Here is a 50,455-nt window from a genome sequence, read left to right as displayed (position 1 = left end):
CCCCACACCCCCTCCCACCGGAAGCTGAGCCGCGATGCCGGAGCGCCCCGACCGCCGCCGCCCCACGCCGCCCCCCTCCCCCCAAGGCCCCGACACCGGGGCCGACCCAGGGCCCGGCCCCGGTCACCGGAGCGTGGTCGACTCGGCCGTCTACCACGGGGGGCGGCGGGTGGCCTCCCCGGCCAGCCTGGCGGAGACCTTCCGGCTCCTGCGCGAGCAGCCCGGCGGCATGGCATGGATCGGCCTGCACCGGCCCACCGAGCCCGAACTCCACTCCCTCGCAGCGGAGTTCAACCTCCACCCGCTCTCCATCGAAGACGCCCTGGAGGCCCACCAGCGGCCCAAGCTGGAGCGCTACGGCGACACGCTGTTCGTCGTCCTGCGCGCGGCCCGCTACGTGGACGCCCTGGAGGAGGTCGACTTCGCCGAACTGCACATCTTCATCGGCCCCGACTTCCTGATCACAGTCCGCCACGGGGCGGCCCCGGACCTCCCTGCGGTCCGCCGCCGCATGGAGAAGACCCCGGAACTCCTGGCCCTGGGACCGGAGGCCGCCCTGTACGCGATCCTCGACGACGTGGTCGACGGCTACGCGCCGGTCGTCGAGGGCGTCCAGAACGACATGGACGAGATCGAGACCGAGGTCTTCCGCGGCGACCCCGAGGTCTCCCGCCGCATCTACGAACTCTCCCGCGAAATGGTCGAGTTCCAACGCGCCACCCGCCCCCTGGTCGCGATGCTCCACAGCCTGATGGCGGGCTTCGCGAAGTACGGCACGGACGAGGAACTCCAGCGCTACCTCCGCGACGTGGCGGACCACGTCACCCACACCAGCGAACGCGTGGACGGCTTCCGCCAGGCCCTCACCGAAATCCTGACGGTCAACGCCACCCTGGTCTCCCAACAACAGAACGCCGAAATGCGAGCCCTGGCAGAGGCGGGCTTCGAACAGAACGAGGAGATCAAGAAGATCTCCTCCTGGGCAGCCATCCTGTTTGCACCCACACTCGTTGGGACGGTCTATGGCATGAACTTCGAAGCCATGCCAGAGCTGCACTGGGTGTTCGGATACCCCTTCGCAGTGGCCCTAATGGCGGCTGTTTGTATGAGTTTGTATCTCATCTTCAAACGTCGGCACTGGCTCTAGATTCAGCAACCAACCACACCGCCCGCCTATTCAATGTGCATCTGCACCGCCAAAAAATCGAGCGCGTGACGTGCCCTGGGGAGCAGTTGGGGAGAATAGATCCCTACGAACTTGTCTGGCTCTTCACAGTTGAGGGTGTAGTTGCGGTCTGAACCCGCCGGCTTCGAGAAGGCTCCTGGCGATGCAGTTGGTGAGGTTGCGGAAACCGAGGGTGGAGCCGCGCAGGTGCTCGAGTCGGCCGTTGATGGCCTCGGTCGGTCCGTTGGACGTGCCGGGCCGGTCGAAGTAGGCCAGTACGTCGGGGGCGCGCTTGGTCAGGGTCCGGCCCAGCGTGATGACCTCGGTCAACGCGGCGGGTACACCGTCGCTGACGGTGTCGATCAGCTTCTGCATCAGCTCGCGGCCGCGGGTTCGGTCGGGTCCGCGGTAGGCGGCGACCATCCGCTGGTAGATGCCCCAGGTCGCCTCGACCTCGACATGGACATCAGTGGCGAACAGCTTCCGCAGCCGGTCGGCCTGCTTGTCGGTGAGTAGGTCCGCACCGGTGTGCAAGGTGCGTCGGGTGGCATGGAGCGGGTCACCCGTGCGGCCACGGTGCCCGTGCGTGGCCTGCTGGACCCGGCGCCGGCACAGATCGAGGGCGTCCCCGGCCAATCGCACGACATGGAAGGGGTCCATGACGGTGACGGCGTCGGGGAGCTCCTCGGCGGTGGCGGTCTTGAAGGCCTGCTTGGAGCGGCCCTCGACCATGTCCGGCAACCTGGCTGGGCCGGTGCCGACGCGCACGAGCGTGAGGTCGATGATCACGGTGACGTACTTGTCGCCCTTACGGGTGTGACGCCAGACACGCTCGTCCACGCCGACCACCTGGACGCCGTCGAACCGGCCCTTCTTGTCGATCAGCACGCGCTTGCCTTCGGCCAGCACCGCGTCGTTCGCGGTGTTCCACGCCACGCCGAGCCCTTCCGCGACCCGGGCCACGGTCAGGTGCTGCACGACGATGCCTTCCAGCGCCCATCGCAGCCCGCGCCGCGAGAGCTTCGCGCGTGGCTCGGCCGCTCGGCTGGTGTCCTGGCGCCACACATGTCCGCAGCCGGTGCATCGGTAACGACGGATCGTGACCACCAAGGTGATGGGTCGCCAGCCGAGCGGCTCGTGCGCCAGCCGCCGGGTCACCGTGTCGCGCGGCGATCCTTCACAGCCGCACCGGCGGCACCACTGGTCCGGCTCAACGACTCGGCACGCCAGCACTGCACGATCCAGGTCGAGCCACTGCCCGGTGACTTCGAGGCCGAGTGTATCGAGCCGGGCGAACGTGGTCAGGTCGGGACGGTCGTAGGGAGCGTCAAGCACGTCGAGGTCTTCCCGATCGTTCGTCCACCCCCTACTCGGCCCCCCGATCTCGGCCATGCGCGCGGAGTAAGTGGGCCCCCGGGGAACGTCGTGGCCCCAGACGACGATGAATGCTTGGGGGCCGGATGAACTGGGCTTGTGTGGCCCTCAATGGCAGGCCTGTCGTCTGTGGGTCGATGCATCCGCGATGCGATCGCCGAGCAGTAGTGCGGCGACCGCCTCCGGGGCCTCGTGCATGGCGTCGTGGCCGGTTGGGAGGTCGTGGACCTGCCACTCGGGATCGGCTTGGAGTCGGGTGCGGAGTTCAGCGAACGGCGTCCGGTCTTCCCATCCCGAGCAGTAGATGAACTCCCGACGGGGGACCTGGGCGAGCGTGCCGGTGAGCCGGATTGTCTGCAGGAACGAGGCGAGGGGATGGGAGCGGCGGCGGGGATCGCCGCCGTCCGGCGGTCGGACGGCGTAGCCGGTGGCAGCAGCGCCGACAGCGACAACTTCCCGGAAGTGCTCGTTCGTTGACGACCACCACGACTCGCCGTCGCGCGGTACGAAGGCGTCGAGATGCACCAGTCGTGAGATCCGGCCGACAGCGCGGTCGGCGGCGGCGGCGATCACCATCCCTGCGTAACTGTGGCCGACCAGCGTCGCGCTGGTGATGTGGTTGCGATCGAGGTGCCGCAGTACGTCGTTGGCGTGTGTGTCGAGATTGGCGGTCGCGACCGTCGCGTTGTCGTCATGTGGCCGCAGACCGGTCAGGGTCAGGGCGTGAACGGTGTGACCGGCACGTTCCAGCAGCGGAACCACCGCCTCAAACGACCAGGAGCCCTTCCACGCGCCGGGCACGAGGACGAACGTCGCCATGCGTCTCTCCTTCTCTCTCAAGCCGCGGCATCGAGACACGCTGCCTCGATGACATGTGGCTCGGTGTGGCTCGGTCGGGCGCTCCGCGCGACCGAGGGCCACTCCGCATGGAGGAAGTGTCACCAGAGCAAGGTGTGGCCTGCTACCGATAGGATGCCAACTGATGCCTGTTCGCCGCCAACCTCGCCTGAACGCCGGTGTGACGTCACATATGTGGCCGTCTGGCGGGCGCCACCTCTGGACATCCGGCGAAACAAGCGCAGCGCAGTCGCACGCACGGGGACACCTGGTATACGCAGCCAGCGGCGTCTTGGCAGTTCACACCGAGCGCGGCACGTCGATCGTTCCCGCCAACCGGGTCGCCTGGACCCCCGCCGAGTTCACGCACTACCACCGCGCCCACGGCGCCACCGATATGCGGATCGTCTTTCTCGCGCCATCCCTCGCCCGGCTCATACCAGACCATCCCGCCGTGTTCCTGACCTCCGACCTCGCCCGCGAGGTCCTGCTCGCCCTGACCGGCCCCCGCAACTACGACGACGCCGCGCCCGGCTACAGCCGCTCCGCGCGCTCTCGCCTCCTTCGAGTCCTCGTCGATGAACTCCGCGAAGCACACGAACAGCCACTGCACCTGCCGGAGCCACAGGACGACCGACTGCAATCCATCGCCCGGATGCTGTACGAGACGCCGGCAGACAACGCCACGCTGGCCGAACTCGGGAAGACGATCGGAGCCAGCACCCGCACCCTCAGCCGACTGTTCCGCAACGAACTCGGTATGACCTTCTACGAGTGGCGCACGCAGCTACGCATCCACCACGCGCTCTTGCTCCTCGCCGACGGCCACGACACCATCCACACCGCCTACGCCTGCGGATGGGCCAACCCCAGCAGCTTCATCGCAGCGTTCACCAACATCATCGGAACGACCCCGGGCCGCTACCGAACCGGTCGCCACACCACCACCCACGCATCTCAACTCCCGGCGGTGGTCGCGTCCTCGGGGTGATTCGTACTCACACCCGGGCCGTTGTGGTCCGCGATCGGACAGGAGATCACCCCCGTGTGCCTCGCGATTCCCGCACAACTACAGCGGCGGCACCAGCCATCGGCTTGACCACGCGACAAGCCAGGACCGCACGATCAGGCTCAAAACGTTGCCCCACGACGACCAAACCGAGACTCGTCGAGCCCGGCGACCAGCCGGCAACGTCTACACCCTCGACTGCGAAAAGCCACTTGTCTACCTAGCCACCGACCAGCGCTGGGCAGCAAACTCGCCACGCCCACGGGCTGATATCCAGGCGCCCGCACGGCGACCTGGTGTCACGCCTCGTGACCAACACCCCGCTCGCCGTGCGGGCACGCTGCCACAGGCTCATGGAGCGGCTAGGCAGTGTCTGACGGCTCTTTGATGAGGTCGCGGAGCCAGATCCTGATGGCTGCGGTGGTCAGGGTGCCGTTGAAGATGTAGTCGCGTTTGTCGTACCGAGTGGCGACGGCCCGGTGCTGTTTCAGTTTGCCGAGGGTGCGTTCGACGGTGTTGCGTCGGCGGTACTGCTCGCGGTCGAAGGCCGGCGGGCGGCCGCCGGCCCGGCCTCGTCGGCGGCGCTTCGCGCGTTGGTGGTCGGGCTGCGAGATGGTTGCTTTGATCCCGTGTTTGCGCAGGTAAGCGCGGCTGGAGTACGCCTTGTCGCCGCGGGCCCGGTCCGGCCGGGTCCGAGGACGCCCGGGCCCGGTGCGGGCCACGTTCAGGGCCTGCATGAGCGGGATGAACATCGGACTGTCCCGCGCCGACCAGGTGAGGTCAGCCAGAGAAGGGGCCGGCAGCGGTCGTCGGTCAGCAGGTGGATCTTCCTGGTCAGTCCGCCCCGGGAGCGTCCCAGGGCCTCGCGGCCATCTACGTCCACGCGCTCGCCACCCCCTTTCTGACCAGGTGCCGTCGGCCGACCAGCGACGGTGGCGTTCGTAGACGGTCTGCCAGGTTCCGTAGCGTTCGGGCAGGTCACGCCAGGGAATCCCGGTCCGTGTCCGGTAGAACACACCGTTGACCACGGTGCGGTGATCGGCCCACCGCCCACCCGGCCCGCCGGTCTCCGGCAGCAGCGGAGCTATCCGTTCCCACTGAGCATTCGTCAGTTCATGCCGGCGCACCATGACGACTTCTTGCCCGGGACAGCGGTAGATCCACCACCCGGGCGAGGGCAACGCCACCACGTACACCTACGGTGCATCGGGCGATCTGATCCATACGGCCAACGCGGACGCAGAGGTTTCCATCGAGCTGGATGCGCTCGGTCATACGCTCACGGAGACCGTCAACGGCCGCACGACCGCCTACGTGTACGACGTGCTCGGCCGTGTAGTCCGGCGAATCACCCCGTCTAAGCTCATCTCGCACTGGTCCTACGACCCGACCGGGCCCCCGCCGGACTCGACACCGAAGCCGGCTCACTGACCTTCGCGTACGACGCCGCCGGCCGCGAGACCGAGCGCCACCTCGGCGGCGGCATCAGCCTCACCCAGAGCTGGGACGCCACCCGTCGCCTCACCGAGCAGACGCTCTCCAGCCGTTCGGGCGAGGCCGGGCGCCTCCTTCAGCACCGCACCTACGCCTACCGCGAGGACGGCTACCTCACCAAGATCCGTGAGTTGACCTCGGGCACCCGCCGGTTCCATCTCGACGGCATCGGCCGCGTCACGGGCGTCCGAGCCCACGGCTGGACCGAGACGTACGCCTACGACGCCGCGGGCAACCTCACACACGCCACCTCCCCCGCCCACGAAACAGCCGACGACCGCGAATTCACCGGCACCCTCATCCGCAGCGCCAGCCGCACAGTGTACGAACACGATGCCCAAGGCCGCCTGATCCGCAAGACCCGCAAGCTCCTCAGCGGTCAGCGGCTGACGTGGACCTACAGCTGGAACGCGGAAGACCGCCTGACCGAGGCAGTGGCACCGGCCGGCGAGCGCTGGCAGTACGTCTACGACCCGCTGGGGCGCCGGATCTCCAAGCACCGCTTGACCGAAGACGGCTCGGCCGCCGACCGCACAGACTTCACCTGGGACGGCCTACGCCTGGCCGAACGGCAGACAGTCGACGGCCAGGTCACTACCTGGGACTACGCCCCCGGCACCCACCACCCCCTCACCCAGACAAACCACAAACCCCTCGTCCGAGAGCCCGGAACGTCGCTGCTGGCCAAACTGGTCCAGGACACCGCGGCCACTGACTACAGCACCCGCTTCCACGCCGTCATCACGGACACTCTCGGCACGCCGACCGAACTGGTCACACCCGACGGAGAACTGCCCTGGCAGCGCCGCACCACCCTCTGGGGCACGAACTTCCCCGCCTCCACGGACACCACATCCGTAGAGTGCCCACTCCGGTTTCCCGGCCAATACGCAGACCCGGAAACGGGCCTGAACTACAACTTCTTCCGTTACTACGATCCAGAAACCGCCAGGTACATTAGCGCCGACCCCATGAGCCTGGAACCGAGCCCCAACCACCACGCTTACGTTGTGAACGCGTTGAGCTGGACCGACCCCCTGGGGCTTGCTGCACGAGGACCGAAGGATCCGCTGGACCTCGGTCAAGGGTATCGAGGACGATTGGATAAATGGCAAGAAGGAACGAAGGGTACAGATTTTGAAATTCACGTCTACGATAAATCAGGCCGAGAGGTGGGTATTTATGGTAGCGATGACTGGTTCAACAAGCACGGCACGACAGCCGCAGATGTCGACGTACCACCCAGCGTAGAGAACGCACTTAAGGGGAGAGCTGTCGACACCCTGCGGCTGACCGGGCGAATCGGCCCGAAGGGGACCGAGGACGTCTCCGGAGATAAACGGCAGCGCCCTCGTCTTGCATCGGAAGGTTGTAAATGAAATTTGTAAAGGCGGACTGGGATTCAGAGATCCACGGATTCAACCTGGACTCGAGTGCCTACCTAGCCGAGCTTCCGCAGCTGCGGGACGCGTTGCCTATGGGCGCCTGGGCCTTTGCCTCCGACGCGGGGCACTACAGCATGCGTAGTAGCCGTTGCGTAAAGGACCTCGAACTAGCGAGCATCTCGGTGCCGACGGACAAGCGCGGAGTTCTGGCTATCGAGTTCGCCCCCAACCAACGGAAGCACGAATCCGGCCTTCGGATTCAGTACTCCGGGGTCTCGCATTTCTCGATCGACTATGACCAATCGATTGACTGGATGCAGGCTGATACAGTGCTGCTCGACGAGATCCTTCCTCGGCAAGAGGGCTGTATCCATGAAATTGCGCTGACAGATGCGTCGATCATCGTTCACTGCCAGGAACTTGAAGCCGTGTGGGGTGTCGTGTAATAAGGAGCGGCGATTTGCATCTATGAGAAATCTCCGATCAAGACGTGACTGGAAACATAGACTCAAGGGAGCGCCGAAACTTGACGCCTGACTCTCGGTAAGCATTTCAACAAAGGGCCTTGACGTACAGGCGACTGAAACGATGATGGCCAGTCGTGAGCTTCACAAGCCTGACCAAGCGGATCTTCCCGGCCGCGCAGACGACGACGTACAGGAACAGCTTGCGCTGCGGCCCGGTCACGCGGGTACTCCCAGTCGGCGGCTGAAGTGGTGGAGCTCTGGCAGCGTACGACGGCGGTCCCGGGCCGCCATGTCGGCGACCAGGTCCCGGACGGCCGGGCGCCGTACGTCCTGGGCCGCGCAGGTCTCCGCGATCCGCAGGGCCCGGCAGCCGTCGGCGAGGCGGCCCTGCTGCGCGTAGGCTCGCGCGGCTTCCACCCACAGGGCGGCCCGGCGCTCGGGGGACCGGGATGTGGCGGCGCATGAGCGGGCGGGCGGCCGGGCGGCGTCGAGGGCGATGCCGGCGCCGCCGAAGGACACGGCGGCGCTGATCTGGTGCAGAGTGACGTTGACCTGGCGGAAGTTGGCCCAGACGGCGGCGTTCCGGCGGCGTCCCGGGGCCGCGGCCGCGCGGTCGGCGAGATTCGATGCGCCCTCACGGAACCGCCGGGGGCCGGGCGCACGTATCTTGCTGCGGGAGCCGATCTCCCGAAGGGGGTCATGCGTCATGGAACTGACCGTGGAGATAGCCGCGATCCGCGGAGGCGGGGGTGACCCGGCGCGCCTGCTGGGCGAATTCCGCCGCGCTGTCCTGTTGGTCCCGCTAGCCGACGGCGCCGCGGGCTCACAGGACACCGACGGATCCCACGGCGGTCTGATGTCGGCCGTCACGGGCGGGGTCCGCTGGCTCTACGCCTTCACGGACGAAGACGCCCTGGCCCGGTTCGCGGTGGCGCGCGCGGACGCCGACCGGGAGTGGGAGTACCTCGCGGTCCTCGGAGCCCGGCTCACCGACGCCGTCGTCCCGATGGTCGGTGGCCCGGCGGGCGTGGTCGTCAACGTGGCCGACGCGGACGGCTCCATGTTCTTCCCACCGGTCTCGGGCATCGTCCCTGACGCGTACGCCGTGGACGCCGCGGGAGCCGCGTACGCCGTGGACGCCGTGGACGCCGACCGAACGGATGCCTCCTGATGGCGGGCGACGGGGACCTCGTAGTCTCCCCCGAGGCGGTCAAGGCGGTCCAGGACGGCCTGCGCACGGCCATCGGGGAGCTGCGTGAATCCAGCGACGCCGCGGGTGCCGCCCAGGGCGCGGGTTTCAGCGACCTGGCCATGACGGGCATGGAAGCGGGCCACATGGGCCTGTCCAAGGACTTCGAGGACTTCTGCGAGAGCTGGGAGTGGGGCGTACGGAGCCTCGTGCAGAACGCCAGTACCCTCGCGCACTCCCTCGGTATCGCCGCCGGCACGATCTGGGAGGAGGACCACTACGTCCAGGGCGCCTTCAAGGTGGTGGCGAACGCCGCGTACGGCAATCCGCACGCCTCTGACGAGGAGGTGGCGAACAAGGACTGGGGCGACATCTTCCGGGCCGACGTCTACAAGCCGGACTACAGCGCCGAGTCGTTCGAGAAGGGCGCCAAGGACATCGGGAAGACCTGGTCCGACACCGGTGACAAGCTGACGTCCACCGGCAAAATCGGCTCGCTGAAGGATCTGCTGGACCAGGTCGAGGGGGGCAAGGGCTGATGGGGCTCGGGGACTTCATTCCCGATCCGGTCGAGGACTGGTTCGAGGACCGGACCGAGGATGTCGGCGACGCGATCGAATGGACCGGCGACAAGGTGGCCGGGCTCGCCGACAAGGTCGGTCTGGACGACGCCGGCGACTGGATCCGCGACAAGAGCCGCTCGGCCGCCAACCAACTGGGCGCCGACGTCTCCGAGATGGAGCTCGGGCAGACGGACGACCCGAGGAAGCTGGTCTACGGCAGCGTCTCCAAGATCCGGGCTCAGATCTCGCACCTGAGCGACTTCGAGCGCTCTTTCACGCTGGTCGGCAACGGCCTCAAGGGCATGACGGACCCCGACGGCCTCAAGGGCAAGACGGCGGACGCCTTCCGCGAGACGGTGGCCAAGGAGCCGCCGCAGTGGTTCAAGGCGGCGGAGTCCTTCGGGAAGGCCGCGGACGCGATGGCGCGGTTCGCGGAGACGGTGGAGTGGGCGCAGGGCCAGGCGAAGGAGGCCCTGGAGGCCTACGACCACGCGAAGAAGGTCTCGACCGACGCCCGCAACGCGCACAACAAGCTGGTCGACACCTACAACGACGCGCTCAAGGCGAAGAAGGACCCGCTGCCGTCGAGGCCTTCGGAGGATTTCACCGATCCGGGCCCGGCCCTGGCGACGGCCGCCCAGGACAAACTCGACGGCGCGCGCAAGCAGCGCAACGAGGTCGCGGAGACGGTCCGTACGGCGGTCCGCGCGGCCCGCGACGCGGCTCCGCCCAAGCCCTCGTACGCCAAGCAGTTCGGCGACGGCATGGACTATCTGGACCTCGCCAAAACGCACTTGTCGGGCGGTGTCATCAAGGGCGCCGCCGACATGGTCGACTTCGCCCGTTCGCTGAACCCGACGGACCCGTACAACCTCACCCACCCGGCCGAGTACGCGACGCAGTTGAACTCGACGGCCGCGGGCCTGGTCACCGCGGTCAACGACCCGTGGGGTGCCGGCAAGCAGATGCTCGACGAGTTCATGAAGGACCCCTCCGAGGGCATCGGCAAGCTGATCCCGCAGCTCCTCGCCGACAAGGGCCTGGGCGAGATCGGCGCGGGCGCGAAGGGCGCCAGGGACCTCGAACACCTCGACGACGGCAAGAAGGGCCCGGGGCGCACGGGCCTGGGCGAGCGCGGCCCGCACCCGGACGAGCGGCCGGACCTGGAGAAGCCCAGCAAGTACACCGACCCGGTCGACCTCGCCACCGGCCGGATGTACCTGCCGCAGACGGACGTGGTCCTGCCCGGCACCCTTCCGCTCGTCTTCACGCGCCGCGCGGAGTCCGGCTACACGGCGGGCCGCTGGTTCGGACCGACCTGGGCGTCCACGATCGACCAGCACCTGGAGATCGATGCCGAGGGCGTCGTCCTGGTGACGCAGGACGGCCTCGTCGTCGGCTACCCGCACCCGGCGCCCGGCCTTGCGGTCCTCCCGGTGTCCGCGTCGGCCCCGCCCCACCCGCTGGAGCGGACCCCGGACGGCGACTGGACGCTGACCGACCCCGCGACGGGCCACGTCCGCCGCTTCGCCCTGATGGCCGACGGTCGGTACGGCGACGCGTACGGGTACGGGCAGGGCCCCGAGCAGGCCCGCGACCGCACGTCCGACCACGCGTCCGACCACGCGTACGGCCTCGCGGCGATCACCCAGCTGGAAGACCGCAACAGCAACCTGATCACCTTCGAGTACGACGCCCACGGCACCCCGCTGGGCATCACCCACTCCGGCGGCCAACACCTGCGCTTCGAGACCGCGGACGGCCGGATCACCGCCCTCCACCTGGCCGGCGGCCCGCGGATCCTCGCGTACGGCTACACCGAAGGGCACCTGACCGAGATCACCAACTCCTCCGGTCTGCCGCTGCGTCTCACCTACGACGACCGGGCCCGCATCACCTCCTGGACCGACACCAACGGCAGCCGCTACGCGTACGCGTACGACGAGCTGGACCGCTGTGTCGCGGAGGCCGGCGAGGCGGGCCACATCGCCCTCACCTTCGGCTACGACGAGGTGGACGCGACGACCGGCCTGCGCATGACGCGCATGACCACCGCTGAGGGCCACACCCGGCGCTACCTGTTCGACGCGCGCTACCGGGTGGTCGCCGAGACCGACCCGCTCGGCGCGGTCACCCGCTACGCGTACGACGGCCGGGGCCGGCCGACGTCGAGCACCGACCCGCTCGGCCGCACCACGCACAGCACGTACGACGACCGGGGCCTGCTCGTCTCGGTGATCCGCCCGGACGGCCGGGAGGCGAGGGCGGAGTACGACGAACTCGGCTGCCCGGTGAAGGTGATCGCCCCGGACGGCAGCGTCGTCCGCCAGACCTACGACGGGCGCGGCAACCGCACCTCGGTCACCCGGGCCGACGGGTCCGTCACCCGCATCGCGTACGACGAGCTCGGCCACATCACCGCGGTCACGGACCCGCTGGGCGCGGTGACCCGGGTCCGCACCGACCGGGCGGGGCTGCCCGTCGCGGTCACCGGCCGGCTCGGCGCCACGACCACGTACGAGCGCGATGCCTTCGGGCGGACGACCGCCGTCCGCGACCCGCTCGGCGCGGTCACGCGCACGCGGTGGTCGGTGGAGGGCAAACCGCTGCACCGCAGCGCCCCGGGCGGTGACGACCGCTCCTGGACCTACGACGGCGAGGGCAACTGCCTGACCCGTGCGGACGGCCCGAGCGGCGGCCCGGTGCGCTTCGAGTACACACACTTCGACGCGGTCTCGGCCCGCACCGACGCCGACGGCTCTCGCCACGAGTACACCTACGACGCAGGGCTGCGACTCACCGGCGTGCGCAACCCCCAGGGCCTGACCTGGGAGTACGTGTACGACGCGGCGGGGCAGCTCGTCGCGGAGACGGACTTCGACGGCCGGACGCTGCGGTATGAGTACGACGCGGCGGGCCAACTCCTGAGTCGCGGCGACGCGCTCGGGCAGGTGGTCACATACGAGCGCGACGCGCTGGGCCGGCCCGTCCGCAAGGACGCCGCGGGCACGGTGACCACGTACGAGTACGACGTCTTCGACCAGCTCGCGGTCGCGGTGCGCGGGGACTGCGTACTGACCCGGCTGCGGGACCGAACGGGCCGGTTGCTGGAGGAAGCGGTCGACGGCCGCAGGCTCGTCCACGCGTACGACGCCGCGGGCCGCCGCGCCGGCCGGACCACGCCGACGGGTGCCACCGCCGCCTGGTCGTTCGACGCCGCGGGCCGCCCCGACGCCCTGACCACGGCGGGGCGCCGGATCGGCTTCGCCCACGACGCGGCGGGCCGGGAGCTCACCCGTACCTACGGCGACGTGGTCACCCTGAGCAGCGGCTGGGACGCGGCGGGCCGACTGACGGGCCAGCTGCTGACCGGCGCCGGCGAGAGCGTCCTCCAGCGCCGCGGGTACACCTACCGGGACGACGGAGTGCTGACCGGGATCGACGACCTGCTGGCCGGCCCGCGCACCTTCGATCTCGACCCGCGCGGCCGGGTGACGGCCGTGCACGCGGAGAACTGGACCGAGCGGTACGCCTACGACGAGGCGGGGAACCAGGCCTCCGCCTCCTGGCCCGGCTCCCACCCCGGCGGGCAGGACGCCACCGGCCCCCGCGCCTACGCGGGCACCCGGCTGCTGACGGCGGGCCGGGTGCGCCACGAGTACGACGCCCTGGGACGGGTCGTGCTGCGGCAGAAGGCCCGGCTCTCGCGCAAGCCCGACACATGGCGCTACGAGTGGGACGCCGACGACCGCATCACGGCCGTGACCACCCCCGACGGCACGCGCTGGCGGTACGCGTACGACGCGCTGGGCCGCCGCACGGCCAAGGAGCGGATGACGGCCGACGGCCTGGAGGTCGCCGAGCGCACGGTCTTCACCTGGGACGGGAACCTGCTGTGCGAGCAGACCACCACCACGGCGGAGGGCGCCAACGGGATCGCCGTGACCTGGGACCACCGGGGTCTGCGGCCGCTGGCGCAGACCGAACGGATCCTGACCGCATCCCAGGAGGTGGTGGACGAGCGGTTCTACGCCATCGTCACCGACCTGGTGGGCGCGCCCACCGAGCTCGTCGACGAGCGGGGAGCGCTGGCCTGGCGCGGCCGGTCGACCCTGTGGGGCTCCACGGCCTGGAGCCGGGACTCCACCGCCTACACCCCGCTGCGTTTCCCCGGCCAGTATTTCGACCCCGAATCGGGTCTGCACTACAACTACTTCCGTTCGTACGACCCCGAGACCGCTCGCTACCTGAGCCCGGACCCGCTGGGCCTCGCCCCGGCGCAGAACCCGTCGGCGTACGTCTCGAACCCGCACCAGTGGTGCGACCCGTTCGGACTGGCTCCGTACTCGGACAGCACCCGGACGGCGCAGGGCGTCGACCACCAGCTCAACGAGGCGGAGAGCGGCAAGGCGAACCACTACCTGTCGGGCATCGGGGCCGACGAAGCGAAGCTGGAGAAGTACCTGAACGGCCAGCTGCGCGCACCGGCCAACTACGTGGACGATGTGTCGGGAGCGCGGATCATCATCGACCGCGGTCTGCGGGACGGCGCCGGCAATCCGGTGGTGATCATCCGCCAGGACCATATGATCCACGCCTACCACATCGAGGAGAAGGACCTCTCGAACTACATCACTCCGCGCGACGGCAAGGACGCGGCGAAGTGGCGAACCCCGAATCCGGATGAGGTCAATGAGTAGCGAGGACCCTGGAGCGCGGCAGTGGCCGGGCTACCGATCGAAGCCGTCCTACGATCCCGGCCGGAGACTGGTCTTCCCCGCCCCGGTGCCCGCGGACCTGCGGGCGCTCGGGCACCGGGTCCGGGCGGCCGACTGGCCGGTGCGGCTGGCCTTCCGCGCCTCGCGGATCGCTCTGCTGGACACCCTGTGCCGCTGGCAGACCCTGCGCGCGCTGGCCTATGTACACCTGTTGGCCGCCCGGCCCGCGCAGGCCACCGGGCTGCTGGACGACCTGCGGGTGGTCCCGGGGCCGGAGACGGCCGCCGATCCGGCGCTGCCCGAACTCCTGGCACGGCTGGAGGAGTACGCCCTGGACCTCCCGGCGGACCTCGTGGACGCGGTCGTCGGCGATGTCGGCGGGCTGCTCGCGGACAACCGCTTCGCCGCGTCCGTCCTGTCCGCCGGGCTCACCGCCGATTCCTGTCCGGCCGACACGGACGAGGCGGTCTCCCGCGCGGTGGTGCTCACCAGCTACTGGTACGAGACCCCGGACCAGCGCGGCGCCCTCGCCCTGGCGTGGAGCGCCGCCCTGTTCGTCCGCTCCTGGCTGTGGTGGTCGGACCGCTTCACGTACGGCGACCCGGCGGGCGGCATCGGCATCACGACGGACCCCCGTCCGGCCCACCCGGCCCCGTCCAGCCTCCCGGCCTGGGCGGCCCCCCTCCTGGACCGCGCGGCCGGATAACCGCCGAGACGGGAACAGCGGAGGATCCCGCCCGGTCCATCGACCGGACGGGATCCTCCATGTCTGTGGGCCGTTCACCCCCGTTCGCCGTGAACAGGCCTGCTCCTTCTCGCCTGCAGGTGGGAGTGGGGGTACACCGACGCCTTCTCGCCAACTTCCTGCGGGACCCGGGGCCGTCTGTACTCCTACGCACCCCGTGGATAGCCTTCCATGCACAGCGCGGTGACGTCATGGCCCGACAAGTCCTCTTTACATGAGGGGAGTTGACGCAAAAGGAGGGGCAGATGAGGTTGCGCACCGGGTCGCCCGGACGCCCTCCCGAAGGTCACGGACGTGTACAGAACGACCAAGGACTTCGCATATGACTCGCGTGACTGACGTGGCCGGCGATGTGCCGCATCCACAGGTGCTGCTGGTGGCGATCGGCTCGCTCATCGGCGTGGTGCTGCTGGGGGTGTCTCTCGTGGTCAGTCTGGGTGGGCTCAACGATCCCGAGCTCCCCACCCTGCCGATCCCCCTTCCGGGCCTGACGCCACATCCGGGGCTCCCGTCCGGCTTCCCGTCCGGCTTCCCGTCCGGCTTCCCCTCCGCACCTTCGTTACCGGGCGGCTTACCGACCCCGCTTCCCTCGGACTTTCCGACAGACCTTCCGACGGACTTTCCCACAAGCCTTCCGACGGGCCTGCTCTCTCAATTTCCCACCGGTCTGCCCGGTGCGCCGGCCGTTCCGGGCGGTGCACCGTGACCGACGGCCTGCCGACACCTACGGCCTCGGCCGCACCCAGGCGCATGCGCGACAACGCACGGGCGAGGGGCCAGGCACTGCTGATCGCCCGGCTGGCGATCGCGCTGTACCTCCTGGAACTACTGCTCAACGTCTTCCGGCCGCATCTGCTGCCGGACGAGCCGACAGTGTCGATCTTCTACAAGCTGCCGAAGTCGATCTCCCAGCAGATGCAGCAAGGGCCACTCGGTTCGTTCGACCGGCTCCTGTCCATGCCCCAGGCCGTCTTCTGGGCCGTGATGGCGGGCATCGCGGTGGGCGCGGCGCTCCAGGTGTTCGCGGCGATCACGCGCCCGCAAGGCCGCCGGGCCGTGGTTCTCACCTGGGCGACCCTGGCGGCCCTCCTGGGTCCGTTCGCGTTGATGGCGCTGGCGATCGTCGCCACGTATCCGCTGACGGCTCTCGCCTGTGTGCCCAGCACGGCGTTCGTCCTGTGGCTGTTGCACCACGGCCAGAGATTCGCCCGGCTGCCGCTGTCGGTACTCCTGACCGCGTTCGGCTGGGGGGCGTTCATCGTGTTCGGGCTGGGCCGGGCCTACACCGGACTCGCGTTTGCGACCCTCTACGGCTACCTGCTCAAGGGCTCGGGATCGTCCCTCGACCCCACCGGACACCTCACGTCCCTCTACCGCGTGATCGATCTACTGATCCTGCATCTGAACGTCGTGAACGCGCTGCTCGTCGCGGCGGGCGTGGTGCTGATCCTGCTCCTGTTCCGGCGCCGGGTCTCCGATGCGATGACCGGTCTCGTGCTGGGGGCCGCTGTCGGGCTCGGGTACACCTTCGTCGAGAGCATCCTGTTCATCCGGCTCTACGGTGCGATGAGCTCGTTCACCGGGGTGACAGGCGGCTTCGAGTACTGGATCCGGCAGTCGATCGGGCTACTCGGCGGTCAGGTGGCGTTCGGTGCGCTGCTCGGGGCCGGGCTCGGCCTCGCAGCCCAGGCACGTCGGCGCAGACAGCGCAGGCTGATCGCCGGGGCAGCCCTCGCGGCCTCGATCGGCGGCGCCGTGGCCACCGAAACCCTGTCGGCGTGGCTCTCACACCTGGCCGGTGACCACATCGTGGTCGGTTCGGCAGTCGACACCCTGGTCGTCTCCCCGCTCCTGTGGCTGCTCCCGCAGGCACCGTTCATCGTGCTGGCCATCCTCCTGCTGGCGAACGGGAGGCGCGTGCGGGCCTCGGCGTCGCGCGTCGCGCTGTCGGCCGAGGCGGGGGCGGGCGCGGCCATCACCCCCGGGGAGGTGCCCTTCCTGAGCGATCCTGCGCTGCGGCTCTGGGCGCTGGCGAGCACCTGGCGTCAATACGGGCGGACAGCGGCGCTGGCGCTGCTCCGCGTGCAGTCCGCTCAGCTGGACTTGGCCGGCTGGCGACTGCGACAGGCGGACCCATCGGACCCCATGGACGACATGGCGAGTCGCGAAAAGGGTGACCAATTGCGTGCGAAGGTGATGCGCTTGAAGACGAACGCCCGCTCGGCGGCGACCTCATGACCGGCCGCGGATTCGCCGTGCTGAGCGTACGCGCAGCCCGTGTCATCGCCGGAGCGGTCCCCATGGCGTTTCTCCTGCTGCTCCTGGTCCCGCAGCCGGCATCGGCCTGCACCGTCAGCTATGGCTACAAGCCACAGATGAACTTCAACGCCAAGGACCTTCGCTTGGGCAGCGGCCGAGTGTGCACCAACGGCACCTCGCTCACCGGCTCCGCGATCGTGGCTCTCCTGGCCGTGGGCGCCCTGGCCGCCGCCGGCACCAGGGCCTTCAAGCGGGGCGCGGCGTCGACGGGATCGTCCTCCCCGGGCCAGGCGCTGACCACCTACCTAGAGGCTGCGGGCACGGTCTCGCCCGCGAGCGAACCCGGTGCCAGCCAGCCAGGAGACGACGGTGCGCATCCTTGAGCAGGGACCGCTGACGGGGCGTTGGACCGGCGCTGGCTCACCTCCAGGCCGGTGGCGACGCCTTGCCGCACTCCTCGGCGCAGCGGTCATCACCCTCACGTCCGGCGCGCCGGGAGCGTTCGCAGAGCCCCCGCCCCCGCCCCCGCCCTTCACGGACTCCAACGGGGTACGCCTCATCGTGCCGCCGGGCACAAGTGTGGACACCGACCAGCAGTTGGAGGCAGCGTCCGGGCAACTGCTCCGGAACCCGCTGGGGCGCAGGCTCGTCGCGGCGCGCACGAGGTTCGGCACCGGTCCTGGGAACGTATCTGTCGAGTGGTTCGACTTCCCCTCGCTGCGGGATGAAACGGATCCCCCCTGGTTTCGTGCGGACAAGTTTCGCGAGGACATGCTGAATGTACTCAATTCAGCTAATTCCAACTTCGACATCAAATACGATTACAGCATTGCCGCGAAGTCTGCCGATTACGCAGGCAACCAGGAACTCTACAAGGAGCTCGGGGTGAAGCAGGCCAGCAGCCTGCTGGAAGTCTCGACGAGCAACGTGTATCAAGATGCCCATTCCGAAGAAATTCCCCTCGCGCGCATCCGCGCCGCCGCGCCGCTGAGTATCAAAGCGATGTCGAAGGGTGTCAGTGACGCCGAAGCCAAGGAGCTGACAGAAAGGATCTTGGCGAGGTCGTCGCTGGGGCTGGCAAGCGAGAACAGTCCCTGCCTCAACAAGTGCGAGAAACAGACTCGGGATTTCCGGTACAAGCTCGCGATCTCCTACTACGGGCGCATGGGAAGCTCCGACTCCAAGGCTTCCGTGGGGATCACGCAGAGTGTCATGGGTAAGGCGACTGCCGAGCTGCGCAGGGAGAAGAGCCGAAAAGCGGAGCAGGAGCGCGAGGCGGCTCTGGGGCTTCAGCCGGAGTGCGGCACCGGGGCAGCGGGTCTGCTCGGGGGTGCACCCCTCAGCGGCGGCCGGGTCGTGGCGATGGCGGCGGCGCTGCCCATGGCTGCCCCCTGCCCCCCGTCGAGCGGAGCCTCGTCGGGCGGCCTCGGCAAGGCGCTCGGGTCGAACGACTATGGGGGCGTGGACTTCTCCACCCTCGAAATGCGGTACCTGTCCGACGACCCCGGTTCCGGAGGCGTGCAGTACTCCTTCTCGGGACGACCGGCCGCGCCCGGGCTCCAGCAGGACATGGACTCAGGCCTCGACGTGCTGGGGAACAGCGTGGCGGACCTGAGGGCCTGGCTAACGCTGGACCCGAGCAAGTTCTGGGTCAATCTCAACCCGACGGAGCCGGACAGGATCGTGGACAGCGATCTCGGCCGGACGAATGCCGGCCGGGCGCTCCTCGAAGCAGACCTTCAGATGAAGCGCACCGAGGGCAAGCTCCTCGATCCCAACACCGACTTCGGCGCGCGTTACTGGAAAGCGCTGAGCGGCCCCTCGGGGAAGTCGTGCTATTCGTCAAGGCTGTGGATCGTGCCCGGCGACGTCCAGGTACGCGAGGACGGCGCATCGCTCTACATACTCAGATCATCTCTCGCCGTGAACGCGAAGGCCCAGCACATCAGTGGATTGCCCCAGTCGTGCGAGGCGGGTCCGGAGAGCGACGCGCGCAACGAGCAGCTGGAACAGACAATGGTGGTGCCCAAAATCGCCGAAGCGGTCAACACCGCGCCGGAGTACGCGCCGCTGCGACGCGCCTTCCTGGCCCGCATCGTGGCTCAGTGGATCCGCAAACGGCACCAGGAAGGCCACAGCACCTCCTTCGACAAACTGATCGACTCAGGAGACCTGGGCCCGGCCAAACTCCAGGGCGATTGGCGGCCTCGGCAGGTGTTCGACAGCTATGTCCACTCCATCGAAAGTGGGGAGTTCACGTACAAGCAGACCACGCAGGAAGGCGACACCACGATCACGTCCACGATGGTGTTCGGCGGGGTCGACTTCAGCAAGCTGAACACCACCCCGATCAGCGCGGCGCAGATGAACAGCATGCATCCGCAACTGCCGCAGACGGTGAAGGCATCGAAGGACCACCCCGCCTCCGACCCGAACGGGTCCATCTGGCTGGGCGAGACGGCCACATCACCGCCCAGCAGCCTGTGGTCCAGGACCTCGGACGCGATCCGTGAGTTCGCGACCGGCCGCACCGGCATCCTGATCCTGCTCCTTGGCGCGCTGGCGGTGGTCACCTTCGGCATCCGCAGCGGCTCCGGCCGCGGACAACAGACCTCATGAGCCGCGGGCCCGCACCCATCCCGGTGCGGGCAGAGCCACGAGGCCGTTGAGGCAGCGTCATCACGGACACTCTCGGAACGCCGACCGAACTGGTCACACCCGACACAACGACGGTCCCGGGCGCCCATGCCAACGACCAGCGCGCGGACGGCGGGCCCATCCGCTTGCATGTCGCAGCGAACCTGTCAGCCAAGTACAAGATCCAGCTGCCGCCGCACCCGCCGAGGAGGCCGTGCGGGACGCACTCTCTGGAGTCTGGGAGTGCGTGACCCAAGAGCCGCCTGGCGGCATAACAGCCCTCCCCTTGCTCCTCCTCCACGGCCCGGTTCTCGTATAGCTGACGCTGCCCGACAGGTAGCAGAACGTAACCGTCTGGCCACGGTTCCGCGCAATCCCCCCGATGTCTGACCTGTACTCGCCATGATGTGGCGATCATCGGCTTGGGCAAGGGAGTGCGCGTGCGGCAGGACTGGGAGCCGGAGGACCTGATCGAGGTCTGGACGTTGCTCGAAGACGATACGAAGAAGCTGCGGAACAAGTCCGGTGCGAACCGGTTGGGCTTCGCGATGCTGCTGAAGTTCTTCGAGGTCGAGGCCCGGTTCCCGGAGTCCGACAAGGAGGTTCCGGCCGCCGCGGTGGCGTATGTGGCCCAGCAGGTGAAGGTGCCGGCGCAGGAGTGGGCGTCGTACGACTGGCAGGGCCGGGCGGCTACCCGTCACCGGGCGGAGATCCGTGAGGCGTTCGGCTTCCGGGAGTCCACCGAGCAAGACCAGGAGAACCTGGCCGAGTGGCTGAGCGCGGAGCTGTGCGGGGTGGAGATGTCCCGGGACCGGCTGGCGGAGGCGGTGGTGGCGCGGTGCCGCAACGACCGCATCGAGCCGCCCGCGCCTGCCAGGGTGCGGCGGCTGGTGGCGAAGGCGGCGCGGGACTTCGATGCCCGGTTCTGCCGCCGGACCGTGGACCGGCTCTCGCATGCGACCCGCTCCCGGCTGGAGGACCTGCTCGACCCGGGCGAGGGCGAGGAGGGGGCCGGGGAGGCGGGGAGCGTGGGCGGCGGGCGGTCGTTCTTCACCGAGTTGAAGGCGGACCCGGGGGCGCCGGGGCTGGAGAGTTTGTTCGCGGAGGTCGACAAGCTTCAGCGGGTGCGCCGGCTGGAGATGCCGGCGGACTTGTTCGCGGACGTGTCGGAGAAGCAGGTGGACGCCTGGCGGGCGCGGGCCTCGAAGGAGTACCCGGCGAACATGGCGCGGATGCATCCGCCGATGCGCCTGACGCTGCTGGCCGCGTTGTGCCACGTGCGGCACACCGAGATCACCGATGCGCTGGTGGAACTGTTCACCCAGCTCGTGCTGAAGATCAACACCAGGGCGGAGCGGAAGGTCGACAAGGAGCTGACGGACGAGCTGAAGAAGGTGCGGGGCAAGGAGGCGATGATGCTGCGGGTCGCCGAGGCGTCCTTGGCCCAGCCGTCGGGCACGGTCCGCTCTGTGATCTTCCCGGTGGTCAGTGAGAGGACGCTCAAGGCGCTGGCGGCGGAGGCGGCGGCGAACGAGGCGAAGTACAAGGCCCGGGTGCGTACCGTGCTGCGGTCGGCCTATTCCTCGCACTGGCGCAGGATGCTCACGCCGCTGCTGCGGGCGTTGACGCTCAAGTGCAACAACACCGCCTACCGGCCGGTGATGGACGCGATCGACCTGCTCCAGCGGTATCTGGAACAGCCCATCGCGAAGGAGGGGGCGTTCTTCGACGCGGCCGAGACGGTTCCCTTGGACGGGGTGGTGCCCGACCAGTGGCGGGCGGCGGTGGTCGACGACAAGGGACGGGTCGAGCGGATCCCGTATGAGCTGTGCGTGCTGGTGGCCCTGCGCGACGCGCTGCGGCGCCGGGAGATATGGGTGGTGGGGGCGAACCGGTGGCGCAATCCGGAGGACGACCTGCCGCAGGACTTCGAGGAGAACCGGGACGTGCACTACGACGCGATCCAGAAGCCCCTGGACGCGGGGGTGTTCATCGCGGCGCTGAAGAAGAAGCACCGCGAAGCCCTGGACCGGCTGGAGAAGGCGCTGGTGGAGGACACCACCGGCGGCGTGGCGATCGTGAAGAGGAACGGCGAGGGGTGGATCAAGGTCTCGCCGCGGCCCAAGCAGGAGGAGCCGGAGAACCTGACCGCGATCAAAACCGAGGTGCAGAGGCGATGGGGGACCATCGACCTCCTGGACATCTTGAAATATGCCGAGTTCGATACCGACTTCATCTCGGAGTTCACCACGGTGGCGACCCGCGAGAACCTCTCGCGCGAGGTGCTGCGGCGACGCCTGCTCCTAGTTTTGTTCGGACTGGGCACGAACATGGGGATCAAGCGGGTCGCGGTGACCGGCAGGCACGGCGAGTCGGAGGCCACCCTGCGCCGGGTGCGACACCTGTTCGTGAACCGGGGCAATATGCGCGCCGCGCTGGTGAAGCTGGTCAACGCGACCTTCGCGGTGCGTGAGGAGGGGTGGTGGGGCAGCGGGACGGCGTGTGCCTCGGACAGCCGCAAGTTCGGCGCGTGGTCCTCGAACTTCATGACGGAGTGGCACCAGCGGTACCGGGGACCGGGGGTGATGATTTATTGGCACGTGGAGCGGAAATCGGTGTGCATCTACTCCCAGCTGAAGTCCTGTTCGGCCTCCGAGGTCGCCTCGATGATCGAGGGCGTGCTGCGGCACTGCACCGATATGGAGGTCGACCGGCAGTACACCGACACCCACGGCGCCTCGATCGTGGGGTTCGCGTTCGCGCACATGCTGGACTTCCGGCTGATGCCGAGGCTGAAGAACATCGGGCGCGCCCGGCTGTACCGGCCGGCCGCCGGTGAGGACGGGAACTGGCCCACGCTGGCGCCGGTGCTCTCCGGGAAGACCATCGACTGGGACCTGATCGCCCAGCAGTATGACCAGATCGTGAAGTACACCACCGCCCTGCGGCTGGGCACCGCCGAGGCCGAGCAGGTGCTGCGCAGGTTCACCAAGGGCGGGCCCAAGCACCCGACCTATCAGGCCATCGAGGAACTGGGGCGGGTCGTGCGCACGGCGTTCATCTGTGACTACCTCAGCGACGAGGAGATGCGCAAGGAGATCCACGAGGGCCTGCAGGTGGTGGAGAACTGGAACTCGGCCAACGCGGACTTCTTCTATGGCAAGGACGGCGACCTGACGGGCGATGACAAGGAGAGCCAGGAGGTCTCCATGCTGGCCCTCCACCTCCTCCAGAGCAGTCTCGTCCACGTCAACACGCTGTTGATGCAGCAGGTCCTGGCCGAGCCGAAATGGGCCGACCTGCTGACCGAGGCCGACCGCCGGGCTCTGTCCCCGCTGTGGTGGACGCATGTGAACCCGTACGGGCGATTCGAGCTGGACATGACGCGCCGTCTGGACCTGGGCCCGGTCCCGGCCGCCGATGGCGAGGCGGTGGGTGAGGCGGGGTCCGCCGAGCAGATGCCCGCCGGGTGAGGGAAGGACCCGGCGGAGCCCTCGGGAGGGTCAGCCGAGATACAGCCGGAAGGGATAGCAGGACCACTTGAGGCACTGGCCGAGCTGGGTCTGTACGGCGAGGCGCTGACCGCCGCGGGCTTCTGTGTCGAGGTGAATCCGGATGACGAGAAGACCCTGGCGGTGCGGGTGTCCGCCGCGGCGGTGTAGCCCGTCGGCTCTACGCTCGATGCCGAACCGTCCCGGTGGCTCCCCCTCCCTGCCGCCGGGACGGTTTTCGCCTGTTCGGTGGTGCCTCTCGCACCTTGCCCGTGGGTCGGTCGTTGGTCGGTGCGGGGGCTGAGTGGCGAGGAGATGCCGGTGGGACGGGATGCAAAGCGGGCGAAGCAGGCCCGGCGTGACAAGCGCCGGCGCGTGGCCGGTAGCGATACAGACGTACCGCCGTGGTTCGAGGCTGCGATGAAGGAGCGCTGGGAGGCGTGGGACCGGGCGGTGGCGGCCGGGCTGATGGAGGAGGGGGCGGAGACGAAGTACCACTTCACCCCGGACGGCAAGGTGCTCTCGGTCGCGGTCGGCAAGAGCGGGCAGCTGCTGGCCAATGGTGAGCGGCTGACTCCGTCGGCAGCCGACCGGCTCCGCGTCGAGATGCCGTTCCTGGCGCAGATGGTCACCTTCTACGAGAACAACCAGGCCGCCGGGCGCGGCCTGGAAGGCGGCCCCGAGGACGGGGTGACGATGCTGGAGCCGCCGCGCGGCCCGGACCCGATGCCGCCGGTCGATGAGGCGGCGATGGCCAGGGCCCGGACCGGGATCGAGGCCCTGGTGCGGCAGGGCAAGGTCTCCGAAGCGGTCGGCGCGATGGTGATCCCCTCGCAGCGCGGGGTGCTGGTCGCGGTCGGCGGCGTCGACGGCGAGCTGTACGTCAACGGCAAGGCGTTGACCGAGCAGTGGGCGACGCGGCTGCGCGAGGATCTGCCGGACATCGCCTCGGACGTGGCCAGGCTTCAGGCCATCCGGGCCCAGTGGCAGGACGCGCCGCCGGCGGACCGCTCCTTCGAGCTGGGGGCCTGCACCGATCCGAACTGCCACGGAGTGCACTGACATCCCCGGCCCCAGGGGCCGGGCTGCGGTGGGATCGGTCGAACCTGTGGCCGCCGCCGTCCACATCGGGTGATCATGGCGGGGTTGGCGCTCTCGTGGGAGGAATTCGTTCATGTCCAGGAAGTCACCGGCCCGCCGTCTGCTGCCCGGCCCGGAGCGTGACGAGGTCGTCGCCGGGCTCAAGGCCCAGTACGAGGCGGGTACCTCGATCCGCGCGCTCGCCCAGTCCAGCGGCCGTTCCTACGGTGGGGTCCACCGTCTCCTCGCCGACGCCGGGGTCGTGTTCCGCTCGCGCGGGGGCGCCCAGAGCCCGGCGGGTGAAGAGTGATTCCCGGTCTCCATCGGCGAAAGGGCGGTGCCCCGCTGCTCGGCGCCCGGCGTCCGGGTGAGCAAGGGCCGTTCGGCAGACGGGCGGACGCCGGGGAACCGGCCGGCGGCGCGGTCAGCGCGGCCGTGTCAGCGGGTCGGTGTTCGGTGGAAGGGCCAGCTCGTGCCCGCACGCGTAGCGCACCACCCGGTCCAGCGGCTTGAGCACCGTCTCCCCCAAGGTGGCGCACTGGGGGCAGGCGGCGGTGTTCGAGCGCAGGTAGGCCGAGTGGAAGGCGGTCCACTGGGTGCGGGTCAGCTCCCGCCGCGCAGTCACCCTTGCGTCTCGGCGTCGATGTCGTACCAGTCCTCGGCGAGCAGTCCGGCGTGCGAGGGCTGTACCCCTGCCTGGACGGTGCTGCCCGCGGTGACGAACCGCAGGTGGGCTTCGAGGACGCGGTCCAGGTTGTCGGGGGTGATACAGGCCGATTCGGGCTCCAGGTACACGTACTTGCCGCTTTGGATCCAGCTGCGGCGGGCCATGCGACGGCCCTCGTGTTTCATCAGCTCCAGCGCCGCGGAGAAGTCCATACCGGTGAGCGTAACGCGTTGCTTACCTGCCGTAACAGGCTTCCGGTGAGGACTGTGGCGGTGTTCGGGAGGTGCCCGGCGGCGGCAGCATCGGCCGGACGTTGGCACGCCGCCGGGCCCGTCCAGTCTCCCCTACGCGCCCGGCGTCACTTCACGGAGGGCGCGTTCGGCCGCCTCCCGCATCGCGGGCAGGGGCGCGGGGTGGTGGCCGGTCTGGAGTTCGACTTGCCGGGCGGCTTGGTGGCAGAGCATGGGCAGGCCGCCGATGACGGGGCTGCCCGCCCGCCGGGCGGCCTGGGCGATCGGGGTGGGCCAGGGCCGGTAGACCACGTCGAGCAGCGTGTTCCCGGCGGCGGGCCACAGGGACGCGAGGGGGTCGGCGGCGGCGGGCGGGAGGGCGGAGACGACCAGGCCCGCGTCCAGGTTGCGGGCGGCCTCGTTCCACGGCCGGATGCGCAGGGCGATGGCGATGCGCTCGGCCGCTTCGGCCAGTTCGCCGGTCCGGTCGGGGTCGCGGGCGATGGCGGTCACCTCGGTGCAGCCGAGCGTGTTCAGGACGGCGAGGGTGGTGGCGGCGGTCGCGCCCGCCCCGAGCACGCAGGCCGATTCCACCCGGGTGACCCCGCAGTCAAGGAGGGCTTGGAGCATCCCCTCGACGTCGGTGTTCTCGCCGAGGAGCCGGCCGCCGCGGACGGTGACGGTGTTGGCGGTGCCGGTGGCCACCGCGGTGTCGGAGACCTCATCGAGCAGGGGCAGCGCGGCGCGTTTGAGGGGCATGGTCAGCGACAGCCCCGCCCAGCTCCCGTCCAGCGAGGCGAGGAAGGAAGGCAGCTGGTCAGGGGTGCAGTCGATGGCGCGGTACGTCCAGTCCAGGCCCAGCTCCCGGTAGGCGGCGTGGTGCAGCACCGGGGAGAGGGCCTGTCCGATGGGCGAGCCGAGGACGGCGAGCTGCTTCATCGCGGGGGCCATTCCTACGTGGGGAGTTGGTGGTCTGCGAAGGAGCCGCCCGTGAAGCGGTCGGTGAGCGGCCCGGGGTCGGGGTGCTGGCCGGCGTTGTCGGCGCTCTGGTAGCCGAGGGTGTCCCACCCGGTGCGGGGCCACCAGCGTTCGGTGTTGCCGGAGGTGGCGTACACGGTGAGGAAGGGGCTGGGCAGGGGCTGGGTGGCGGCGGCGTAGAGCAGGGTGGTGGCGTCGCGGGGGCTGAGCCAGGTCGCCCGGTGTCGGGGTTCGCTGGGATGGGTGCGGTAGCTGCCGATGCGTACGGCGACGACCTCCATGTTGCCTTTGTGGGCGTAGAGGTGGCCGAGGGCCTCCATGGCGGTCTTGCTGACGGCGTAGAAGCTGTCCGGCGCCAGCGGCGCCTTCTCCGGCGGCCCGCCGGTGGGGTTCATGCCGGTGACGTGGTGGCTGCTGGCCAGCACCACGCGTGGCACCTGCTGGCGGCGGGCCGCCTCCAGAATGTGGTGGGTGGCGGTGATGTTGTGCTCCACCATCTCGGCGAAGGGCCCCTCGTGGGTGACGCCCGCGAGGTGGATGAGCGCGGATATCCCGGCGGCGGCCTTCTCGGCCGCGTCCTGGTCGCGCAGGTCGGCCTGGACGAACTCGGCGCCCGCGGGCGGCCCGGCAGCCGGTGGGCGGCGGTCGAGCAGCCGCAGCGCGATGCCGTGGGCGGCGAACTCGGCGGCGAGGCGGGTGCCTATCTCCCCGCTGGCGCCGGTGATCAGCCAGGTCACGGCCGGTGGTGGAGCATCGCGGCCACACCGTCGTCGCTCGCGGTGTAGTTGATGCCGCGCAGGACGGCGACGGGGGCGCCGCGGCCGCGCTGGCCCAGGATGATCCCGGCGGCTGCGGTGATCAGGTCGGTGAAGGTCTCTTCCTGCCGCTTGCCGTCGTGCTCGGTGACCCTCAGCGGGCTGATGCCGGCGGCGCCGATGGAGATGACGGTTGCCCCGCGCCGGTCGGCGCGGCCGTCGGAGTCCGCGATGACCACGGCGATGTCGGCGCCGGTGTACGTGATCAGGGCGTCGCGCAGGGCGCGGGCGGAGGCGTCAGGGTCCACGGGCAGCAGCCAGGCGCCCTCGCTGCCGGCGCGGTCGATCCCGGCCGAGGTGAGCTGGTAGCCCAGGGTGTGCCGGGCGATGATCGGGCCGCGCTCGGTGGCCAGGAAGTGCTCGGTGGAGTTGTCGAGGATGAGCTGGACGATCTCGGCCGGCTTTCCGGTCTGGGCCGAGATCTCCACCGCCTGGGGCGAGGGCGTGACGCCGGCGAGGTCGACGTACCGCTTCTCCGCGATGGACACGACCTTGGAGGCCACCACCACGATGTCCCCGTGGTGCAGGCCGGTGCCGGTGCGGGTGATCACGTCGGTGATGGCGCCGGCCAGGTCGTCGCCGGGGTGGAGTTCCGGGAAGGGCTCCAGGGCGAAGGCGGAGAAGCCGGAGGTGGAGGCGGCGGTCATCACGAAGCTCCTGGCGGGGTGAGGGCGGTGTGCAGGCGGGCGTGCGCGGCGGCGAGTTTTCGGGCCCGCTGCGCCGTGGTGGCGTCCTGTCCGCTGGTGAGCCAGTCGCGGACGCGGAGCAGATAGTGCGGCCACAGCTGGCGGGCCGCCTCGGATGCCGGGATGCCGGAGTTGACGGCGTGCCAGGCGTCCGCGGCGGGCAGCGGCCAGGGACGTTCATCGTATCCGCCCAGGGGTGGGGCGAGGCCGTCCAGCGTGGTCAGCATGGCCTGGAGACGGCCGGGTTCAAGCACACGGTCGGCGGCCCGGTACACCGCCGCGTGGAGCCCACGGGCGGGCGGCGGGTTCCATACGGCGGTCAGGTGCAGCAGCACCGGGACGGCCTGGTGGTAGATGTCCGGCAAGTGGGGGAAGGACCCGGCGTGCCGCTTGGCCTCATCGAGCCGGACGGAGGCGAGGGGGCCGAAGCGGGCGGCGGTCAGCAGCAGGAAGGCGTCGATGCCGTAGCCGTCCACGCACGCCGACAGCTCTGTGGGCAGGGTGTCGGCAGCCCGCAGGGCGGCGGCCAGCACCTCACGGGAGAGGGCGAGGTCTCCGGCCAGCGGCTGGGGCACGTCGTGGCCGGTGGCGGCGGCGATCAGCGGCCGGGCGAGGTGGTTGGTGAGGTTGGCCTCGTCCCAGTGGCGCGGGTAGTCGGCGATCGCCAGGGCCGCGCCGGACCGTACGCGCTCCAGCAGGGCGCGGTAGACGGCCGGATCGGGGTTTCGGGTATCGGTGTCGGCGATCAGCACCGCCTGGGCGCCGGTGGTCTCCGGCCGGCGGGCGGCGGCCAGGATCTGGGCTCCCTTGCCCCGCACCAGCCCCGTCAGGGCGACCTTGCGGGCCCGGGTCGGCGTGGCGGTGAAGCGACGGGTGGTGTCCGGGGTGTCGGAGGTGTCGGCGTGGATGATGACCGCCTGTTCGTCGCCGAGGGCGGCGTCCACCGCGGTGGTGACGGCGGCGATGGTGGCCGGCTCGTTGCGGCTGGGCAGGATCACGGCAACGCTCATGAGGCGGCGGCCTCCTCGGCGAGCAGGTCGGCGGCGGCCTCGGCCCCGGGGGCGTACAGGTAGTCGAACCGGTGGTTCTCCAGCGCGGTGATCAGGCTGGTTCGCCAGCGGGCCAGGGCAGCGGTGTCCAGCGGCCACACCGGCCCGTACGGCGCCGCATCCACACCCGTGAGAGGGGTGGGCAGGCCGGAGATGTAGCGGGCCAGGTTCTCGTGCAGCCGCAGCCGCTCGTTCACCGACAGCGGCACCGCGGGCGTCAGCGACGCCGTGGTCAAGCTCGGGTGGACGGCCATGCGCACGATCCGCCCCAGCCGGGCCGGGCCGGTAGCGAAGGGCTCAAGTCCGCGCTGGGGCTTGGGGGCGAGCGGTCGGTCCGGGTCGCGGATCGCGGCGGTGGGCTTGCCCGGCCACACCACCACGGCCTCGCCGTCGCCTTCGAGGACGACCAGGTCGTCACCGGCATGGACCCAGCCCCGCTCGGCGAGGGCCAGGGCGGTACTGGTCTTGCCCGCCCCCTTCGCGCCCAGCAGCAGCACCGCCCGCCCGCCGGGGGCGTACAGGGCGGTGGCGTGCACGGTGACCATGTGCTGCTGCTGGCGGGCCCGTTCCAGCGCGGTATAGGTGACGTACGCCAACGTGTCCGAGCCGGCGGCGGAGGGGGGCAGGCGTACGCGGACGGTGTGCTCGTCGGCGGTGATGCCCGCCGCCCCGACGGTGATCTCGACGGCCGCCCTCTCCACACCGGCGGCGGACGCTTCCATGTGCCAGCCGCCGGGCAGGGCCCGGCCCGCAGCCTCAGCGGCCGCGGTGTCCAGCCCGTCGGGCAGCACGACGACGGCGCAGACGTGGCCCGTGCCGATCCGGTGTGTGCTCATCCGGCCATCATTTCGAGGTCGGCCAGCAGCTGCTCGACGGGTGTGATGCGGGGCAGGTACCGGCCGGACAGCAGGTCATCAAGCCAGTCGGTACGGGCCAGCGCCGCCCGCACCAGCTTCTCGGCCTCGGCTGCCGCAGCCTCCTTGCCGGTGGTGACCTCGATGGAAGCGGGCTGGTCGTAGGGGGCGCCGTTGCGCCACAGCAGGCCGATCCGGCACGGCCCGAACTCGGCGGCGACCATGTCGGCCGCGGTGTCGGCGAGCCAGCCGCCGACCTTGCCGACGTGGTAGGCCGGGTTCTTCCCGAACGTGGCCTCGTTGCCCGCGAGGTGGGCGCCGCTGATCACCCCGGTACGGGCGTTGCCCCGGCCGACCAGGCCGTCCTCGCCGTAGTCGATCGCGGAGCCGGACAGCGTGAAGTACTGCCCGGAGAGGGGGCCGGTGCGGCTGCCCCGGGTGTTGCACACCACCTCCACCCGGCCCGGCAGCCGCTGTTCGAGCTCAGCGCTCAGCTGGCGGGCCGAGGCGGTGACGGCGTCGTCGAACTCGGCCGAGGTGGACAGGTGCCCGGCGAGCGCGGGCACGCACACCGTGACCGTCCACATCTCGCCGCGGCGCACGACGAGGGCCTTGATGTCGCTGCCCGCCCACGCGTGACGGCGAAACCAGGCTTCGGCCAGCAGCGCGAGGGTCTCCGCGGGCGTACGCGGCGCCGAGCCGACGAGGTAGGCCGTGTCGTTGGAGAACGCCCGGGGCCGCTCGGGAAGGTCTTCCAGGGACCGGGGGGCGAACCAGTGGGGGAACTTGGAGGAGTCGGTGCTCTCGTGCCGGATCTCCAAATGGACCCGGTCGAAGCCCGGCAGCACCGTGCGCAGATGGTCGACGGCGGCCTGCTCAAGGATCTCCCGTACCGGCAGCGGCCGTCCGGCGAAGGAGGTGGAGATCCGGCCGCCGAAGATCACCCGCAGCGGCCGGTCGTAGACGCCGCCGGTGTCGGTGAACGCGGCCCGGCCGCCCAGGACGGCGACCTTGTCCAGGTTGTGGTGCAGCACCGCCCCGGCCGTCTCCAGGCAGTACCGGCTGTAGCGGATGGAGGCGAGCTCGGCGATGCCGTCGGCGAGGGTGTCGGGATGGCCCACGCCCTTGCGCTCGACGACCTCGACGGCCAGTTCATGCGGCAGCGGAGTCCGCAGCCCGGACAACCCTCGCGTCGCGGTAGACATGGTCGATCACCTCCAGCGGGCGCCTGAGCGCAGACAGTGGGAACAGGCAGGGATGAACGGGTCCTTCGGCGGCGGCGTCGAGCACGGCCGCGTACATCAGGTGCCGCAGCTCCTCGTGCGTCGGGGCGGCCCGGGCGGCGCCGAGTCCGGCTTCGAGGTTCCGGCCGCGTACATGCAGGCGTCGTCCATCAGCGAGGTGGAGCACGAGGTGATGGCGGGGCGGGCCGTGGTGGTCGACGCGGGCGTCCACGTGCACCGCCCGCCCGCCCGCCAGGGTGATGTCGGCCCTGATGCGGTCCTCGGTCTCCGCCAGAGCCCGCCGGTGGACGACCGTGGCGTCCACCGTCTCGACATCGCCGGGCGTCAGCCGCAGGGCCAGGGCCAGGCCGTGGATGGCCTGCTGGTGCAGCACCCCGCCGGCCGTCGCGTAGGTGCGGCGCCAGTCGCGGAAGTAGCCAGGATCGCGCCGCACCGCCAGCAGCACCTCCGCGCGCTCGACGGCCGGCGGCCGGGCGAGCAGGCCGTCCAGGCCGGGGGCGAAGTGCGGCTGGAAGCCGACGAAGATCCGCTCATCGCCCGGTCGGGGTGCCAGGGCGGCGGGGTCGGTGGTGGCTGGCTTCTCCACGAGCACTACGGCCCCGGACACGGCGGCGTCGCGTGCTGCGGTGAGCGCGGTGGCGGGCGGGGCGGCCACCACCACCAGGTCCGGGGACATGGCGGCCAGCGCCTGCCGCCAGGAAGCGAACAGTGCGATGCCCGGCGGCAGTACAGCGCGCGGGGCGGGATCCGCGACGGCGGCCACCGCCACCCCGGGCAAGGCGGCCAGGGCGGCGAGGTGCTGGGCGCCGACCTCCCCGGCCCCGATCAGCAGCACCCGCTTCACGCCGGGCCCCCGGCCACCGTCGCTCGCAGGAACGCGGCCCCGGCGGTGATCGCATCGGCGGGGGTGTCGCGCACATGGGTCTCCAGCGCGTACGGCAGCACCGGGCAAGCGGCGGACAGCAGCGGCAAAACCTCGGCGTACGGCACGCACCCGGTGCCCGCCGGGCAGAAGATGCGCCCGCCGGTCCCGTCGGGGCGGTAGTCCTTGACGTGTACGTAGCCCACGTACGGGGCCAGAGCGCGCACCACCTCGGGTGTGGCCTGGCCGACCTCGTGGAGGTTGGCCACGTCCAGCCACAGCCCCAGGCCCTGCCCGTGGTACCGCTCCAGGACCTCCAGCAGCGGCTCCGCCGTCGCGACGGTGCACACCGGCTCGTTCTCCAGCAGCAGCCGCACCCCGGCGGTGTTCGCCACATCCAGGGCCTTGGCCAGCAGCGGGTCACCGAGCAGCTGCTCGGTCAGCTCCGGCTCGACGCGCAGGTGGGAGAAGACCCGCACCACCGGGGCGCCCAGAATCCGTGCGGCCTCGATGGCCCGCTCGATCCAGCCCAGACGCTCATCCGGCGGGACCTGGGTGGGGAAGCCGAAGCTGTCCACCCGTCCCGGCCGCGCTTCGGGCCGGCACCACTTCCACAGCGGCGAAGCCAGCGCCGCCACCGCCAGGCCCCGCTCGTCGGCCAGAGCACGGATGTGCCGCAGCCTCTCGTCGGGCAGCGTCAGCGCGTTGGCACCCTCGGCCGAGCGGATCTCCAGCTGCCCGATCCCCAGCTTCACCGCAAGGTCCATGCCCACCGCCGGATCGGGGCCGAGCTCATCGGGATTGAGTACCAGCGCGGAGGCCGGGCGTACGTCCACGGTCCATCTCTCCTTCGGTGAAACGGATAAGGCAGCGGCCCCGGCGGACATGTCCGCCGGGGCCGCGAGAGGCACGGCCGGGCCGGGGCCCGGCTACCTGCCCGTCGGGGGCGGGGGCGGCACCTCAACCGGCGGCGGCGGAGGCGGGGGCGGCGGAGGGGGCGGAGGCTGCGGCATGACCAGATCTCCCTTGTCGTCGTGGTGCACCAGGCCCGCATCCACATCAAGCGGGCGCCGGGCCATCGTCGCCGTGGCCCGGGCCGGGCAGACATCCCGTCCGCTGCCCCAAAACCGGGACAGATCCCGCCCGGTGGACAACCCTTGGACACATGACCGTCCCCCCGCCCCGGCTCGCACCCGAAGACGTACGCGCCCAGCTGCTGCGGCTTCGCCAAGGCCCCGCCCTGGGCCACCCCGGGGCCGTGACGGCCCTCAGCGACCAGCTCCGGGCGCTGCTGCTGGCCCGCCAGCCGCCGCTGTCCCGCGCAGGCAGCGAGACCACGCGCCTGGTCGCGGCCCTGCGAAGGGCGATCGACGCCTTATCCCCGCACGAGCGCCGCTACACGGCCACCGACTTCAATCTGCTGCCCGAGCACTCCTGGCCCCACCTCACCGAACGGCAGGAATCCCTCGCCCGCGTGCTGGGCTGCTCGGCCAAGACGGTGCGCCGCCACGCCGGACAGGCACTGGACACCCTCGCCCTGCTCATCTCCGACGGCAGCTACCTCACCGAACCACCCCCGCCGGCCGACGACGCACCCGCCCCGACCGCGACCGGGGCGTCCGAGACGGCGGGCCGGTTCTTCGGCGTCACCGCCACCTCCCGCGTCGACGTAGTGTGCTCCGCCCTCCCCAAGGGCACCGACCGACAGCGCCCGGGCGACCCGCTGTACGCCCGCTACGCGGGCTTCGCCGACCTCGACGCCCTGTTCTACGTACGCGTCCGACTCGCCCAGACCTTCCCCACCGCCACCATCCGCGACTTCCACCCCGGCGAGTACTACAGCGCCGAACCCGACTGCCTGATCGTGCTCGGCGCCCCGCACCGCAACACCGCATACGCCGACTTCGGCCCGCACCTGCCCTGCCGCTTCACCCCGCCCCCGGACGCCGCCATCACCTTCCCCGGACACGGCGACATCCGCCTCACCCCCCTGTGGGCACCCGAGGGCGAGCTGCTGGCAGACCTCACCGTCATCACCCGCCTCACCCTCGGCCAGGGCACCACCGTCATCCTGCTCGGCGGCTGCCTGACCCTCGGCGTCCTCGGCGCCGCCAAATGCCTCCTCAACGGAGAACGCGGCCGGCGCAACACCGCCTACCTCAACAACCTCGCCCCCGGCGGCGACCTCATCGCCGTCATCGCCACCCGCAAGATCGGCGGCATCACCGACACCACCGACCTGACCGCCACCGAACCCCTGCTCCTGCTGACCCGCGACACCACCGGCGGCTTCACCACCCGCCTGGACAACACCGCCCGCTACACGGGCAGGTGAATCCGCTCAGGCCGGACCACAAGCTTCCGGGCCCGGGACCCCGACGCTGCTCTACTGAGAAGGACGCGCAGATCAGCCCAGGTCGGCCAGCGCCGCCCGGAACTCCTGGGCGGCCAGGACCACCGAGCCGGGCACGGTGCGCCGGGTGCCCTCGGCCCTGTTGCGCGCCACCGTCTCGACGGCCGTGCGCATCCGCTTCTGCCGGTGCCGGTCCACCGCTTCGGCGAACCCGCCGGGCGCCTCGCGCCGGTCGACGACGCCGACGACCGCTTCCCCGACCGCGGTGTCCGTGCCGTACGTCTCGACCCGAGTCCAGCCCTGCGAGCGGGCCGCCGCGCGAAGGGCGGAGCGCAGCAGATCCAGCCCGCCCAGCTCCCGCACCTCGCGGCCGGTCAGCCGCAACTCGTAGGCACCGCCATAGCCGCCGCCGTCCGGCGGGCAGGTACGGGCCAGCAGCGGCGGCAGGACGGCGACCAGGCGCTGATGACGCGGATCGCTGGCATGGGACGGCATGGCCGTGAGCGTACCGGGAAGCGGGTCACCGTCTACGGGCGGCCGGATCCTGGGCGGCGACGTGACGGGCGACGGAGTCGACCCCGGGAGTGACCGCGGTGATCCGGTCGGCATAAGCGCGGTACGCCTTCCGCCCGGCCGGGGCCCCGCCGCCGGCGAGGGCGGCGCACTGCTTCAGCGCGGCCTGGTGGAGCGCGAGCGGTGCGGTGACGCGCACCGAGTAGCCCTGTCCCCGGCGGATGGTGCGGCCTCTGTGCAGTGCCTCGCGGACGGCGGTGTCCCGGGTGTCCTGGAGGAGGTCGGCGAGCAGGCCGGGCATGTCGAGGACCACCGTGGTGCTGGGCTCGGGCTTGTCCTGCCCGGCGTCGACGGTACCCTCCTGCGGCTCGCCGGCGCCCGCGAGGTCACGGGCGCCGGCGGCGTCCAAGACGCGGCGGATCGTCTTGGGCGCGACGCCGAACTGCCGTGCCAGCGCCTTGACCGCGGCGCCTTCCCCATAAGCCTCGATGACCTTGGCCGTCTCCTCCTCATCGAGAGACGCCGGGCGGCCGAGGGTCTTGCCGGAGGCTTCGGCGGCGGCCACGCCCTCCTTGGTGTTCTCCGAGATCATGTCGCGCTGGAACTCCAGGACCCCGGCAAGCATCGTCACGAACAGCTTGGTCTGCGGGTCGTCGGCCGCCAGGTCGAAGCCGGACCACGCGCCGGCGGCGATGTACAGGTGCAGACCGCGCCGCTGGAGGACTTCCCGGATCTGGATGACGTCCTTGGTCGAGCGGAACAGCCGCGCGGCATCCGCGATACGAATGGTGTCGCCGACCGCCGCCTCATCGAGCAGCCGACAGAACCCGGACCGGTTGATCGCGTAGACGCGGGACGAGGTGGCCGGGTCCTCGTACTTACGTGCGCCGGACTTGAGCAGACTATCCAGAGTGTGAAGTTGACGGGCATTGGTCTGCTTGTCAGTTGAATGCCGCAGATACAGACGGTCTGTCACACACTCTCCCCTTTTTGTCGTCCCGGCGGGAGCCGGAACGCGACAGTAAGGGGGCGGAATGGGGAGGCGCAAATGTGGAGTGGAGCGGATTGGATCGACACCCCGAAATGCCCCGGTATGTTCGCCTCTCGCCAATGGATCGACGGTCGGGGGCGTAAACGGCCGATTCCGCCCCCACTCCCCATTCGACCATGCCGACTGGCATCACCACTGAACGTAGCGGCGACTACCCTGCGCTACTTGTCGGGCAGCGTCAGCTATACGAGAACCGGGCCTCCACCATGAGCAGTCGGTCCCGCCGCCTGGATCGATCCCCTGACCAGCGGCGATGTTCCTCCGGGGACGGGTGCGGCTGTGAAGAATCTGGGGAGGATGAGGGCCCGTTGCGGAGCGGCTGGGGAGGATCGGCTGCACAGACGTGCAGCACGGCGGAAAAGCCGAAAGGTTGATCGCCGCAGGTCAGAGCCTATCGAGTCGTTTTCCGCACGTCAGCGGCGTGAGGGCGACCACTTCAAGGAGATCTCCTCCTGCGCCGCCATTTTGTTTGCACCCACACTCGTGGGAACCATCTACGGCATGAACTTCGCCAGCATGCCGGAGCTGAGCGGGCACTTCGGGTATCCGTTCGCGATTCTGCTGATGACAGTGGTCTGCGTGAGCCTGTACGTCATCTTCAAGAAGCGCGACTGGCTGTAGCCGGCACATCAAACTGTTGATCGAATTAGCTCTTGTGAATCCAGGCAAGCGCCCCGTCAAGCCCCTGGGGGAAATCTGGGGATGGGCTTCGCCCTGTTGTGCAGACATCCGTGAACAGCTACTTGGCGCGATCATGCGTTGTTCGCACTCCACTGGGCTGATAGGGCCGAGTGCGAGATGGCGGCGTCGTTGTCGTACCAAGCGTGCGAGGCGTACCAGGGATGCCAGAGAAGCACGGCCATGCCGGCTTCAGCGCTCCTCAGCCACCGTTCGCCGTGCAGCACCTCGCGCCCGACGCCGGCGAGGAGCGACTTCGCCCTTGCCTTGCCGTAGCTCGATCCGACACGTCCCGCGGACCGGTGCGGCGCCGTGCTCGCGGCAGGCCTCGGCGAACGGCGTCGACGCATATCGCGCGCCTCGGTCGGAGTGGCACACAGCGTCGTCGACCGAGCCGCCGCGGGTGGCAACGGCCGCCTCCAGGGCGTCGACGAGCCTGTGGGCGCGCTTGCGCTCGACCATGGACCAGCCAAGCCGCTGGCCGCAGCGGTTCGACCGCGTCCCGCGTGAACTCACCCGAATATCCGGCCAAACCCACCAGCACGCTCCCACCAGGACGCTCCCTCCGGGATCCCACGATTCGACCCTCGACGGGTGTCCACAAACAGGGAAAAATCGCCACACGCACCCGGCACCTACGGCCTGGGCGCCGCCACCTGCCGACGAGGTCCTTCAGGACCTCGGTTGACGGTGCCTCAGATCGATGTGAGAGATTGTCACTCCTCTTATGAAGAACTGATTGACGGATGGTGGCGAGAGAGGTGGCGGATGGCTGACGCAGGGGCGAAAGGCCATGTCAACCCGCTTCTGTGACCGCCGGGTTGGGCGTATGCGGCGCCATAGCGGGCGTCCGAGGGCGCGAAGATCCGGTGATAGCATCCCGACATCTGTGATCTTGATCCATTTTGACCACAGATGCTGATTTGCGATCGGCGGCATGCTCTCCGCGTAACAGCAGGTGAACCGTGCCGATCAGCTGTGTCGCGGGTCCCCGCGAGATGTATCCGCAGCCGTCCGCACGCCACGCGCCGGGAAAGGTTTCCATGAATCGAGACGCACTTGTGTGGTGCTTGGTTGCGGTGGCGGCGATAGCCGTTGTCGCGGTCGTGGCACTCGTCGCCCGCAACAGAGCGCTGGGGGCGAAGAAGCAGCATACCGAGGCCGAACTGAGGCACCAGCTCCTCACGGCAGACAGCTACCTGCACTCGTCGCGCGCCGAGCTGCAGAGGTTCCGCAACGAGCAGGACGCCACGCTCCGCGAAGCCAAGGAAGCGGCGGAGGAGAACACCAAGACCGTCCTCAAGGGTGCCGCCAGCTTCCTGCAGAGCCTCGCGGCCGAGCAGACGACACTGCTGGACGGCATCCAGCGCAAGTACGGCGGACACGCCGTCCTCAGCGACCTGTTGGACGTCAATCACGCCAACGCCCAGATGGCGCGCAAGGCCCAGGGCATCGCCGTCATGTGCGGTGCGCCGCTCGGCCGTCGCAACAGGCCCGCCAGCGTCTACGACGTGGTGCGCAGCGCCCAGGGCCAGATCCGCAACTTCCACCGGGTCGCCATCATGCAGCAGACCGGTCTCGCCCTGAAGGCGTCAGCGGTCGCGCCCGTCGCCCTCGCCGTGGCGGAGCTGCTCGACAACGCCGCCAGCTTCTCGCAGCACGACGCGCCGATCGAGGTGACGTTCCAGCGCGTCCAGAACAACCTGTGCATCGTCATCGACGACGCCGGTGTCAGCATGAACGACGAAGACCGGCAGCGGGCGACCGTGCTGCTCTCCGGAGCGGTCGCCCCCCGTCTGTCGGAGCTCGGGACGCAGCCGAAGTTCGGCTTCCCGGTCGTCGGCCTGATCGCGCGTCAGCACGGTTTCAGGGTGGACGTCACCGGAGTCTCCCGATACGGCGGCGTCAGGGCCGTCGTCCTCTTGCCCGAGGAGCTGTGGACCATGGAGGAGATTCCGCCCGCCCAGGAGGCTCCGGTCAGCGACATCCGGCGTGCCCCCGAGAGCCGGCCCCAGAGCGCGACGTCGCGCACGATGCACGGTCTGCCCAAGCGCGGCGCACGCCAGGCGCCCATCGCGAGCGTCCCCGATCCCGACACCACCTCGCCGGCGCCGCGGACCCCGGGGGAGACGGGCCGCGCTTCCGGGCGCAGCCTGGGGGCCTTCCAGCGCGGCACGCTCTCCGGTCGCGACCTTGACGCCACCTCGTTCGAAGGGCCCGAAGACGCATGACCGCAGACCTGTCGTGGATGCTCGAGGACATCGTGCACAACGTGCCCCGTGCACGGCACGCCGTCCTGCTGTCCGCGGACGGCCTTCCTCGCGGCGCGACGGAGGGCCTGGCCGAGAAGGACGTGCGCACCATCTCCGCGGCCATGGCCGGGATGCAGTCGCTCAGCCGGGCGACGGCCCACTTCGCCGGACCGGAGGAGGACCGGCAGTGGAACCAGACCATCATCGAGTTCTCGCATGGCTGGAGCTTCCTGATCGGGGCGGGGCAGGGCTCCTACCTCGCCGCCGCGGCCGCGCCCGATGTGGACATGCAGCAGATCTCCTTCCGCATGCACCGCCTCGTCGCCCGGCTGGGCAACAACCTCACCTCGCCGCCGAGGCTGAGCTCCGAGGACGCCGGAGGTGCGCGGGGTAACACCCCCCGGCAGCAGAGCTCCCGTGACGCGGGATTCTTCCTCGGCGAGCTCGACCAGGTGATGTCCGAGGTCAGGGGTGCCCGCCACGCGGTGCTGCTGGGATCGGACGGCCTTCCCCGCGGGGCGACCAACGGGATGAGCCGCGACCTCGCGGACACGATCTCCGCGGCCATGACCGGCATCCACGCCTACAGCCGGGTCACCTCCCAGTTCGCGGGGGCCGTCGAGGACGCGCAATGGCGTCAGACGGTCATCGAGTTCCAGCACGGCTGGATCTTCCTGATGGCGGCCGGCCCCGATGCCTTCCTGGCCGCTGCCGCCGAACACGACTGCGACATAGAAGAGTTCACCACGCGGCTGCACGAAGTGGTTCCCAGACTGACCGCGTCGGCGACACAGGGGAAGGGGACAGGCCATGCCTGACGGGCCCGAACAGGATGGAGAGCTGGAACTGACGTCTCCGTTAGTTCCCCTCTTCGTGATCACGAACGGACGAGCGCTGCCCCCGGACCACGAGTACGAGCACACGACGCTGGTGACGGCGGCGGCGGCAGAGACAGGACAGGTCGCGGCGCGCACGCTATCCCCGGAAGCGTGGCAGGTCATGGACCTGGTCGCGAACGGCTTCCTGTCCGTGGCCGAGGTGGCAGGGCACACGCACCTGCCCCTGGGCATCGTCCGCATCCTGCTGGCGCAGTTGGAGGAGGACAGCCTCATCCTCGCGAGGACACCGATACCGCGCGCCGAACGTGTCGACAGAGAACTGGTCAGCGCCGTGCTCGAGGGCCTGAAGAATCGATTCGGAGCGTAACGCGTGTACCTGGATCCAGATGTCTCCCACGCGGTGAAGATCCTCATAGTGGGGCACTTCGGGGTCGGCAAGACCACCTGCATCGGCAGTCTCTCCGAGATCGAGCCCCTACGGACCGAAGAGGAGATCACCGAGGCCAGCGTGGGCTTCGATGACCTGTCGGGCACACCCGACAAGAAGACCACCACGGTCGCCATGGACTTCGGCCGGCTCACCCTGAGCGACACCCTGGTGCTCTACCTCTTCGGAACGCCCGGCCAGGAGCGCTTCAAGGAGATGTGGGAGGAGCTCTCCCGGGGCGCTCTGGGCGCGCTGGTCCTCGTCGACCCGGAGCGGCTGCACGAGTCCTTCCCCGTCCTGGACCTCGTCGAACGCTTCGGCCTGACGTACGCCATCGCCGTGAACCACTTCGCGGGCACCACGCACTACCCGCTCGACGAGGTGCGCGAGGCCCTGAACCTCAGCGCCGAGACCCCTGTCGTGGAATGCGACGTACGGGACGAGAACTCCTCGGCGCAGGCCCTCATCATCCTCGTGAAACACCTCATGTCCCAACTCGGCTAGGAGCGCAGGAATGCAACAGCCATTTGAACCGCAGGAGATACCCCCCGGCTGCCCCGCGCACGGGAACGTCCAGATGTACGGCCCCTCGTTCGGAGCCGACCCCGAGAGCCACTACGCACAGCTGCGTCTCTTCGGTCTCAGTGCGCCCGTGGACATCGCCCCCGACGTCCAGGCCGAGCTCGTCACCAGCTACGACGCCGCTCTGTACGTCCTGCAGAACCCCGCCTCCTTCGTGCGCGACTCCCGCCGCTGGAACGCCCTCAACGAAGGGCGCGTCCCGGCCGACAGCCCGGCACTGCCCATGATGGGGTACCGCCCCAACGCGCTCTTCAGTGACGGTGCGGCGCATGCCCGACTGCGTCGGGCCGTTACCGACAGTCTCGCCACGATCAACGAGCACCAGCTCATCCGGCAGACACAGCAGTCCGCCAACTACTTGATCAGCCAGTTCAGCACCGACATCCGCGGCCAGGCGGAGCTGATGGCGGAGTACGCCCAGCCGCTGCCTCTGCTGGTCTTCAGCGACCTGTTCGGCTGCCCGCCCGAGATCGGCGACCGCGTGATCGCCGGGATCAGTGGCATCTTCGAGGGAACACCCGGGGCCGACGAGGTGCTCGGCGGGGCGCTCACCGAGCTGATCGCCCTCAAGCGGCGGCGCCCGACGGCCGACCTGACGACGCGGCTGATGGAGCACCCGGCCCAGCTGACCGACGAGGAGGTGCTGCACCAGCTGGTCACCCTGCTCTCCGGTGGCACCGCGCCGCTGGCCGCGGCCATCGGCACCAGTAGCGCCCTGTACCTCGGAGAGGACTGGCAGGTCGGCCTCCCGGTCGAGGACGCGGTCTCCCAGACCCTCTGGAACTACGCGCCGATCGCCAACTACGCGGCCCACTACCCGACGCACGACGTCGAGCTCGGCGGCAGGGTGGTCCGGGCCAACGACCCGATCCTGATCTCGTTCGCCGCGGCCAACACCGACCCGAAGCTGACCCAGCACCGCGAACAGCTCAGCGCCAAGGCGCACTTGGCCTTCGGAGCGGGCCCCCACGCCTGCCCCGCCAAGGACCCGGCTTTCATGATCGCCGTGACTGCCGTCGAGGCGCTGCTCAACCAGCTTCTCGACGTCGAGATGCGTGTCCCGTTCAAGGCGCTCACCTGGGCGCCGAGCCCGTGGAGCCGCACGCTGGTCACCCTCCCGATCCGCTTCACCCCGAGGACTGTTCCCCAGTCAGCCGGGTCGGCCGGGTCGGCCGGATCGAACGCGGGTCAGGGGCCCCAGCAGCAGGCAGCCGCCTCCTCGCCGTCCAACGCCGGACCTTCGCGCACGAACCCCGGTGTCGCGCCGCAGCCCAAGGGGGGCCTGTTCAGCCGCTTCGTGGCGTGGACCAGGGGCGAGTGAGGCACGTGTGATCCTCGTAACCTTCTGAGTACTCAGTGGTAGTGGATGCTTTAACGATCATGTGGGTATGCATGGCGGCTGGTTCTCAGAAAGGAGCCGCCATCATGGGCGTTGCCACAACTCCGTCGTACGACCGCCGGGCGTCCGCCTCCCTCTTCTCCCGTCTGCGGACGGCCAGAGGGCAGGCCGACCCCTTCCCCATATACGCCGAACTCCTCTCGCGGGGTGAGGTGGTGCCCGCCCCCTGGGGCGGCTCCTTCGTGACGGGCTTCGCCGCTTGCGACCAGGTTCTGCGCAGCCGGCAATGGCTGGAGCCCGACAGGGAGTGGCGCGAGCGCCAAGGGCCCGGGACACGCTGGAACGCGCCCTCCTCACGCGAGATGAGCAACACGCTCGCCGCGCTGAACCCCCCGGACCACGCCAAGGCGCGACGGGCGGCGGGCACGTTCGACCGCGCCACCGTGGAGCACATCGGCCGCAATGTGAAGCGGACCGCGGATCGGCTCCTCGACGCCTTCACGGAGCGAATACGCACCGGCGAGGCGGACTTCTCGGAGCATGTCTGCGAGGAGCTGCCGATGGCCACCATAGGTGACTGGCTCGGGCTGCCCCAGGCCGACTGGCCCAGGCTCAGACAGTTGACGCACGATCAGGTATTCACCCAGGAGCTGCTGCCGTCGGCCAGCCAACTGGCATTGTCCGACGCGGCGACGGCCGAACTCCGCACCTACTTCATGGATGTGGTGCGTGATCGGCGCTCCCACCCCGGTGACGACCCCGTCACCCGGTGGATCCAGACGTGGGACGCCATCGAGCCCGACCGGGACAAGGCCGACGAGGCCGTCTACTTCCTGGTGTTGTTCGTCCTGCTGGCCGCCCTGGAGACCACGGCGACCCTCCTCTCGACGATGACGCTCCGCCTCGTCGAGAGTCCGGAACGCTGGGACATGATCGCCGACAACCCGGGCCTCGTACCCGGGTTCGTGGAGGAGACGCTCCGCTACGACCCGCCCACCCACGTGATCAGCAGGGTCGCCTCGCAGGACTCCGTGCTGGGAGGCGTCGAGATCCGCCGCGACGAGATGGTCCACCTCATGGTCGGGGCGGCGCACCGGGATCCGGCCAGATACAGCGACCCGGACCGGTTCGACCCTGAACGCGCCCCCGGCCACCTCGCGTTCAGCGGCGGCATCCACTACTGCCTCGGCGCGCCGCTGGCCCGCCTCGAAGCCCAGATACTTCTCCGCCAACTGATCCGGCGCCTTCCCCGCCTCTCCCTCGTACGCCCCCCGTCAATGGCGCCCCGTGTGGCGTTCCGGCGCCTGCTGAACTTGGACGTAGCACTCGCATGACAGACCCGACCCCCACCCCCGCACACGCCCGCACCGCTCCCAAGGCGATACGTGCCGAGCAGGACGGCCCCGTACTCCATGTCCGCCTCAACCCCTGGGGGCAGGAGGACACGTTGGACGCCGCGGTCCTCGACGACCTCATCACCCTGCTCGACGACCTCCACGAGAGACCCGACGTCCGGATCCTGACGCTGTCGTCACTGGGTACGGACTTCAGCCTGGGCGCCGACCGCAACGAGTACCAGGAGGCACTGGCCGCCGATCCGTCCGGAGTGGGCCTGCGGCGCATGGCCGACAAGGCGCACCGCCTGTGCCAGGCCCTGGAGAACACCCACGCGGTCACCATCGCCCGGTTGCACGGGCGGGTCATCGGCGCGGGTCTCGCCCTCGCCTCCTTCTGCGATCTGCGCGCCGGCGCCGACACCAGCCGCTTCCGCATGCCGGAGGTCGGCATAGGGCTACCGCCGGCGTGGGGCGGGGCGATGGGGCGTCTGATCTCCGAGGCCGGCGCCTCCAGGATCCGCGAGCTCATGCTCACCTGCGACGTCTTCGACGCCGACACGGCCCACCGCATCGGCCTGCTCCACCGGACCGCCCCACTCGACCAGCTGGACAAGGTGATCGATTCCTGGACCAGGCCCCTCGTCCGACGCTCGCCCGAAGCGCTCGTCCTGACCAAACGGATGCTGGCCGGCTACGCACGGGCGGACAGGACCGCAGACGTCTCCCTGCTCGACTCCCATCTCCTGGCAGCCACCCTCCACGAGCACGCGGGGGGCTGATCCCCCCGGGTTGATCAGGGCGTCCGGCCCACCGCCCCGTGCCCCGCCGGGGCATGGGCCGGCGGGGCACGGGCCGGCCGGGGCACGGGCCGGCCGGTCGCCACCCCGCCGGTACTCAGCCCCGCACCGTGAGGGTCCGCGGGGCGGCGGGGAGGTCGGCGCGGTACGGGATCAGGCCGAGTCGGCGGCGTCCGACGGTGGCGGCCACCCTGATGTGGGCCCGCGTCCGCGCGCCCGCGGGGGTGCGGACGATGACGGCGAGGCATTCGTCGCCGACCAGGGGTGTGCCGGGGTGGCGGTGAACCTCCACTCGGGGTCGCTGTCGCGTTCACCCATGCCGACGACGAACGTCTACACGCCGTCGGCCAACGGCGCCGCCAGTTGCTTCGGGGCACGTTCCAGGGCGCGGATCGCGGGGATGCTGAGCATCACGCCGATGCATACGACGCCCACGACCGAGGAGAACAGCAGCACGCGGTCCGCGCCGTAGGCGTCCGCCGCCGGTCCGGCCAGGGCCCGGCCGAGGGGGATGACCATGATGGAACCGGCCACGTCGTAGGCCGAGACACGGCTCAGGACGGCGAGCGGTATGTGGGACTGGACGCTCGTCGCCCACATCACGCCCCAGAAAGCGAACCCGCAGCCCGCCACGACCCCGGTGGCCGCGGTCAGGGCGAAGGACCAACCGAGCGCGGGAGCCAGGGGGTTGAGGGCGAAGAAGAACATCGCGCAGGCCCCCGCGACGAGCGGACGCCGCGGGCGGACCCGCATGCCGAGCAGGCCGCCGACGATCGTCCCCGCGCCGTCGGCCGAAGCGATCCAGCCGTATCCACTGGCCCCGTGCTGTTCGGTGAGCAGCGCCGCGCCCAGGGGGAGGGCCGGGCCGAAGACGAAGAGGCCGTACACCGCCCATACGGAGATGACCCCCCACAGCCAGGAACGGGAGCGGAACTCGTGCCAGCCGGTCGCCAGCCGGTGCAGCATCGGATCGTCGCTCTCGTCCCGGGCCGTGCTGAGTTTGCGCAGCGGCGCCAGGCCCAGCGCGCTCAGGGCGTACGCCGCCGCGATGACCACGAAGGATCCCGACACGTCCCAGTAGGCGACGAGGAGACCGGCGATACCGGGGCCGAGCAGGGTGCAGATGGCCTCGGAGATCCGCAGCAGCGCGTTGGCCCGCTGGATGTCCTCGGCGACCTGGGGCACCAGGCTCGCCAGGCCCGGCTGGAACATGGCGGTCGCGGCGCCGCTGAGCGCCAGCAGCGCCATGATGTGCCACAGCCGGATGTCGGTGGCGACCAGCAGGCCCGCGAGCACGAGCATGGCCACCATGCGGACCACGTCCGCGCCGACCATCATCACCTGGGGGGTGAACCGGTCGGCGAGCACGCCGCCGAACAGCACGAGCACGACGATCGGCGCCATCCACGCGGCCAGCGCGTAGCCGACGCCGCCCGCCCCGTAGCCCGCGCCGAGTACCGCGGTCGTCAACGACACCATCAGCATGCCGTCGCCGAGGAGCGACGTACTGCGAGCGGTGAAGAACAGCCGGAAGCGACTCGACCGCCACGGGCTGGCGGGGGGAGCCTGCTCCCGCAGCGCGGTTACCTCATCCATCGTCATGTCGCATCGGCCGGGTTGCGGCCGGTCCCTTCCCTGAGAATCCGCTGCTGGAGCCATGCACCGCTGCGGTCCGCCTCGGTCGGCGGGTTCTGGACGATCACGTACCGGCGCGGGGCCAGTACGCCGGGGCGGCCCGGGAGCGCGCGCATCAGCGCGGCGTGGGCCTCCCCCGGGGTGAGCGGGGTACCGCCCGCGGCGATGTACGCCGTCAGGGACCGCTCCGGCGGCGCGATCGGGGCGTCCGGGGCGACGGGGGCGTCGACGGCGACGTGTACGGGGAGTCCCTCCAGGGCCTCGCTCAGGGCCGACGCCACGACCGGCGGTGACGTCCAGGATCCGTCCACCCGGTACCACTGCGGGCCGCGTTCGACCGGCCGGATCCCGGTGACGCCGGTGAGCGAAGCGAGCGGAACGTCCTGCGTCGCGGCCGCCTCCAGAAGGCGGACGAGACCGGTCAGGAAGCCCTCCGCCTCGTCACGCTTGAACAGCGCGGGGTCGGCCCACATGCTGAGGTGCGTCACCGGCTCGGTCGCGTAGACGAAGGTCAGGACGCGGGTCGGCAGGACCTGGTCCGGACCCCAGCTCAGCTCCAGCTCCGGCCCGGCCGGGGTCCCCGTACCCGCGGTGTCCCCCGCCTCCGATCCTTGCGCGCCTTGCGCGCCTTCCGCGAGGACGACGGAGGCCACGGTGGCCGGGAGCGTGCTCACGTCGTTGAACACGACGTCCCGCGTGAACTGACTGCCACGCTCGAAGGTGGTCTCGCCGATCATCTGCCACAGGCTGAGCGCGTCGAACTGGCTGTGCCGGTAGGCGTTGAGCGCCGCCCCCCAGGCCTTCTTCAGGAGCGCGTCGAAGGTCGGGACCCGGACGTCCAGGGAGAGCAGGGCGTCCTGGGACAGGGTGTTCACCGACCGTGCGAGCCGGGGGTGGTACCGGTTGGAGGTCGGGACGGCGATGACGCACGAGGTCTGCTCCGTACGGTGGGCGATGAGCGCGCACCAGGCGGTCAGCAGCACGGTGGCCGGAAGGCCGCCCGTGCGCGCGGCCACGAGCGCCAGGGCGCGGGCGGCCCGCGCCGACCGGAGGGTGAGCTGCGGCGCCGGCGCCTCGGTGCCCTCCGCGCCCGGCTCCGCGAACATCGCCTGGGGTCCGGTGCGGATGATCCGCTCCCAGTACCGCAGTGACGCCTCGGACTTGCGGAGCCCGGCCGGGGTCGCCTCCTCGGCGGCGAGGTCGAGCGGTGTGAGCGACCCCGACGGCGCAAGCACCTCGCCCGCGAGGAGGCTGAGCCATTCCTCCTTCAGGACCGCCAGGGCGCTGACGTCGGTCACGGCGTGACTCGCCGCCATGGCCACGAAGAGGGGCGCCCCGTCGAGTGCCACCAGGGTGATGCGGAGGGGGAAGTCCCGGTCCAGCCGCAGGCGTTCGGCCCGGGCGTCACGGGCCAGCGACTCGGCGTAGACGGCGGGTTCGGCGGGGAGTTCCTCGTGGTCGAGGACCGTGACCGTGAACGTGCCCTCGGCCGCGACGACTTGCTCGCGCGGCGCACCGCCCGGGGCGGACGGGGCGGACGGGGCGGACGGGAAGGTCGTGCGCAGTGCCTCGTGGCGTACGACGAGGGCGCCCAGGGCGTCGATCGCCGCGTCCGTACGGGTTCCCGCGGGGACCGGCCACACATCGTGGATGTTGATGTGCTCCGGCCCGTCCCGCAGGATGCAGCGGATCATGTTGGCCTGGCCCATCGTGACGGGGCCCCGGCGCGCCTCTCCCCCCGCGTACGCGACGGCGAGGGTGCGTGTGCTCCTCGGGTGTCCGGGGCGGCTCATGCGGGGCACCTCGCGGACTCTTCGATCAGCGGGTGAAGGCTGGCGCGCGCACGACCCGCGCGGGTCAGCTGCTCCCAGGCGCCGGCCAGGAGGGCGAAGTCCTCCATGTCCTGCCGGGCCTCGTCGAGGAGTTGTTCGCGGCGGCCCGCGAGATCGTCGGCGGCCGTGGCGTAGCGGCCGCCGAGCGCGCGGTACGAGCGGACGAGGACATCGAGCCGTTCGGCGTTCTCCGCCCGGTCCACCTGCGCGGCGTCGCCGGCGAAACCGGCTACCGCCGCGGCGCGGACATGGCCCTCGGCGTCGAGCAGCGCGTCGCCGGCCGCCTTCGTCGCGGCGTACACGGTGTTGAGGTGCGGCCCGGACAGCAGGAACTTGGCGAACCTCAGCTGGTAGGCGAGGAACCCGGCATCGGAACGACGCTCGCCCGTATGGAAGTTGACGATGTGCCGGTTGTGCAGGACACCCGGCAGCCGTGCGTCGTGGACCAGGTGGATGAGGAAGTAGTCACTGCCGATGGTGTCGGTGGCGGGTGGCAGCGGAACCCTGCCGTAGACCTCACGGTCGAAGGCGATGTTGCACATGTCGACGCGCATCGGGCTGACGCTCATGAGGGTGGTGTGGTCGCCGGTGAACGGGGCGGTTCCGGCGCCCCGGAAGGACTCCGCGATCAGGTTCTTGCGCCAGATCTCCGGGTAACCGGCGGGCACCGAGAGGCCGATGACGTCCTCGTAGACGGCCGGGTCGAGGCGCCTGATCTCCTCGACGTCCACCGACATCTCGCCGACGAAGGACCCGCCGACCAGGGCCACCGGACGGTCCGCGCACGCGGGGTCGAGCCTGCTGCGGGTCACCAGGCCGGACACGTCGGCGGCCCGCCGCCCGAGCGCCGTCAGCTCGTGGTGGAGCGGGAAGACCGGCTCTCCGTCCAGGTACTGGTACCGGCTGTCCGAGTCGCGGCGGTGGACGGACGTACAGCCCAGGGCCTCCGCGATGAGGAAGGCCCGGTTGGTGCAGGCTCCGTAGGAGACGCGGGACGGCAGCATCAGGTCGAGCACCCGCTCGGTCTCGGCGGCGCCGGACCGGGTGATCACCTCGCGCAGGAAGGCCCGCTGCTCGTCCTCGTCGAAGTGGTGCACGACCACCCCGGGGTCGGCGGGCAGCGCCGCCACCGCCGCACGGTGCTCGGCGAGCACCGCGGCGTCGGAGGAGTCGAGGACCAGGAGGTGCACCTCGGCGCCGAAACGACGGGCGCCGTAGGCGGCCTCCTCGGCCACGGCCCTGATGGTCGCGGCGCAGGACCGGTTGGTGGGGAGGGTCAGGCAGACACGGCGCACGCCGCCTCCCCGCTCTCGTCGGTGGTGGCGGTGCCCGTGTCGGTGCCGGCGGTGGGCGTGGGGGCGTCGGTGGGCGCGACCGTGACGGTGGGCGCGACCGGCTCCTTCCACGACGTGAGGCCGAGCAGGCGGCTGCCGAGTTCGTCGAGCGTCGCCGTGGGGTACCGCTTGGACTCGTGCAGTACGGGGTCGCCGACCAGGGTCCGGTTCCAGCGCGGGGTGCGCAGGTGCCGCCAGGAGTCCACGCGGGACCGCTTCAGCCGCTCGTGCTCCTCGAGGGCGGGCATCATCGACAGGTACTGGACGGCCCGCACCTGGTCCTGGGATACGTTGCGCGCCACTCCGTGGGCGAGCAGACCGTTCCAGATCAGCAGGTCGCCGGGACGCAGATCGGGGCGTACGACGGGGTACTCCGTCCGGTCCGCGTCGGGGCGCAGGGGGTCCCGGTCGGCCGGCTGGGCGATCTTCCACTCCTCGAAGCGCCGGAACAGCTCCGGGTTGCACTGGAAACCGCCCGACTCCGGCTGGGTGTCGTTGAGGGCGATGATCCCCTGCACCCGCTGCGGCGGGACGCCCAGTGTGGTGTCGATGTCCCAGTGCAGCTCGATGTCGAAGCCGCGGTCCGTGGGCTCGATCAGGGCGCGGTCGCGGTTCTTGACGTTGGGCGGGTTGAGGTTGAGCCGGTCCTGGGTGACCCACAGCTCCTCGCAGTCCCATACGTCGACGAAGGCGTCGTAGACGCGCTGGGCCTGCCGGTTGTCCCAGAGGAGCTGGTGGTGGTAGGCCTCCACGAAGCCGTACACGTGCAGTTGCTGGTCCAGCTCGGAGCGCAGCGGCCGGTCCTCGTACCAGCTGTCCGGCCGGTCGGGGTCGAGGCCCTGGAACTCCCAGGCGAAGCCGAGGAGACGCTGCGCCACTTCCGCCGGGACGGCCTCCCGGACGATGACGTAGCCGTACGTCTGCCAGTGGGCGAAGTCCTCCTCGGACAGCACCCGCAGAGGCCGCGACTTCTTCAGCTCCCGCAGGGTCGTCTGTGCCAGGTAGGACTCGCCGTCCGCGCTGAAGTACGGCAGGTCCGAGGCCGCCCGGTGGAGATGGGGGCGGCGGCGGGGGGCGGGTGTCGTCATGTGGTCACTCCAGAAAGGGAGTCGGGAGGGGCGGTTCGGCTCAGCGGCGGGCGCGGGCGGCGCCGGGGCCGCGAGCAACCCCTCATGGAGCACCCGCCGGCCGGGGGTCCGGACGTCGGCGGCGGTGGGCGCGCAAACGGTCGAGGGGTGGGGAGTTCGGGGCAAGGGGCGGCGGGGACACGCACTTCTCCTCGGCCGGTGGACAGCAGGGGGTGACCCTCGGCGCGCGGCCGATGGCAAACGGCGGACAGCGGACGGCAGACGGCAGACGGCAGACGGCAGACGGCAGACGGCATGGACGGACGGCCACGGCGTGGCGTGGGTGCGATGACCAGGCCATTCAGCAGAATTGGTTTAGACCATAGCTGCTGTCAAGTGTCATCTCAATATGCGCAGTTGCATCGGCGCGGAGATCCGACCTCCGCCCGGGCGCGCTCGGCGGCTTGGAAGCTTTGGTCTAGACAATAGCCGCACAGGCGGATTAGTGTCCGACTGCGCAGTCCGGTCCCTATGGGGACATCAGCCGGTTTCTCCACCGCTGTGTGCGCGTTGCGGTCGACGGGCGACCACACTCGCGGACGTCGGCACTCATTCCACGTC

General features: G+C 70.1%; 44 protein-coding genes and 2 pseudogenes. 24 read left to right on the top strand and 22 right to left on the bottom strand.

The window, feature by feature from the left end; all coding sequences use genetic code 11:
- The first annotated feature begins 34 nt into the window (after positions 1-34).
- Positions 35-1,147: a magnesium and cobalt transport protein CorA gene (locus QMF80_RS23520; protein WP_283456357.1), complete on the top strand. Its 1,113-nt coding sequence runs from the start codon at positions 35-37 to the stop codon at positions 1,145-1,147.
- A 123-nt stretch (positions 1,148-1,270) separates the two neighbouring features.
- Here the strand turns inward: QMF80_RS23520 and QMF80_RS23515 are convergent, their stop codons facing one another.
- Entirely contained in the window at positions 1,271-2,500 is a 1,230-nt protein-coding gene (locus tag QMF80_RS23515; RefSeq protein ID WP_283456366.1) for a transposase, read from the bottom strand.
- 147 nt (positions 2,501-2,647) lie between these two features.
- Entirely contained in the window at positions 2,648-3,358 is a 711-nt protein-coding gene (locus QMF80_RS23510) for an alpha/beta fold hydrolase (protein WP_283456355.1), read from the bottom strand.
- Positions 3,359-3,569: 211 nt separating this feature from the next.
- On the opposite strand from QMF80_RS23510, the gene QMF80_RS23505 reads away from it, so the two are divergent.
- Positions 3,570-4,367 carry an AraC family transcriptional regulator gene (locus QMF80_RS23505; protein WP_283456365.1) on the top strand — a complete coding sequence of 266 codons (798 nt, stop codon included), beginning with the start codon at positions 3,570-3,572 and terminating at the stop codon, positions 4,365-4,367.
- Between the two features lie 380 nt (positions 4,368-4,747).
- Here the strand turns inward: QMF80_RS23505 and QMF80_RS23500 are convergent.
- Positions 4,748-5,515 (bottom strand): annotated as a pseudogene (locus tag QMF80_RS23500) (IS5 family transposase).
- Between the two features lie 495 nt (positions 5,516-6,010).
- Between QMF80_RS23500 and QMF80_RS23495 the strand changes: the two are divergent.
- Entirely contained in the window at positions 6,011-7,258 is a 1,248-nt protein-coding gene (locus QMF80_RS23495) for an RHS repeat-associated core domain-containing protein (protein WP_349372232.1), read from the top strand.
- Positions 7,255-7,710 carry a hypothetical protein gene (locus QMF80_RS23490; RefSeq protein ID WP_283456354.1) on the top strand — a complete coding sequence of 152 codons (456 nt, stop codon included), beginning with the start codon at positions 7,255-7,257 and terminating at the stop codon, positions 7,708-7,710. The genes QMF80_RS23495 and QMF80_RS23490 overlap by 4 nt, the downstream gene beginning before the upstream one ends.
- Before the next feature lie 106 nt (positions 7,711-7,816).
- Here the strand turns inward: QMF80_RS23490 and QMF80_RS23485 are convergent, their stop codons facing one another.
- Positions 7,817-7,951, bottom strand: coding sequence for a hypothetical protein (locus tag QMF80_RS23485; RefSeq protein WP_283456352.1), 135 nt, complete (start codon positions 7,949-7,951; stop codon positions 7,817-7,819).
- A pseudogene (locus QMF80_RS23480) lies at positions 7,948-8,301 on the bottom strand (helix-turn-helix domain-containing protein); the annotation flags it as partial. The gene QMF80_RS23485 and the pseudogene QMF80_RS23480, both read right to left, overlap by 4 nt.
- 136 nt (positions 8,302-8,437) lie before the next feature.
- Here QMF80_RS23480 and QMF80_RS23475 point away from each other — a divergent pair.
- The 11 genes from QMF80_RS23475 to QMF80_RS23425 all read left to right on the top strand — a co-directional run bounded on the left by QMF80_RS23475 (position 8,438) and on the right by QMF80_RS23425 (position 24,723).
- Positions 8,438-8,902, top strand: coding sequence for an SseB family protein (locus QMF80_RS23475; RefSeq protein ID WP_283456349.1), 465 nt, complete (start codon positions 8,438-8,440; stop codon positions 8,900-8,902).
- The gene (locus QMF80_RS23470) at positions 8,902-9,459 is read left to right on the top strand and encodes a hypothetical protein (protein WP_283456348.1); all 558 of its coding nucleotides are present in this window, start codon (positions 8,902-8,904) and stop codon (positions 9,457-9,459) included. The genes QMF80_RS23475 and QMF80_RS23470 overlap by 1 nt, the downstream gene beginning before the upstream one ends.
- A complete protein-coding gene (locus tag QMF80_RS23465) occupies positions 9,459-14,183 on the top strand; it encodes a putative T7SS-secreted protein (RefSeq protein WP_283456346.1) in 4,725 nt (1,574 codons plus the stop codon). The genes QMF80_RS23470 and QMF80_RS23465 overlap by 1 nt, the downstream gene beginning before the upstream one ends.
- On the top strand, positions 14,176-14,907 hold the full coding sequence (locus tag QMF80_RS23460) for a hypothetical protein (RefSeq protein WP_283456344.1): 732 nt from the start codon (positions 14,176-14,178) through the stop codon (positions 14,905-14,907). The genes QMF80_RS23465 and QMF80_RS23460 overlap by 8 nt, the downstream gene beginning before the upstream one ends.
- 361 nt (positions 14,908-15,268) lie before the next feature.
- Complete coding sequence (locus QMF80_RS23455; RefSeq protein WP_283456343.1) at positions 15,269-15,652, top strand: hypothetical protein; 384 nt, start codon at positions 15,269-15,271, stop codon at positions 15,650-15,652.
- 44 nt (positions 15,653-15,696) lie between these two features.
- Positions 15,697-17,184, top strand: a complete 1,488-nt coding sequence (locus QMF80_RS23450) for a PrsW family glutamic-type intramembrane protease (protein WP_283456341.1) — start codon at positions 15,697-15,699, stop codon at positions 17,182-17,184.
- A 17-nt stretch (positions 17,185-17,201) separates the two neighbouring features.
- Positions 17,202-17,588: a hypothetical protein gene (locus QMF80_RS23445; RefSeq protein WP_283456339.1), complete on the top strand. Its 387-nt coding sequence runs from the start codon at positions 17,202-17,204 to the stop codon at positions 17,586-17,588.
- A complete protein-coding gene (locus QMF80_RS23440) occupies positions 17,575-19,824 on the top strand; it encodes a hypothetical protein (protein WP_283456337.1) in 2,250 nt (749 codons plus the stop codon). Before QMF80_RS23445 ends, QMF80_RS23440 begins: the two co-directional genes overlap by 14 nt.
- 458 nt (positions 19,825-20,282) lie before the next feature.
- Complete coding sequence (locus QMF80_RS23435; protein WP_283456335.1) at positions 20,283-23,315, top strand: Tn3 family transposase; 3,033 nt, start codon at positions 20,283-20,285, stop codon at positions 23,313-23,315.
- Between the two features lie 339 nt (positions 23,316-23,654).
- Positions 23,655-24,395, top strand: a complete 741-nt coding sequence (locus QMF80_RS23430; protein ID WP_283456333.1) for a hypothetical protein — start codon at positions 23,655-23,657, stop codon at positions 24,393-24,395.
- Positions 24,396-24,507: 112 nt separating this feature from the next.
- Positions 24,508-24,723, top strand: a complete 216-nt coding sequence (locus tag QMF80_RS23425; RefSeq protein WP_283456332.1) for a helix-turn-helix domain-containing protein — start codon at positions 24,508-24,510, stop codon at positions 24,721-24,723.
- A 114-nt stretch (positions 24,724-24,837) separates the two neighbouring features.
- Here the strand turns inward: QMF80_RS23425 and QMF80_RS23420 are convergent, their stop codons facing one another.
- From QMF80_RS23420 to QMF80_RS23375, 10 genes are all read right to left on the bottom strand, one after another.
- Entirely contained in the window at positions 24,838-25,038 is a 201-nt protein-coding gene (locus tag QMF80_RS23420) for a hypothetical protein (RefSeq protein ID WP_283456329.1), read from the bottom strand.
- Positions 25,035-25,292, bottom strand: coding sequence for a Thoeris anti-defense Tad2 family protein (locus QMF80_RS23415; protein ID WP_283456327.1), 258 nt, complete (start codon positions 25,290-25,292; stop codon positions 25,035-25,037). Before QMF80_RS23415 ends, QMF80_RS23420 begins: the two co-directional genes overlap by 4 nt.
- A gap of 132 nt (positions 25,293-25,424) precedes the next feature.
- Positions 25,425-26,249, bottom strand: a complete 825-nt coding sequence (locus QMF80_RS23410) for a shikimate dehydrogenase (protein WP_283456325.1) — start codon at positions 26,247-26,249, stop codon at positions 25,425-25,427.
- Between the two features lie 14 nt (positions 26,250-26,263).
- Positions 26,264-27,025 (bottom strand): NAD-dependent epimerase/dehydratase family protein, encoded by a 762-nt coding sequence (locus QMF80_RS23405; protein WP_283456324.1) that lies wholly within the window; start codon positions 27,023-27,025, stop codon positions 26,264-26,266.
- Positions 27,022-27,750, bottom strand: coding sequence for a coenzyme F420-0:L-glutamate ligase (locus tag QMF80_RS23400; RefSeq protein WP_283456322.1), 729 nt, complete (start codon positions 27,748-27,750; stop codon positions 27,022-27,024). The genes QMF80_RS23405 and QMF80_RS23400 overlap by 4 nt, the downstream gene beginning before the upstream one ends.
- The gene (locus tag QMF80_RS23395; protein ID WP_283456320.1) at positions 27,750-28,799 is read right to left on the bottom strand and encodes a glycosyltransferase family protein; all 1,050 of its coding nucleotides are present in this window, start codon (positions 28,797-28,799) and stop codon (positions 27,750-27,752) included. Before QMF80_RS23395 ends, QMF80_RS23400 begins: the two co-directional genes overlap by 1 nt.
- Complete coding sequence (locus tag QMF80_RS23390) at positions 28,796-29,674, bottom strand: phosphoenolpyruvate carboxykinase (ATP) (protein ID WP_283456319.1); 879 nt, start codon at positions 29,672-29,674, stop codon at positions 28,796-28,798. Before QMF80_RS23390 ends, QMF80_RS23395 begins: the two co-directional genes overlap by 4 nt.
- A complete protein-coding gene (locus QMF80_RS23385; RefSeq protein WP_283456315.1) occupies positions 29,671-30,897 on the bottom strand; it encodes a methionine adenosyltransferase in 1,227 nt (408 codons plus the stop codon). The genes QMF80_RS23390 and QMF80_RS23385 overlap by 4 nt, the downstream gene beginning before the upstream one ends.
- On the bottom strand, positions 30,845-31,780 hold the full coding sequence (locus QMF80_RS23380) for a Gfo/Idh/MocA family oxidoreductase (protein WP_283456313.1): 936 nt from the start codon (positions 31,778-31,780) through the stop codon (positions 30,845-30,847). The genes QMF80_RS23385 and QMF80_RS23380 overlap by 53 nt, the downstream gene beginning before the upstream one ends.
- A complete protein-coding gene (locus QMF80_RS23375) occupies positions 31,777-32,634 on the bottom strand; it encodes a sugar phosphate isomerase/epimerase family protein (RefSeq protein WP_283456311.1) in 858 nt (285 codons plus the stop codon). The genes QMF80_RS23380 and QMF80_RS23375 overlap by 4 nt, the downstream gene beginning before the upstream one ends.
- A 329-nt stretch (positions 32,635-32,963) precedes the next feature.
- On the opposite strand from QMF80_RS23375, the gene QMF80_RS23370 reads away from it, so the two are divergent.
- Entirely contained in the window at positions 32,964-34,133 is a 1,170-nt protein-coding gene (locus tag QMF80_RS23370) for a hypothetical protein (protein WP_283456309.1), read from the top strand.
- 72 nt (positions 34,134-34,205) lie between these two features.
- Here the strand turns inward: QMF80_RS23370 and QMF80_RS23365 are convergent, their stop codons facing one another.
- Positions 34,206-34,646, bottom strand: coding sequence for a hypothetical protein (locus tag QMF80_RS23365; protein WP_283456307.1), 441 nt, complete (start codon positions 34,644-34,646; stop codon positions 34,206-34,208).
- Between the two features lie 25 nt (positions 34,647-34,671).
- Positions 34,672-35,640 carry a recombinase family protein gene (locus QMF80_RS23360; RefSeq protein WP_283456305.1) on the bottom strand — a complete coding sequence of 323 codons (969 nt, stop codon included), beginning with the start codon at positions 35,638-35,640 and terminating at the stop codon, positions 34,672-34,674.
- 372 nt (positions 35,641-36,012) lie between these two features.
- On the opposite strand from QMF80_RS23360, the gene QMF80_RS23355 reads away from it, so the two are divergent.
- From QMF80_RS23355 to QMF80_RS23320, 8 genes are all read left to right on the top strand, one after another.
- A complete protein-coding gene (locus QMF80_RS23355) occupies positions 36,013-36,336 on the top strand; it encodes a CorA family divalent cation transporter (protein WP_502962904.1) in 324 nt (107 codons plus the stop codon).
- 1,100 nt (positions 36,337-37,436) lie between these two features.
- Complete coding sequence (locus QMF80_RS23350; RefSeq protein ID WP_502962903.1) at positions 37,437-38,624, top strand: ATP-binding protein; 1,188 nt, start codon at positions 37,437-37,439, stop codon at positions 38,622-38,624.
- Positions 38,621-39,463 (top strand): roadblock/LC7 domain-containing protein, encoded by an 843-nt coding sequence (locus QMF80_RS23345; RefSeq protein WP_283456301.1) that lies wholly within the window; start codon positions 38,621-38,623, stop codon positions 39,461-39,463. The genes QMF80_RS23350 and QMF80_RS23345 overlap by 4 nt, the downstream gene beginning before the upstream one ends.
- Positions 39,456-39,851, top strand: a complete 396-nt coding sequence (locus QMF80_RS23340; RefSeq protein ID WP_283456299.1) for a DUF742 domain-containing protein — start codon at positions 39,456-39,458, stop codon at positions 39,849-39,851. The genes QMF80_RS23345 and QMF80_RS23340 overlap by 8 nt, the downstream gene beginning before the upstream one ends.
- 3 nt (positions 39,852-39,854) lie before the next feature.
- Positions 39,855-40,415 (top strand): GTP-binding protein, encoded by a 561-nt coding sequence (locus tag QMF80_RS23335; protein WP_283456297.1) that lies wholly within the window; start codon positions 39,855-39,857, stop codon positions 40,413-40,415.
- Positions 40,416-40,425: 10 nt separating this feature from the next.
- On the top strand, positions 40,426-41,814 hold the full coding sequence (locus QMF80_RS23330; protein ID WP_283456295.1) for a cytochrome P450 family protein: 1,389 nt from the start codon (positions 40,426-40,428) through the stop codon (positions 41,812-41,814).
- Between the two features lie 104 nt (positions 41,815-41,918).
- Positions 41,919-43,166, top strand: a complete 1,248-nt coding sequence (locus QMF80_RS23325) for a cytochrome P450 (protein ID WP_283456293.1) — start codon at positions 41,919-41,921, stop codon at positions 43,164-43,166.
- Positions 43,163-43,948, top strand: coding sequence for an enoyl-CoA hydratase/isomerase family protein (locus QMF80_RS23320; protein WP_283456291.1), 786 nt, complete (start codon positions 43,163-43,165; stop codon positions 43,946-43,948). The genes QMF80_RS23325 and QMF80_RS23320 overlap by 4 nt, the downstream gene beginning before the upstream one ends.
- Before the next feature lie 115 nt (positions 43,949-44,063).
- Here QMF80_RS23320 and QMF80_RS23315 read toward each other — a convergent pair whose 3' ends face one another.
- The 5 genes from QMF80_RS23315 to QMF80_RS23295 are packed head-to-tail and all read right to left on the bottom strand — an operon-like array spanning position 44,064 to position 49,855.
- Complete coding sequence (locus tag QMF80_RS23315) at positions 44,064-44,258, bottom strand: hypothetical protein (RefSeq protein WP_283456290.1); 195 nt, start codon at positions 44,256-44,258, stop codon at positions 44,064-44,066.
- A 41-nt stretch (positions 44,259-44,299) separates the two neighbouring features.
- Complete coding sequence (locus tag QMF80_RS23310; protein ID WP_283456288.1) at positions 44,300-45,568, bottom strand: MFS transporter; 1,269 nt, start codon at positions 45,566-45,568, stop codon at positions 44,300-44,302.
- Positions 45,565-47,394: a condensation domain-containing protein gene (locus QMF80_RS23305; protein ID WP_283456286.1), complete on the bottom strand. Its 1,830-nt coding sequence runs from the start codon at positions 47,392-47,394 to the stop codon at positions 45,565-45,567. Before QMF80_RS23305 ends, QMF80_RS23310 begins: the two co-directional genes overlap by 4 nt.
- On the bottom strand, positions 47,391-48,728 hold the full coding sequence (locus QMF80_RS23300; RefSeq protein WP_283456284.1) for a DUF6271 family protein: 1,338 nt from the start codon (positions 48,726-48,728) through the stop codon (positions 47,391-47,393). The genes QMF80_RS23305 and QMF80_RS23300 overlap by 4 nt, the downstream gene beginning before the upstream one ends.
- Positions 48,710-49,855 carry a phytanoyl-CoA dioxygenase family protein gene (locus tag QMF80_RS23295; RefSeq protein WP_283456281.1) on the bottom strand — a complete coding sequence of 382 codons (1,146 nt, stop codon included), beginning with the start codon at positions 49,853-49,855 and terminating at the stop codon, positions 48,710-48,712. The genes QMF80_RS23300 and QMF80_RS23295 overlap by 19 nt, the downstream gene beginning before the upstream one ends.
- Positions 49,856-50,455: the final 600 nt, after the last annotated feature.

Source organism: Streptomyces sp. G-G2, assembly GCF_030063135.1.
Classification (GTDB): domain Bacteria; phylum Actinomycetota; class Actinomycetes; order Streptomycetales; family Streptomycetaceae; genus Streptomyces.
Note: the sequence above shows the minus strand (reverse complement) of the source record. Positions and strands in the feature narration are given on the sequence as shown.

Excerpts from the sequence above, each read along its gene's own strand:
- QMF80_RS23470 (WP_283456348.1), top strand. The coding sequence starts at position 8,902 with ATGGCGGGCGACGGGGACCTCGTAGTCTCCCCCGAGGCGGTCAAGGCG.
- QMF80_RS23455 (WP_283456343.1), top strand. The coding sequence starts at position 15,269 with ATGACTCGCGTGACTGACGTGGCCGGCGATGTGCCGCATCCACAGGTG.
- QMF80_RS23465 (WP_283456346.1), top strand. The coding sequence starts at position 9,459 with ATGGGGCTCGGGGACTTCATTCCCGATCCGGTCGAGGACTGGTTCGAG.
- QMF80_RS23350 (WP_502962903.1), top strand. The coding sequence starts at position 37,437 with ATGAATCGAGACGCACTTGTGTGGTGCTTGGTTGCGGTGGCGGCGATA.
- QMF80_RS23365 (WP_283456307.1), bottom strand. The coding sequence starts at position 34,646 with ATGCCGTCCCATGCCAGCGATCCGCGTCATCAGCGCCTGGTCGCCGTC.
- QMF80_RS23425 (WP_283456332.1), top strand. The coding sequence starts at position 24,508 with ATGTCCAGGAAGTCACCGGCCCGCCGTCTGCTGCCCGGCCCGGAGCGT.
- QMF80_RS23305 (WP_283456286.1), bottom strand. The coding sequence starts at position 47,394 with ATGAGCCGCCCCGGACACCCGAGGAGCACACGCACCCTCGCCGTCGCG.
- QMF80_RS23345 (WP_283456301.1), top strand. The coding sequence starts at position 38,621 with ATGACCGCAGACCTGTCGTGGATGCTCGAGGACATCGTGCACAACGTG.
- QMF80_RS23385 (WP_283456315.1), bottom strand. The coding sequence starts at position 30,897 with ATGTCTACCGCGACGCGAGGGTTGTCCGGGCTGCGGACTCCGCTGCCG.
- QMF80_RS23325 (WP_283456293.1), top strand. The coding sequence starts at position 41,919 with ATGGGCGTTGCCACAACTCCGTCGTACGACCGCCGGGCGTCCGCCTCC.
- QMF80_RS23390 (WP_283456319.1), bottom strand. The coding sequence starts at position 29,674 with ATGAGCACACACCGGATCGGCACGGGCCACGTCTGCGCCGTCGTCGTG.
- QMF80_RS23310 (WP_283456288.1), bottom strand. The coding sequence starts at position 45,568 with ATGACGATGGATGAGGTAACCGCGCTGCGGGAGCAGGCTCCCCCCGCC.
- QMF80_RS23490 (WP_283456354.1), top strand. The coding sequence starts at position 7,255 with ATGAAATTTGTAAAGGCGGACTGGGATTCAGAGATCCACGGATTCAAC.
- QMF80_RS23450 (WP_283456341.1), top strand. The coding sequence starts at position 15,697 with ATGCGCGACAACGCACGGGCGAGGGGCCAGGCACTGCTGATCGCCCGG.
- QMF80_RS23520 (WP_283456357.1), top strand. The coding sequence starts at position 35 with ATGCCGGAGCGCCCCGACCGCCGCCGCCCCACGCCGCCCCCCTCCCCC.
- QMF80_RS23295 (WP_283456281.1), bottom strand. The coding sequence starts at position 49,855 with ATGACGACACCCGCCCCCCGCCGCCGCCCCCATCTCCACCGGGCGGCC.
- QMF80_RS23340 (WP_283456299.1), top strand. The coding sequence starts at position 39,456 with ATGCCTGACGGGCCCGAACAGGATGGAGAGCTGGAACTGACGTCTCCG.
- QMF80_RS23460 (WP_283456344.1), top strand. The coding sequence starts at position 14,176 with ATGAGTAGCGAGGACCCTGGAGCGCGGCAGTGGCCGGGCTACCGATCG.
- QMF80_RS23415 (WP_283456327.1), bottom strand. The coding sequence starts at position 25,292 with ATGGACTTCTCCGCGGCGCTGGAGCTGATGAAACACGAGGGCCGTCGC.
- QMF80_RS23400 (WP_283456322.1), bottom strand. The coding sequence starts at position 27,750 with ATGACCGCCGCCTCCACCTCCGGCTTCTCCGCCTTCGCCCTGGAGCCC.
- QMF80_RS23330 (WP_283456295.1), top strand. The coding sequence starts at position 40,426 with ATGCAACAGCCATTTGAACCGCAGGAGATACCCCCCGGCTGCCCCGCG.
- QMF80_RS23510 (WP_283456355.1), bottom strand. The coding sequence starts at position 3,358 with ATGGCGACGTTCGTCCTCGTGCCCGGCGCGTGGAAGGGCTCCTGGTCG.
- QMF80_RS23370 (WP_283456309.1), top strand. The coding sequence starts at position 32,964 with ATGACCGTCCCCCCGCCCCGGCTCGCACCCGAAGACGTACGCGCCCAG.
- QMF80_RS23475 (WP_283456349.1), top strand. The coding sequence starts at position 8,438 with ATGGAACTGACCGTGGAGATAGCCGCGATCCGCGGAGGCGGGGGTGAC.
- QMF80_RS23505 (WP_283456365.1), top strand. The coding sequence starts at position 3,570 with ATGTGGCCGTCTGGCGGGCGCCACCTCTGGACATCCGGCGAAACAAGC.
- QMF80_RS23395 (WP_283456320.1), bottom strand. The coding sequence starts at position 28,799 with ATGAGCGTTGCCGTGATCCTGCCCAGCCGCAACGAGCCGGCCACCATC.
- QMF80_RS23320 (WP_283456291.1), top strand. The coding sequence starts at position 43,163 with ATGACAGACCCGACCCCCACCCCCGCACACGCCCGCACCGCTCCCAAG.
- QMF80_RS23410 (WP_283456325.1), bottom strand. The coding sequence starts at position 26,249 with ATGAAGCAGCTCGCCGTCCTCGGCTCGCCCATCGGACAGGCCCTCTCC.
- QMF80_RS23355 (WP_502962904.1), top strand. The coding sequence starts at position 36,013 with ATGAGGGCCCGTTGCGGAGCGGCTGGGGAGGATCGGCTGCACAGACGT.